We start from the raw sequence: 57671 nt of genomic DNA, 5'->3' as shown, positions 1-57671 counted from the left end.
GTCGCCTGACAGCACGGCCGTATTGGCGTTCCATTTTACGTGTACGGTCTGGTGGCCGCGCCTCATGGCAGCGTTGTCCATAAGGTCGTCGTGCAGCAGCGTGTAGTTATGATAAATCTCAAGGCCGCAGGCCTGAGACAATATGCTCTCGGGGTCATCCTTATATAAATTGTAGGCCATCAGCACCAGCGACGGGCGTATGCGCTTGCCGCCCATCGACAGCACATACTTAATGGGGTCATAAAGGCTCTGCGGCTTACGTTCGTAAGGCATGTTGTCAAGATACGAGTTAATCTTTTGTAGTATTTCGTTTGCCGTTAACATAGTGATAAAGGTTTTTAAGATTGCAGAATAATTATTACAACTTAAACACGACGGGAATGCAGAAGTACGTGCGGCATGGCTTACCGTGGTCCTCGCCCGGTTTCCATTTCGGCATTATGCGTATCACGCGCAATGCCTCGCGGTCGAGCTCGGGGCTGACCGATTTAACCACCTTCGGACTGCTTATCGTTCCGTCTTTATTTATTATGAACGACACAAGGACCTTGCCCTGTATCTTCTGTTGCTGTGCAATGACAGGATATGAGAGATTCTTGGTGAGCCACTTCATAAACTCCACCATGCCACCGGGAAACTCCGGCAGGCGCTCTATAACCTGAAAGTTGAGAGGATTGTCGTCTTCGTCAACAGCCACAGGCGACAGTGCCGCTGTCTGGCTCTCTGCAGCCTCGCTGCTTCCGGCAGCTCCGGCCTGCGCGTCATTATCGGTGTCTGTGCCGTCATGCTGTTCCACCACGTCGGCAACCTGCTCGTCCACCACCTTCATTTTCTCGGGCACGGCAGCCTTGGGGGCAACCTGAGGGGCGGCAATCATGTTCTTCTGCTGCAGCACAGGCATCATCTCAATGTCTTGCGAAACATCGTCAAGAATATCGTCAGCTACGTCAGTCGACGGGCTTGACGTGGTAAATTCAAGGCAAACCAGGAACAGCGACAGCACTACTATCAGACCTAACAAGAAGCCTGATGCGCGCTGATGTTCCAAGTCGGCCTTATATGATTTCTTAAGTTCCACCTGACCAATGATGATTAATACCTTAGGGCCTGCACATACTAATCTGACTTTTTTGGCGTTATTATCAAGAACAAATGTGCATGACACCTTATTTTCACTCTACAAAAGTAACGTAGATATTTGAAAAAAGGTGTATCTTTGCCGTAAAAATAACAGAAATCGATGAAAAAAACCGTTTTTTTGTTTTTGCTGACGCTTTTTGCCGTTACTGCCGGCGCGCAGGACAGCCAGACCGGATACAACTTTCTGCGTATTCCGGTAAGTGCCCACGCTGCAGCTCTCGGCGGCGAAAACATCACCATAATAGAAGACGACCCTTCGCTGATGTTCAGCAACCCTGCACTGCTTGCATCGGTGAGCGACAAAAGCATTAACCTCAACTTCATGACCTACATGGCGGGTGCAACCACAGCCAGTGCATCGTTCAACCGCATCATAAAGGACAAGGCCTCCGTGGCCGTCATGGCTCAGTATATGGACTACGGAAAGATGAAGGAGACTGACGAGAACAACGTCATAAAAGGCGAGTTTTCGGCCAAGGACATTGCCATAAGCGGAGTGTTCAGCTATATACTGACCGACAAACTGGTGGGCGGCATAACGGCTAAATTCATAAATTCTTACATCGGCGACTACAGCTCGCTGGCCGTGGGCATAGACCTCGGACTCAACTATTATGACCCTGACCGCGAATGGTCGGTGTCGCTCGTGGCAAAGAACCTGGGCGGACAGATAAAGGCCTATGACGAGGAGTACGAGAAGATGCCGTTCGACCTGCAGGCAGGAGTTAGCAAAAGGTTTGCGTCGCTGCCGTTCAGGCTGTCGGCAACGCTGGTTGGACTTACCGACTGGGACTATGGACTGATAAATCACCTCGTGATTGGCGCCGACATCATCCTGTCGCAGCAGATATACCTGGCTGCCGGATATAACTTCAGGCGTGCCGACGAGATGACGATAGGCAGCGGCACCGACGACGAGAGCAGCCACGGAGCGGGATGGTCGTTCGGAGCGGGCCTGCAGCTCGAACGCTTCAAGCTGCAGCTGGGCTACGGCAAATATCACGTGTCGTCAAACTCGCTGCTCGTAAACGTCAGCTATTCGCTGTAAAGGGCCGCACTGAGGCTGCATGCGGCAGACATCAATAAAAGAAAAAATATCAAGAACAAAATAAACAAGACATGAAGAAAATAACAATAGCCATCGACGGTTATTCGTCATGCGGCAAAAGCACTATGGCCAAAGACCTGGCACGTGAGGTGGGATATATCTATGTCGACACGGGCGCGATGTACCGCTCTGTCACGCTCTATGCCATGCGCAACGGCCTGTTTAACGCCGACGGAAGCATCAACACCGGCGAACTCGAACAGAAGATGGGCGAGATAAACATTTCGTTCAGGCTGAACAGCGAGACCGGCCGGCCGGACACTTACCTCAACGGCGAACTTGTTGAGAAAGACATACGCACAATGGAGGTGTCTGCCCGCGTAAGCCCTATAGCCGCACTGCCGTTTGTAAGAGAGGCCCTCGTTGCCCGGCAGCAGGCCATGGGTAAGGAGAAAGGCATAATAATGGACGGAAGAGACATAGGCACCGTGGTATTCCCCGACGCCGAACTCAAGATATTCGTAACGGCATCGGCCGAAGTGAGGGCGCAGAGACGCTACGACGAACTGAAGGCCAAAGGCATGCCGGCCGACTTTGACGACATACTGAAGAACGTGAAGGAGCGCGACTATATCGACTCTCACCGCGATGTGTCGCCGCTGCGCAAGGCCGACGACGCCATAGAGCTGGACAACAGCAACATGACCATAGCCGAGCAGAAGGCATGGCTGATGCAGAAGTTTAACGAGGCAACAGCCTGACAAATAACGACAGCAAGGGGACATGAAGCTACTGAAAGAGCGCATAATGCGCGACGGAAAATGTTTTGAGGGCGGCATCCTGAAGGTTGACAGCTTTATCAACCATCAGATGGACCCTATCCTGATGAAGTCTATAGCAGTGGAGTTTGTCAGAAGGTTTGCCTCTACCGACATCAACAAGATTATAACCATTGAAGCCAGCGGCATAGCCCCGGCCATAATGACGGGCTATCTGCTTGAGCTGCCGGTGGTGTTTGCCAAGAAGAAAAAGCCGGTAACGATGGAAAACATGCTCACCACGACGGTCTACTCGTTCACAAAGAACCGCAACTATGACATCTGCGTGAGCAAGGACTTTCTGCGCAAAGGCGACCACGTATTGTTCATTGACGATTTTCTGGCCAACGGCAATGCTGCCAAAGGCATAATAGACCTCGTAAACCAAGCCGGAGCCACGCTTGCAGGCATGGGTTTCATCATAGAAAAAGCCTTTCAGCACGGCGGCGAATATCTGCGCAACGCCGGCGTGAGAGTTGAGTCGCTGGCAATAATTGACAGCCTTGACAACTGCGAGATAAAGATAAGATAACACCAAAAAAGGAATATACACAGAAGAATCATGGCGGCGGCTCACAGTTGTGCCGCCGCCATAACTTTCCATTAGTCCCATTACTACAATCACTCCCACTACTCCCATAATCCCCATCCCCCAACAATGCCACTCACCCCTCGAACAGCCCACGAGCTGCACACCGTGGAACTGATGATACGCCTGTATTGCCGCCATAAGGAGGGCAACAGGGAGCTGTGTCCTCAATGCCGCGAACTGCTTGAATATGCCTCGTCGCGCCTTGCCCGTTGTCCGTTTCAGGACAACAAGCCGACATGCCGCCTGTGCAAGGTGCACTGCTACAAGCCCGAAAAGCGCGAGCAGATACGCCAAGTGATGCGCTATGCCGGTCCGCGCATGCTCTTATATTATCCGGCAGACGCCATAAAGCACATGGCAAGGGAGATTGCACTGAAGATGAAGCGTAAGGGCAAGTAACTTATACCTAAATATAATATGCCACATATTGCGATGCAAAAGGGCACCTTTTACAATGCAATATGTGTCCTTTTGCAGCATAAAAGGATACCTTTTGCAAAAGGCTATGGCGAAAGATCAAACTAAAAATAATTTTATCAGAAACTCATCACTCGTCACATCAGGTCTTAACTTTCTGAAAAACAACATTTTAGAGTGTGATGAGTTGCGGTTTAAACTCATCACACGGCTGTAATTTCACGTAAAATTTGTGTTTGTAACATATATGCGAGCAGATTTACCTACGGATAGCTCCATCTTCACAATGTATGCACATTATTTCATGATAGCAGATGCTGCTCCATATTGCTCGCCCACCTCATTTCCACGGTTTACCTTCTTGCCATATCCAAACGTATATGTAACAGACAGGTTTAGACGCCGGTGAAAATTGTTGCCATTAACGAACTGCGTCTCTGAATAAAGAGGAGTCATCAGTTTGCTGGTTGAGCACAGCCAGTCGTTGCGAAACATATTCATCGCACTGACACGTATATTCCAACCAGAACGGCTCCATCCGGCAAGCATTTGATAAAAATCACGGTCTTCGTATATCACGCCCCGGTTTCCCTGCACAGTGAGGTTCTTTGTCTGATAAGATGCCTGAAAATAGAAGTTGCCAAGATAATATGTTGCAGAGGCACTGCAATAAAACGGCGAACGCCTGATGTCGAATAGTCCTGACATGCGATATAACGACACAGAAGGAGAGGCTGCCAACTGAAGGTTGCCGTTAAGCAGTTTATAATTAAACGACATGCCTATCTGTGTACGGTTATAGTTGCAATCTGTCTCAAAGGTTCTCAGCAGGGCCGTGCCGCCGTTATATGGCTTATAAACAGGCACATAAAGATTGAACTCGCCGAAATACTGCACAAACGCCGAAGCCGAAAAAGCATTGACTGGCATCCAGTTGTACGACAGATTGAATGTAACCTGCCTAGAAAGTCCGAGATTGGGATTTCCGGTATAATACATCAGCTCGTTTTGCTGAAGCACATTAGGTGTCTTTTCGCTTGCGCCCGGATAGTTTGCGCCGAAATGAAAATATGTGCGGAACGAGTGTTTACGCGAGGGAGAGAAGCCTACTGACAGATTGATCAACGGATAAATTTCAGCAACAGAAAGGTCGTTTATTTTATTCCTTTCCCACTGAAAGGCTGCGTCGGCACTTATATTCCACACCTTATTCAGAAACTTATAGCCGAGGGCGGCACCTGAATAGGTATCAGAAAAATCATTGTCATAAGGAGATGTGCCGAAATAGCTTACCTGATTGGACGTGGAGCCAAACCAGGCGCGGAAGAAAGCCGTATGGCTGTCGGTAAATTTCTTGAAAAGCGTTGCACTGCCGCGAAACTGCCATACGTCTTCTTTTGAATTGTTCGCTATGGCCTCACTGCCCGGCAACGATGCCTGATAGTTGTATGAATAATTGGTATGGCCGTAATTTATGCCGGGAGACACGCTGACATGAAAATTGTGTGGCAGGATAAAATAATAATTTCCCGACCATACGAAATAACGGCTCACGTAGGGTTCGTTCTTCAAATAAGAATAGTCTGCATTATTCTGAGGAACAAACGACAATGTTCCGCCGGTCCGGGCCATCGCCGACTGGTCAAAATTAAAACCTATGGTGTTGGCTATCTGCATTTTGTCGGTATCGTAAACTGCACGGAAAGAAACAGGATACTGGTTATACTTGAAACGTGAATAGTCCAACGCCTCGTTTCTTGTTGTCTGAAAAGCCTGACCATTTTCATCCTCAATACAGTAAATACCCTCAACAGAATTGCCGTAATGATTAATGTCGTGGTTGGAGGTACCGGCATATAAATCGTATGTCATGCGTTTATACACAAACTTTGAATATACCGAAGCCCGGTTTGAAAGCCTGCCGGTAAGGAAATTTTCATTCAGAGTGGCCTTGGTATAACCTCCGTATTCATATTTCTGTACTATGAAATTAACGACATGCTCACTTCCCTGAAAACGCGGATCTGCGGGAAAGTCAAGATATTCAACTCTGCGTACATCTGAAGTCAAGATGCCTTCCATCTCTTCGGCCGACGCCGGAATATAGTTGATATATATAGCCACACTCTGCCCGCTTGTGGTAGTTACGGCATTGTCCATCAGATTAATGTTGATCTGAGGCAGTGCGAGCTGTTGTAGAAGGTCTATCGCATTTTGCGCTGACTGCCTCTGCTTCATCGTCGGAATGTATGTTGACGACATGGCATTGGTGTGCTGCATCTTGGCCTTGACCACCACTTCGTCAATTTCTTTTGTGCGTATGCTGTCTGAAGTTTGAGCCGTCATTTTTACAGGAAATGTGCATACTAGCCATAATGACAAAAATGCTCCCGGTAAATATGCAATATCATTTTTTACAAAATCTTTCATATTTATATTCATATACTGTTTTTATTTCCATTAAACCTGCTCAACCTGGATGAAAGCAGAATGTGATGAGTTGCAGCATCAACTCATCACATTGTAACATTCTGACATTCAACGTATTGAAACAGAATGTGACGAGTGATGAGTTTTTAACAAAAATATATTCTGTTTCAGCCGCCATTATGATAAACAGTATGACGACTGCCGGGCATTTCCGTATTTACCGGCACTGCTAAATGCCGTTAATTATTCTGTCGCGGCACCTCTCCATGAGCCATTTGGGCGTACTCGTGGCTCCGCAAATGCCTATCGTGTCGATGCCTTCAATCCATTCGCGCTTAATCTCGTCGGGGCCTTCAATAAGATGACTGTTGGGATTGACGCTCCTGCACTCGTTGAAGAGCACCTTGCCGTTGCTGCTCTTGCGGCCGCAGACAAAGAGAATGAGGTCGTGGCGCTTGGCAAACGAACTGATGTTTGGCATGCGGTTGGCCACCTGACGGCATATCGTGTCGAAGCTCCTGAACGTGGCTTCAGGCGAGATGTGCTCCTGGATATAGTCGATTATGCGGTGAAACTCGTCGAGCGACTTCGTTGTCTGCGAATATAGATATATGTCGCGGTTGAAGTCGAGCGCCTTGGCATCGTCTATTCCGGCTATGACGATGGCCTTGCTGTTGGTCTGTCCTACAAGTCCGAGCACCTCGGCGTGGCCCGGCTTGCCGAATATTACGATCTGCGCATCCGGATTAGAGTCGTATTCGCGCTTGATGCGCCGCTGCAGCTGCAGCACCACGGGGCATGTGGCGTCTATTATCTCGATGTTGTTGCGGCGCGCTATCTCGTAAGTCTCGGGCGGTTCGCCGTGGGCACGCAGCAGCACCTTCACGTCGTGAAGAGCCTTCAGCTCGTCGTGGTTAATGGTTATAAGTCCCATGCTGCGCAGGCGTTCACACTCCATTCCGTTGTGCACAATGTCGCCCAGGCAGTATAATGTCTTTCCGGCCGCAAGCTCTTCTTCGGCCTTTCTTATGGCAGTGGTAACCCCGAAGCAGAATCCGCTGCCGTCATCGATTTCTATCTGTACCATCTTCTTGATGTTTCTTATAAAACAATCCCAAACCGTCATTAGAGCGCACATTGCATTATCTTTCTTGTGCATTCATGCTTTCAGCCTGTCTTTTTGTTTCTATCAGCAGATTTCCGTTAAATTTTTCTTGAATAGTCAGCTATACCAGCAAAACAATTAATGTAAATCAACTCAATATAAAGCAAAAATCAGAGCCTAATCATAATAACGATTTGGGATAATTCATGACCGGACTGAGCCGGTCATGAATAAAAACAAACAGGCATTCTGACCGTAATAATATATTCCTATAGCTCTATATTTGCCTGTCCCGGCATAAGCCTTACGGTCTTTCTGTGCCAAAATATGTGTCGAGCAGCTCTTTTGCTGCCACGAAGCTCGTCTTTGTTCCGGCCAGCACCGAGTCTTCTGACGCCTTCAGTTTCTGCTGTATGAGCGGATTGTTATAGAAGCTGCCGCGCAGATGCTCGTTTATGGTTTCATACATCCAATATTTGCTCTGCTCGTTACGGCGGTAATTGAAGTAGCCGTTGTGCTTAACAAAATCGACATACTGATAAACCATGTCCCACACTTCCTTTACGCCTGTGCCGTAGAAGCCGCTGTAGCAGAGCACCTTGGGCTGCCAGCCGCTGTCTGATGGCGGGAAGAAATGCAGGGCGTTGCGGAAGTTGGTGGCGGCAATGTGGCACTTATCCACATTGTTGCCGTCGCACTTGTTGATAACTATGCCGTCGGCTATCTCCATGATGCCTCGCTTTATGCCCTGAAGCTCGTCGCCCGTGCCGGCCAGCTGAATGAGCAGGAAGAAGTCAACCATAGAGTGACATGCCGTCTCGCTCTGCCCTACGCCCACCGTCTCGACAAATATTTTGTCGTATCCGGCAGCCTCACACAGTATGATAGTCTCACGGGTCTTGCGCGCCACGCCTCCCAGCGAGCCTGCCGTAGGACTGGGACGTATGAAGGCTTCTTCACGCAAAGAGAGTTTTTCCATACGGGTCTTGTCGCCAAGAATACTTCCCTTGGAGCGTTCAGAACTGGGGTCGATGGCCAGGACGGCCAGCTTGCCGCCAAAACGGTCGAGCACATGCACGCCAAACTGGTCGATAGAGGTACTCTTTCCGGCACCCGGCACACCGCTGATGCCTATGCGCAGCGACTTGCCGCTGTAGGGCAGGCACTTCTCGATAACCTCCTGAGCCTTCTGCTGGTGGTCGGGATTAACACTCTCTATCAGCGTAACGGCCTGGCTTAGCACCGTAACGTTGCCTTTAAGGATGCCTTCCACCATCTCGCCCACTGTATACTCACGGCGCCTGTAGCGTGCGCGGTTAAGATATGGATTCACTGTTGAAGGCTGCTCTACTCCGGAATTAACCGTAAGCCCCTTATACTCACTGCTGTTTTCTGGATGTTCCATAACAATATTATTTCACTTTTACATGTATAACAACCTTTGGTTTTGCCGGGTCGTTGGTTATCATCAGCACACGCGGCTTGCTCCTTGCGCTCTTCAGCTGCTTCTTGTAAGCCGTGATCTTCAGTTTTGCCGATTCGCCCGGACGCAGCTTCGACTTGTTCAGCTTCACCTTCAGACCTGTTGTGAACATCTGCATTGAACGTATGTCGAGCCTGCTCTTTCCGTTATTTTCAATGATTATCGTTCCGCTCTTGTCGTCCTTGTCGCCGAACGTGCCGAGGTCGAGAGTCTCTGACGACAGCTTTATCACCGGCGCATTGTGCTTCTGTGTCTCCGACATGTTTCTGAATCCGGGGAGCAGAACGGCCGAAACCGATATTTCCTTGTCGGCGCTGACCTTGTCGCCGGGATACATTCCGAGATATACCGACGACTGCGTAAGTCCGTAATCACGCAGCTTCAGCGAGTTGAGCGTTATCGTTGCCACGCCGGTGTGTCCAGGAGCAATGGTTGTAGGCGACACTGACGCCGTAAGGTAATCAGGCAGGTGCATCACAACCGGACTGACGCTCTCAGAGCCGCTGTTGATGATGTGTATCTTCTGTATAGGCATGTCGCCCACGTTGACATCATCAAACTCGATGTTGTTGTTGTCTGTCCTCACGCTGCCGATAGTGTAGTCATACTTTCCGGTGAAGTCGATAAGCTTGTCAACCACCACTCCCTTCATCTTCAGATAGAAGGGCTTGTCGGATGCATTGCTGTAAACGGCCACTTCCTTTTCAAAATGTCCGAGCTGACGTGCATCATAAGTAACCTCAACCGTAAAGTTGTCGCCCTTCATGATGCTGCCGCGCGGATAGCTCGCAATGGCACATCCGCAACTCGTCCTAACTGTGTCGATTATCAGTTCGTTGCCCTTGTTGCGCAATTCAAACTTCGCCGTGACGGGCTGTTCATAAAGAACGCTTCCGCAGTCGATAACCTCGTGCTTGGCAGATATGCGCTGTGCCGCCATGTCGAAGGCAAAGGCGGCAACCAGGGCTGTCAGTATTATTTTTCTTTTCATAATTCAATTCTCTTTCAATCATTCAATAACAATAACCTTAGACACTGCGCGTCCTGAATATTCAGGCGAGTAAGCACACTGCACGGTGCATGTACCTGTCTCGTAAGTGCCTTCACGGTCAACATAATATTCTGTCTCTATAACGTGCGTTCCCTTGCTGAAACGGTCGAAATAATAGTTCGTAACGTTGTCTTTCGGCGTGCAGTAATATCCGCCGGCGTATCCGCTGAGCTGTCTGAGCGGCTCCATGCAGGCGGCACGCTTGTCGCTCACCTGAACAAAGTCGTAATCGCGGTCGGCTACTATGGTTATGCGCACCTTGATGCGTGAGCCTACTTTCAGACTTGCGGGCGTAGTGCCGTCGGCAGAAAGTATTTCTCTTGTAACCTTGAAGCCCGATGAAGCGGCGTCTATATCAGAAACCTTGCATACTGACTGAGCATAAACGGCGCCCCATGATGTGCCTTCTGATGTCTTGCTTACGGTCAGCTTGCCGGGGTTGGCAACGCTTGTTGCCGACTTGACGTAACCCAGACCTGCGGTGGCAGGCGACATGTCGAGCTTCTTGCCGTCGAGCGTTATCTCTGCCTTCTCGCCCTTGTTGAGCACCGACATGTTGTCGCTTAAGAATGCATAAACGGCATTTGCGCTGTTGACCGGTGTGTTCCAGCCCTGCACTCTCTTCTGCTGCAGCAGCCATTGTCTCATCTCGTCGATTTCTGCCGAATAGCCATTGGCGTCAACAAGCTTCATTGCCTCTATTGCTGCAACCTGTGTAGGTATGCGGTAATCAAACCAGTTGTAGCCTGCGCGCGGCGAGTCGTAGTAGCGGCCCATAGTCTCTGTCTTAACCGAATATTCCTCAAGACTCTTCAGGTATTCACCTGCGAGCTTGCTCTTGCCGTTCTTTGACAATACAACAGCCATGAGGGCCTTGCCGTAAAGGTTAAGTGAAGTGTTCTTTGTCTTAAGATATCCGAGCAGATAGTCTGCCGCAGAACGTTCTGCCGACGTAAGTTGTCTGTCGCCAAGGGCACAGATATACAGATACTGCAGTGCCGAGTAGTCGCGTATTCCGTATGCGTTGCCTTTCTTTTCGGCCTCCTTTATCTTCTCAACTTCATCCACAACGACGCGTCCGAGATAAGTCATTGCCTTGTCGAGCATGCCTTTTGTCTCGTTCTGAACGCCTATCATTGTGTTCAGACGGGTAAGCAGCTCAGCAATGCTTGCCGTCAGCGACGGCGAGCCGTAAGGCATTCCCTGCCACCACGACCAAGAGCCGTCGGCCTGATTCTGCAGCTTTTGCAGTTTGCCGAGCATCAAGCTAATGTTGTTGTTGAGCGAAGAGCTGTCGAAATAGTTGGCAAGGAGTCGTTTCTGCTCAGCCTCATTGTCGGCATCTGCCACCCAAGGTGTCTCGTTGAGCACGATGTCCTTAAGTTCCTGATTCTTCTCCAGACTGCTCAACAGACTTGTCTGTTCTGCCTCACGCTTCCACTGTTCGAACGTTGTCTTAGCCTGCGGAGCGTTCTTCAGGATGTAGTTGCTTATGCTGTTGGCATAATATGCCGTGGCAAGACTTATGGCATTGTTGTCGCTCGCGGTGCCTATATAAGGCAAAGCCTGAAGTACGAGCCATGCAGGATTGTTGGTGTATTCAACAGTCAGCTTGTTGTTTCTGCCGCCCTTAGCGAACAGGTTGCCAAGGTCTATCGTCTTCTGGCCGGGCTGCGTCTGTGTGAACGGAACAGTGTTGGTTACGAGTTCCTCGTCTGCCAGCACCGGAAGATAGTGCTGCTCGCCGTCGCTGAAGTTGCGTCCGTTTGCAAATATCTTGCACACAAGCATTGAACTGTTGGCGTCAGGGCAATATTCGAACGATACGGCTGTTGTCTGTCCGGCAGCAACCTTGAACGACTTTTTCTGCTCAAACACCGTTTTGTCTGTCTCAGGATCTACGAGCTGCATAACAGCCGTACCCTCTGCACTCTTCTCTGAAGTGTTGAATATTCTTGCTGCTATCGAAGCACGGTCGCCTACACGTACAAAGCGCGGCATGTTGGGCTGCACCATAACGGTCTTGCGCGCAACGGTTTCGCTCTCGATAAGTCCGAAGTTTACGTCCTTGTCGTGAGCAAGTCCCATAAACTTCCATGTTGTTATGCTTTCGGGCAGAGTAAACTTAACGCTCACGTTGCCTTTGTCGTCTGACTGAAGTGCGGGATAGAAGAACGCCGTCTCGTTAAGGTTCTCGCGCAACTGAACGTTGTCTGCAGAACGGCCCTGAGCAGAACCGTTGTCGGCTGTTACAGGAGGCTCTGCAAGCTCTTCCTTGCTCTTAACTGAAGCAGATTCGCTCTCGCCGGCCGACATGGCTGAATCGGAAGCCACAGCCTGCTTCTTAACTGCGCTGCCGGCAAGACTTAGTCTCAGACCTCCATTAGCCCCATAGCCTCTCAACATTATATTCGACACGAAGAAATTATCAATGTCAAACCTGTTCATATCGAAGTCGTCAACATCGAGCAGCTTGATGTCGGCCGCACTTGAGAAGTGCAGACCATTCTGATATACAGAACGCCACTGAGTGTAAGGCTCACTGATGGCCATGTCATTGTAGAACCACCAGCTGAACGGAGTTATCTGGTTGAGCGAGCTGTCATAAAGCGTAGCCATGAGCTGTGCCTTGGCAGCAGTGCCGTCGGGTCTTGTTATGTTGAGCGTCCACTCTTCGCTCTGCCCCGGAGTAAGTCTGTCGCGGAAAGTGGTCCACTTCAGCATCAGTCGTCTGTCGGGAACAGGACGTGTGATATACACGCTGTGATTATAGTCCTTGCCGTCTTTCACCCATACGAGGTTTATCTTCAGGCCGTCGCCATACTCTTCCTTATATGTCAGAGCGCGTGTTGACAGCTGGTTGCTAAGGTCTGTTGCGCCGTCGGCAATTACCTTATCGCCTGAAATGACGGTGTAAAGGATATGTGTGTCGGCATCAGACGAGCCTACCTGCAGATAAACCGGACTGCCGTCTGACGGGAACTTGGTGTCTGAAAGATAGAACCAGTCGTGTGTTTCAACGCAAGGCTTAGTGTCGTCGAGGCTGAACACGACGAAATCCTGCTTCAGCGTGTCTGTGCCGCAGATAGCCACGAGCTTATGGCGGCCAGACTTTAGCTGCGAAGCCGTGTTCCATGTGATGCTCTCGTCGCGGTTGGTTCTCGCCTTGAAGGCATTGAACGAGCCGTCGATGTAATATCTAACGTTGTCGTCGATGTCAACACCGGCCATATTCTTGTATACAAACTTTATTGTCTTCAGACTGTCGCGGAGTATGCGTCCGGGCAAAGTGGTGCTCAGCGCGGCGGGCTTATTGCCCAAAGGCAGCGCCAGCTGTCCGCTGCGAGTCTCGCCTGCCTGGTCGGTAACTTCGGCATCAGCGGTTATTGTATAGAAGCGTGCAATGCTGTTGAACGTGCGTTCGTCAATGCCGCCGTCGGTATCTGCCCATGCGGGGAGCACCATAGGCATCTCTATCTTGAAGGCTCCGTCAGCATCGGTAACGGCCTCGCCCTTTACGAGCACGTCGGTTCCGGAACCGTTAGTGTAAGCCGATGCATAATAGCGCCACCACAGCGACTGGCTGCGCTTAACCGTGTAGCTGACCTTTGCGCCCTGAACCGGCACGCCGGCATATGTTTTTGCATGAGCCGTAACCACAAGCGTGTCGCCACTCTGATATCTCTGGTTGATCTTGGGGAACTCAACCTGGAATGTAGGACGCTTGTATTCTTCCACCGTGATGTTTACAGAAGCATTGATGCCGAAGTCGCCCTGTATGGTGTAGCGGCCCGTAAGTCCGCCCAAAGGCAGTGCAAAGTCGGTGCTGGCCGTACCATATTCGTCGGTGGTTACAGTGGCCTCGCTCACCACCTTATAGTTAGCGTCTCTCATGGTGAGCTTGAATGACTTGCCTGCAACGACCTTGCTTTCCATGCCTTTCTGAGTGTTATATGCCACGGCTGCCACATGAACAGTCTGTCCCGGACGGTAAATCTTACGGTCTGTGAAGATGTTCAGCACGTCGCGGTCGCCCTTCTGGGCATAATAAGAGAAGCTGCTCCATGTGCCAAGCATAGGCGCCGCCTTGTCTCTCTCTGTGTAAGCGCGCAGCATTCTGATGCCGTCGCCGCCCATACTGAACACGGCTTCGCCCTTATCATTGCATGTAAGAGTATGCATCTTCTTGCCGTTTGTCTGCACGACGATGGTTGCGCCGGGCATAGGCTGGCCGGTTGTAGCACTAAGAGCTGCGAGGCGCAGCTTGTTGCCGGGCAGCTGATGATGCACCACGAACATGTCTGTTACATACAGCAGGCGCCTCTGCGGCTCAAGATTCTTATTGTCTGAAGAAACTTCAACCATATAAACGCCTACCGGCATGCCGGCAAGCACGATCGAGTCTTTGATTATCTTGTATTCAGGCTGACCGGGATAGCGCTTCGTCTGCACGTTCTCTGTCAGCGGAACAATCTTCTTGCGAAGTTCCTTATATCCGTCATCCTGCGAAGGATTAAGCTCTGTGTCGCCGTCAACGGCCAGACGCGCCACCTTAACCTTTATCTCACTGACATTACGCAGATTCATTTTTATGACGTTGCGCTTGTAAGGCAACACCACATTATTGGTGAGACTGATTACAAACTGCGGATTTGTCAGCCTTTTAAGTTCGTTGCGCAGCACGTTCATACGCGGCCATTCGCCCCAGCGGTTAACGGCGTTATTGATGTAAGCCACCAGGTCGTCGGCGTTAACGTCATTGCAGTTCTGCATAAAATTATAGCGTTCAACGGCCACTTCGCCACAAGCATTGAGGTCAGAATAGATGTTTATGAGCGAATCGAGCGACACGGCATAGCGCGACTTCTTTAATTCGCGGAAATAGATGCCGCCGTTGCGCTGATTGTTCTGCCTGACCATAGCCAGGGCCGTCAGCAACGTGGCTGTGCGGTTCTGCGTGGTTGCATAGTAAGAATGCATTGTGGCATAGTCTTCTGCCGTATATCCGATAAGACTCAGAAGGTCGTCGTTGAAGTATTTGCCGTCGCGTCCCTTTACGACAAACGGCTCATAGCAGAGTGCCTTCTTTGATGCGAGCAACGCAGGGTCGGCCAGCGACTTGCGGAAAAACTCGGCAGCCTTGGCCGAATTGTCTATTCCGACAGCGGCATACGGACTAAAATTGCGATAAGAACTGTATATCTTGCCCAGCGCCGCATAATAGACAGCCGACAGAGCACCGTCTGACTTGCTGCATGCTTCGGCCTTGTCTTCAAGCCGAGCAAGCCTTGAAGGAAGCGAGTCGGGCGAGATAGAATACCAAACCGACGCCATGCACGTCTCTGCCTTAAGCAGATGGCCATAGTCGCCGCCGGCCTCAGCCTTGTCGGCAATGGTCTGCAGCAGTTGTATCTGTGTCTTCGGCAGGTCCTTATTGGCTGCCTCGTCTACCTGTTTCCATAATTTCGAATAGCTGTCGCCAAACATTGCAGCCGGCACCAGCATAAAAGCCGTAAGTAAAAGGAAAGCGGTTTTTCTCATAATCAACAAAGTTTTTATTCTTAATACAACACGGCATCAACGTCCGCAGGGCTGCATGATGCATGCTTTGTGCCCCTGCTGCGGCGTCTGGCGCCGATGTTTCCTATATTTCTACAAAGGTAACTAATTAATCGTAGCTGACAAAACGATTTAATGTTTTTTGCCGTTTAACTTTCAAAAACTAAAACCTGATTATTGTCGAAGATTACGCATTGGGCACTGATAAATTAACTTTATTTACCAATACAGAAGTTTTAAGCAGCGCAATTTTAACACGCCGGAAGCCGGCATTATAGGAATAACGTCAGCGCAGATATGCCGTTTTATCATGCAAACGAAGCCTCTGCAAGGCAAGAAACATGTAAACAGGATGCAAAAGCTATGCTTTCAGGATGCGAAATGCTGTATATTGGAGCGCAAAACATGGCCTTTTGCATGACAAAAAACAGTTGTTTTAAGTGTAAAAAGCAATGATTTATGGCCTTTCTGGAGTATTTACGGGATACAGAAAAAGAACTTTTAAATCACAATCAGACATAAACCTCTGATTATCAGCAACATACTAAAACAATCGAAAAAATGCGAGTTTTTCATACGGAAACGGCATTTCGGCCGTAAGATTGCAAAAAGTGAGATAAATATGTTAACGCAAAAGCACTTGCGTTAACATATTTTTACTTATCATTTTACTGCTGGCAGCATAACAACAACGGTATGCCGACACAGCAGAAGATGCTATTTGACAGGAAGAGCAAGCAACTGATACATCAGCGTTGCCGCCATGCGCTCCTGCCCTTCGGTTGAAGGATGCAGGCGGTCGGTGGCCTTGTCGTGGAAATAAGGCAGCTGAGCCTCAACCATCGGGTTAAGTCCGCTGACCGAATTGAGGTCAATCACAGGTACGCCCCACACGTTTCCGGCTTCCTTTACAGCCTCAACATAAGCGTCGAAATACTCTCCGCAGATGTTCTGCCAGCTCTCGTCGGGCTGTATGTTGGTGTCGCCGAATGTGGCGTAAGCCCTGTGCAGGGGTGTCAGCAGCACAATCTGCTTGTCGGGGAAAAGCGTCTTCAGCTTGCTTATGCCTATGTTTATGCGGCCCTTAAAGGTGTCGCCGGTCATCACCGGAGTGCGTTTTTTGCGTTTATACACCTGTTTCTTGCCATGCACGGCAGCAGTAACGGTGTCTTCAGTTTCAACATACCACTCGCCGACGGGCACTCCGGCGTTGAAGTCGTTTGTACCCATGAACACCACTACGGCGTCAACCTCGTTGCCATGTTCCTTGCTGAGTTTCTCTGCCTGACGCGGAACGTCGTCCCACTGGCGGCCGCTTATGCCGTAGACATAAGGCGTTATGCCGAGCCACTGCTGCAGATATGCCCAATATTTCTGCCTGATATCATTGCTGTTGTTCTTCGGGTCGGTAATCGAGTCGCCGATATACCCCACCCTTTTACCTGCCCACGGATGGCGCACATATCCGCTCTTAACGGCAGTGTTGTCGTTCAATACAGTCTGACACGAAGCCTCAGGCGCCATGCACGCCATAAAAGCAAGAGACAATAAAAAAATTTGTTCATTTCAATTAGTTTGTTAATCGGCCGTAAAGGTAACAAAAGTTATCCGTAACGACAAGACTTATCCTGACAAATAGAGCCAAACGGCACATATAACGGCTACAGACAGCTCCGCCACGCCACATCTGAGGCAGCAGCGCTGACAAGTATTAAGAAATATTATCCTTTCATTTTAGGCAGTTTCTCATTTTCTTATTGTATATTTGCAATGTGGTTGCACGCACAGGCATGATGCCGTTCTGCAGCGCAACAGGCAACAGCGCAGATGCGTCAGCCGCCACAATAAAAGCAAAACAATTAAACACTGCGAGATATGAATATTGGAGACAAGGCGCCCGAAATACTCGGGCACGACGAAAACGGCAATGAGATAAGGCTCAGCGACTTCAAAGGCCGCAAGCTGGTGCTATATTTCTATCCTAAAGACCTTACGTCGGGATGCACCACCGAGGCGTGCAACCTGCGCGACAACTACACAAAGCTGAAGGAGCTCGGCTACGAGGTGATTGGCGCAAGCGTGGACGACGGCAAGCAGCATCTTAAGTTCATAGCAAAGAACGAACTGCCGTTCCACCTCATTGCCGACACAGAGAAGACTCTCGTCGAGCAGTTTGGCGTGTGGGGCGAGAAGAAGATGTACGGCCGCACCTATATGGGCACCTTCCGCACCACCTTCATCATTGACGAGAACGGAGTGATTGAGCGCATAATCTCGCCAAAGGAGATCAAGGTGAAGAACCACGCCGAACAGATTATCGGAGAACAGAAATAACATAAAAGATAACAGCCGCTACAACGCCCCCGCTACAGCAAGGGGGCGCAAGCGGCAAAACCCTATTAACCCTAAACATAAAACTCATGATTAACCGACAACTTCTGCACCCGGAGAGCATCGTCGTAATCGGCGGCTCAAACAACGTTCACAAACCCGGAGGCGCCATCGTGCGCAACATTATCAACGGAGGCTACAAAGGCGTTCTGCGCATTGTCAACCCGAAAGAAGACGAAGTGCAAGGCGTAAAAGCATTTCACGACATAAGCGAACTGCCGCCCACCGACCTGGCTATTCTCGTAATACCATCGCACATGTGCCCCGAAACAGTAGACCGCCTGGCTGAAGACAAAGGCGTAAAGGCCTTCATAATAATATCTGCAGGCTTCGGCGAGGAGACAAAAGAGGGAGCAAAGCTCGAACAACACATACTCGACACCTGCGAACGCCACGGAGCAGCACTCATAGGACCTAACTGTATCGGTCTGCTCAACTCATGGCATCACAGCGTGTTCACCAAACCAATACCTACACTGCACGAAAAAGGCGTCGACTTCATCAGCGGTTCGGGCGCAACGGCAGTGTTTATCCTCGAGTCGGCCGTAACAAAGGGCCTGCCGTTCAACTCTGTATGGAGCATCGGCAACGGCAAGCAGATCGGCATCGAGGACGTGCTGCAATACATGGACGAGAACTTCGACCCGGAAAAAGACTCACACGTCAAGCTGCTCTACATCGAGAACGTGAGCAATCCAGACAAGCTTCTCTTCCACGCCTCATCGCTCATACGCAAGGGATGCCGCATAGCAGCCATCAAGGCCGGCAGCAGCGAGAGCGGAAGCCGTGCCGCATCATCGCACACAGGAGCCATTGCCAGCAGCGACTCAGCCGTAGAGGCTCTGTTCCGCAAGGCGGGCATCGTGCGCTGTTTCTCAAGAGAGGAACTCACAACCGTGGGCTGTATCTTCACACTTCCGCCGCTCACAGGCCGCAACTTTGCCATCGTAACCCACGCAGGAGGCCCCGGCGTGATGCTTACCGACGCGCTGTCTAAAGGCGGACTCAACGTTCCGAAGATTGAAGGTCCCGACGCCGACGAGCTGAAGAGCCTGCTCTTCCCCGGAGCATCAGTGGCTAACCCCATAGACATCCTTGCAACCGGAACACCCGAGCATCTGGGCATAGCCATCGACTACTGCGAAAACAAGTTTAAGGACATCGACGCCATATTCGTAATCTTCGGCACACCGGGCCTCGTTCAGCTGTATGAGGCTTACGACGTGCTGCACAAGAAGATTCTGGAGTGCAAGAAGCCTATATTCCCCATCCTGCCTTGTCTGCACACAGCAGGACCGGAAGTGGCAGAGTTCCTGAAGAAGGGACACGTAAACTTCAGCGACGAGGTTACGCTCGCAACAGCCCTCACGCAGATTATGAAGACGCCAAAGCCGGCATCACCCGAGATAGAACTCTTCGGCGTTGACATCCCGAGGATAAGAGAGATTATTGCAGGCATCAAAGAAGACGGATACATAGCCCCCGAACTGGTGCATCAGATATTCGAGTGCGCAGGCATCCCTATGGTGCCCGAAATGGTGAGCGACTCTAAAGGCGAACTTACTGCATTTGCCGACAAGGTAGGCTATCCGGTAGTGGCAAAGGTCGTAGGCCCTGTACACAAGAGCGACGTGGGCGGCGTTGCGCTCAACATAATGAGTGCGGAACATCTCGAAATGGAGTTCGACCGCATGATGAAGATTGAGGGTGCGAAGGCCATCATGGTGCAGAAGATGATCAAAGGCAAGGAGCTGTTTATCGGAGCCAAATACGAACCGCGCTTCGGCCACATCGTATTGTGCGGACTCGGCGGCATATTCGTCGAGGTGCTGAAGGACGTTTCAAGCGGACTTGCTCCTCTGTCTTACGACGAGGCCTACTCAATGATACGCTCTCTGCGCGCATACAAGATAATAAAGGGTACGCGCGGACAGAAGGGTCTCAACGAGCAGAAGTATGCAGAGATTATCGTGCGCCTGTCAACACTTCTGAGGTTTACCACCGAAATAAAGGAGCTCGACATCAACCCGCTGCTGGCCGACGAAGACAACGTTACGGCAGTAGACGCCAGAATACGTATTGAAAAATAACAATAACAAACCTTCGGGCGGCGTCGGCAGATGCCGCCCGACGTTCATTAAATGCCCCTGGCATAAAACTTATATTTAAAGGAAATGAAGATACTCGTAATAGAAGACAACGCCGACCTGAGAGACATCATTGTACGCTCGCTCGAAAAAGAGCGCTACGTGGTGGAGACAGCCCCCGACTACGCTACGGCTCACACCAAGCTGTTTATTTATGAATACGACTGCATACTGCTGGACATTATGCTGCCTGACGGCAACGGCCTTAACCTGATGAGAGAACTGGCAGAACGCGGCAAGCGCAAGAACGTCATCATAATATCGGCAAAGGATTCTATCGACGACAAGGTGGCCGGACTCGAACTCGGCGCCGACGACTATCTGGCTAAGCCCTTCCATCTGGCTGAGCTGCACGCACGCATCAGGAGCGTGATGAGACGCCACACACAGAACGGCGAGAACAACATAAAGTTCGGCAACGTGACCATCCATCCCGACACGTTCAAGGTGGAGGTGAACGGACAGGACATCGACCTCGGACGAAAGGAATATGAAATCCTTCACTATCTTGTCAACCGGGCAAACCGCCTGATAGAGAAGCAGACGCTGGCCGAAGGCGTGTGGGGCGACGACATCGACCAGGCCGACAACTTCGACTTCATATATGCACAGATAAAAAACCTGCGCAAAAAGCTGAAGACGGCAGGCGCCGACATCGAGATAAAGACTATATACGGTTTCGGGTATAAGCTCATTAAGGTATGAAGCTGCAGAATGTCCTAACCTTCAGACTGTCGGTGCTAAAGGCCATAGGCATTGCCCTGTGGGCCGTAGGCTTCTATTTTGCGATAATAAAAGAAATCAACAACAAGACCGACGACAGCCTGACGAGCTATGCCGAAGCGCTCATTACCGACTATCTGGCAGGAGTGCCCCTGCCCGACACCCACAACGGCGCAGGCAACAACTACTATATACACACCGTGTCGGACGAGTATGCCGAGAGCCACTCGCACATAAGATACCGCGACATGGAGACGTATGTGCCCAACGACAACAAGTTTGAACAGACAAGGGCCGTAACGTATATCTTCAAGTCGAACGACGACAAGTATCATGAGCTTACGGTGTTCACGCCAACGATAGACAAACAGAACCTGAAGAACTCGATATTCATCTGGCTTGTGGTGCTGTATTTCGGTCTGCTCACGGGCATGATAATCGTCAACCTATGGACCATCAGGCACAGCATGAAACCGCTGAAAAGGCTCTTCGGATGGCTCGACACGTATAAGCTCGGCAAGAACATAAAGCCGCTGGAGAACGACACGAGGATAACCGAATTCAGAAAGCTCAACGAAACGGTGATGAGGAGCATTGAGCGAAACGAGAAGCAATATGAACAGCAGAAGCTCTTCATAGCCAACGCGTCGCACGAGATGCAGACACCGCTAGCCGTATGCCGCAACAGGCTCGAGATGCTGCTCGACGAAGAAGGACTTACGGAGAACCAGATGGCAGAGATAATAAAGACGCTGCACACGCTGAAAGAGCTGACGGAGACCAACCGCTCGCTGCTGCTTCTGTGCAAGATAGACAACGGACAGTTTGCCGCTCACGGACCTGTAAGCCTTAAGGAGGTTACGGCGCATGCCGTAAACAATCTGAAACCGGTATACTCGCGCATGAAGATAACCGTCAGCAACATGTGCGAAGAGGCTCCCGTGGCAGACATGGACGAGCAGCTGGCCAACGTGCTGATGACCAACCTCGTGAAGAATGCCTTTGTGCATAACATAGAAGGGGGCGAGATAAACATCACATCGGACAGCTCACACATAAGAATAGAGAACACCGGACAGCCCGAGCGGCTTGACAGCGACAAGATATTTGAACGCTTCTATCATTCAGCCGGCAAGAAATCGTCAACCGGACTGGGACTTGCCATCGTGAAAGCCATCTGCTCGCAGTACGGCATGGAGATAACCTACAGCTTCAGCAACGGAAAACATGCGTTCGAAATAAGGAAAAGCAAAAATTAGTTAAAAACCTGATTCCGAACCGTTTTTTCAGATTCTTTTCAGAAACCCCTTGCATCTTTGCATCAAACAAAAGAACAAACAATGATTACAAACCCTAAAAAAAGAAGATTATGAAAAGAATTATCCAGACATGTGTAGTTGCATTAGTTTGCATGATAGCGTTCCAGGTTAAAGCTGTTGCCGACAACGACAAGCCAATAGCAGTAAGTCAGCTTCCGGCTGTTTCGCAGCAGGTGATAAAGAGTCACTTCGCAGGCAAGAAGGTGGCAATGGCAAAGCAGGAGACAGGACTGCTAGACAAGAACTACGAGGTGGTGTTCACAAGCGGCGAGAAGGTGGAGTTTGACAAGAAAGGCAACTGGAAAGAGATTGACTGCAAGCTCTCAGCCGTGCCGGCAAAGCTCATCCCCGCAAAAATAGCAAGCTACCTGAAATCCAACTATCCGGGAGTAAAGGTGCTGAAGCTTGAAAAGGGCAACAACGAATATGAGGTTAATCTGGCCAACGGCATGGAGATAACCTTCAACAAGAACTTCGTTGTCATAGACATCGACTAAATAAAACTGACATGACAATAAAGCATCTGATGCCTGCAATGACAAAGCCGGCGCTATAGCAGCCAGAAGGCGTCAGAACTGCAAAAAGCTGACAGACAGAGCCACAGCAACAACGCAAGGCACATGTCTGCCAGCTTTGCCCCAAGTAAGCCGTAAGGCTGCGCCGGGCAAGCCCGCAGGCGTATGCCGACTGATATATTACACTTTGTGTATTTGCCGCAGTCTGTTTGACCATTTTGCGTTGACGTAGCCAGCTACGCCTGCGTCAAAACGGACAAACAGACATATGACATAAAAAGGAAAGGCAACAAAACAGCAGACGGCAATGCGAAAAACGGGCAGAGGCAACCATCCGGGACAAGCCGGATAATCTCTATATGACAGACTGTAACTTAACAAAAACCGCAGAATACATTATGAAAGATTACATCAAAAAAGCTGCAATGATGATAACATTGCTCCTGGCCGTAACACTAAATGCCGCGGCCGGCAACGAGAAACCTATCAGTGTAAGCCAGATGCCGCATAATGCACAGCAGCTGCTCAGCAGGCACTTCAGCAACAAGAAGGTGGCCTTGGCGAAAGTGGAATCGGGATTCTTCTCAAAAGAATATACCGTTATCTTCACCAACGGTGAGAAAATAGAGTTTGACAGCAACGGCAACTGGACCGAAATAAGCTGCAAGCGCTCGGCCGTGCCGGCAAGCATAGTTCCGCCGCAAATAAGTTCGTATGTCAAGAAGAACTATCCGGGATGCATAATAATTAAGATTGAAAGAGACGCCAAGGAATACGAAATAGACCTGTCGAACCGCATAGAGATAACGTTCAACAAGAAATTCCAGGTCATAGACATTGAATGATAAACCTATATTCTATAAAAGCAAACAGCAACAGGCACCATGGCCGATGCATAACATACTGAAAACGATATATCTACAATCTAGATAATAATGCAAGAGCACACCTCCCGACTTTATGTGAGGCGTGCTCTTGCCGTATAATTCCTTACCGTTCATCCGGACAGATGCGGCATTTTGCCGTGTGAAAGACGACCTTTTGCATTGCAATATGCCGTCTTTCACACGGCAAAAGGACACCTTTCATAATACAAAAGACAGCATTAGGGCATGCAATACGAATATACATCGGCACACTGTAGGCAGAAAATATTTTCTTTAAAAACTCATCACTCGTCACATTCCTGCGTAACATTCTGAATATCAGCAGGATATACTGTGACGAGTTGACTTCTCAACTCGTCACGCCACGCCCTGACATTATTGTGTGATGAGTTGAGAAATCAACTCATCACGATTCAAATCACTGACAGCCAGCGCATTATATGCGAATGTGACGAGTGATGAGTTTTTAAAGAAAATAGTTTTACCTCATCAGTAACGCCAGACACCACGCTGCTCATTTCACCCTGACGACTATCCTACGGTATGACGTCAGAGCCGGACTGCCGTTGTCTGTAACTTCCTGAATAAGGTGTATCGTAGCCTTTGACACTGATTCCGGTATTGACAAAGACGGACGCCCCGTGGCAGCATCGCTCACTTCAAGACGCTGACCGCAGTCGGTAGCGTCATCATAGACATAAAGCCCGTAGCTTATCTCGTTGCCGTCAGGATCATAAGAGCCCGAAAAGTCGAACTGCAGCCGGTCGCCGGGCTTAGCGTCAACATATCTCACAGCCTTGGTGTCAGTCTTCTCGTCACTGAAACGTACTACAGGATGATGGTTGGCATCATTATAGTCAGCACACACGCTCCATTTTACACGTGCCGCAAAATCGTTCAGTATGGCAGTCTTCCATCGGGCAATGGCCTCACTGCCCTCGCCCGAATTGGTGAACATATAGTAAGGATCATACTGTTTCTCGTCAAGATTATTCTTCTCAACCCAGTCCATACCTCTTACACCGGCCACCTTTTCCGTGCCGAAGCGTCCGCCCCAGCCGCCGTATTCAGGCTCCGACGGCACATTCAGCCCGTTGTCAACAAGATACATGAAGGCAGGGCTGTCGCCCTCTGTGGCCCACATCCTGTCAGGATAAGCAGCGCCGAGAGGCCCATACTTCTGCACATTGTCGTCTACCCAACTGTCTGACGGCGCCCAGCCGTACACGGCAGTATTGCGAAGATAGACGATGTCGGGAAAGGTTCTGGCTATCCATGCTCCGGCATCACACTGCCCAAGCACGTCATAGATGCGCAGCTTCGACACAAACTTGGCCACATCTGCCGCACTCCTTGTGTGCTTCACCTTCCACAACGCCTGAGCCACCGTGTTCATGCCTCCCCATGCGTTAACCCATACCGGACGGGGATCTTTGCTGTCAACGGCACGTATTATGAGTTCTGAGCCCGGAGTGTCGTGTCCCTCACCTACGTCGGCCATGCCCACTCCAGCCTGACCGGCAACGGCTACAGAGCGCAGACTGGCGGCCGAAGGATAGCCCTTGTCGTGAACAATAAGATTAGGATAAGCCTTCTCGTATGCATCTATAATCTTATTCAACACGGGCAAGCCCAGAGGCGTCTTCACAAATGCCACATTACATATAAGTCCCTCGATGTCAACATCATCAGACATGAGCAAGAGATGCACCATAGACTGCTCGTCGTCAGGATCGGTTCCGCCGATGTCGGTAGTAACGATTAGCCTGTGCTTCTCCGCAAACAAGCACGAAGGGGCGGCAAGCATGAATGAAGATGATAAAAGAATAAATAATAATCTGAATAAGGAATTGCGTTTAATCATGGATAATAAAATTGATGATAAAAAATCTTTATATGTTATTGACGTTATATGCAAATACGGCAAAAGGCAAGTGCAATGACAGGTAAGAAACCTGTGCTTTTTAAGCAGACTTTGCCGAGCCGTTTCATATCTTTTTCAAAGATACAAAAAATTATCATATCCATACGAAAACAATCAAGCCAGTAATTCTGTTTCACAAAAAATAACCTTTCTGCACATCGCCCCGAAATCAGGACAAGGCACAAAAAGGATAAAAATGCAGTAGGCAGATTGCCTGACGACCGGACACGGCATGAGCCTGACACAGGCTATTCTATGAGTTCGATGCTTACACCGTTGAACTCCTTGACAAAATCGAGAATGCGGGTGCGGTAATTTCTGCGGCGCAGCTTCATCTCGAGCGTAACCTCATACTGCCGTTCTCCGTCAACCACAATCTGCTTCATCCCGTAGTTGTCAAAGTCAACGCCATCAGCCTGCAGCTCGCTGAGCAGCTGACGCACTGTGTCATGGCTACGTGTGGAAAACGTTACGGCTATCTTTTTCATTCCGAAACGGTTAACCACAAAGGAGAATACCTCAAGACAGCACAGCACAAGCACCGTGCTGCCTATGGCGAGGGCATAAAGCCCGGTGGCAGCAGTCATGCCTATGGCAGCAGTAGCCCATAGTCCGGCAGCCGTGGTAAGCCCTTTCACCACATGTTTCTGAAAGATTATGGTGCCGGCACCAATAAATCCGATACCCGTAACCACCTGAGCCGCTATACGCGACGGGTCGAAAGAGGCAAACGAGCTGTAGATTTTCAGCGACTCGTCGAAGCCATACTGCGAAAGGATGGTGAAAAGAGCCGACCCCATCGCCACAAGAAAATGTGTACGCGTACCGGCTTCCTTGGCCCGCAGCTCTCGCTCAAGGCCGACAGCAGCGCCCAGCACACCGGCAATGGCTATGCGCAAGATGAATTCGGTAGTAGTAAACATAAGCATATAACTATTTTATGCAAACATACACATTTTTTCCGAATATCCAATGTCCGGCCGCCGCTTTTTCAGATTACTGACGGTAACAGTCTCCCTGCCCTACTTGCCTGACGACATCTGCCTGCGGAGCAGACGGCCGACAACGCTCCAGTAAGGCATCCTCTTCAACGTATCCCTAACGGGCTGAATATCCCATACAAGGAAGATGAGCAGCACAACTGTGGCTATGATACACGTTACGCCGAACAGCTGCTTCAGACTGACGAGTATCACCTGCGTGGCATCGTACGGCATGGCGCGCGCAAAGTTTTCTGCTATGTGATGCCTGAGCGAAAAGCTGTATATGCCCGAGCATATAGTGTCAACCACGCCGTTACGGATGAAGCCCACCATGGTTAGCCCCATGAAGAAATGCTGAAACGGCATCAGTTCTTCGAGATATATTGTAAGGGCCGTGAAGAAGATAGCCACACCGAAGGTACGGCAGAATATGGGGATGAATAAACTCTCTATGTCTAATCCTGGCGTAACCATGAGATACATCTGCACCTCATAGGCCAACAGGGCCATGAGTCCTACGGTGAGCAGGCGCGTAAACTTCTGCCTGAGCACCTTTATCCAGAACATCACGAACATGCAGCCGCATATTGTGCCCGCCCATTCTACGAGATAGAACACGGAAGTGGACATGGCGCCGAAATGGAGCACGCCCGACGTAAACGTGTTCTGCAATATCTTAGGGGTTGAGTTGATAAGCTCAACCAGCGCAAATACAGCAAGCAGGGGCAGCAGACGCTTATAGAGCCATGCCTCGGGGGCTATATAGGGATGGCGGATGTGGCGCATGCGCTGCAACGCAAAGTAGAACGTCACGGGCACCATGAACGTAACTACACGAAACGGACGTCCGTCCCACCAGTTGTAATACTCACCGTAATTGAACAGGAACACTACTTCAATCAACAAAGCCGACCAGAGCACGCAGCCCAGCCAGTCGAGGCTTATCAGCGGCAGCGGCTTCATAAAGCGGAAGTCATGGGTGAGCACATACACCATCAGCGCAATGAAGAGCATTGCGCCCGTCATAGCCCAGTGCATGGCATACCAGCTCTGGAATATATATGTAAGGTGGACGGTTATCCAGGGCGACAGACTCATATTGCCCACCACAATGCAGTAAAGCAACGGGAAGAATATGGTGAAGTCGCGCTTTGATGTCATCCACAGCTGCACGTTAGACAGACACTCGAATGTTCCGCAGAGTTTAAAGAAACCTGCTACATAAGAGAGAAGGCACAGCACGGGCACCGACTCGGTGTACATGCACAGCCAGTTGCATGCGGCAATGGCAAGAGCAGCCGTGATGAGCAGCTGGCGGTTGGTGAACCTGAACTTAAAGCGGAAAAGAAACGGGAAAGGCATGTTAACGCCGATAACGCCGCACAGCACAATCATCGTAACATCCTCGCGCATGATGCACATGTCGCCCATCACGTGAGGCATAGCTCCGGCATACATGCCTCCTGCCAACTGAAAAAAGAAGGCGAAGACGACATATATCCACGGCTGTATTTTCTTTGGCACGAAGCCGTTCATCATCGGCATCGTGAACGGTCCTGTAGGAATCGGCGGCATATTACTTATACATTACCAATGTTTCAACATTCAGTCCGGCACGGAGTTTCTTCAGGTCGGCCTCGCTGTTCTTTCCTACAATGGCTATACGCACCGGCAAACGCTGCTCAACCTTCACGAAGTTGCCCGTGGCATTGTCGGCAGGCACCATAGAATAAGCCGAGCCCGTGGCAGGACTGAGCGACTCAACCACACCTTTATATGTAACGCCCGGAATGGCATCGGCAGTAAACTCAACGGCATCGCCTACAGAGATGTTCTTCAGCTGTGTTTCGCGATAGTTGGCAATAACCCACACCTGATCGTCGTCTACAATACGTGCGAGCATCTGTCCGGGCTGAACGAGCTGACCTACATGAATGTCCTTTCGGCCCATCACTCCGTCGCTTGTAGCTACGATAACTGTATAAGAAAGGTTAAGACGGGCAAGATTTACGGCAGCCTCGGCCACGCTTACGCCTGCCGTGTTCTGACTCAGGCGGTGAGCCTGCTCGTTCTTTACGAGCGATGTTGAACGGCGGCTTGCGCTTGCCTGCTCGTAACGTGCCTTCGCCGCCTTATATCTTGTCAGCGCGTTGTCATACTGCTGACGGGTAACAGCGTCTTTCTTCAGCAGCGAGGCATAGCGTTCATAGTCGCGGCGGGCGTTGTCCATGTCGGCTTTAGCCTCCTCAATGCCAGCAGAAGCCACTCTTACGTTGCTCGTCGTGGTGTTCATTCCGGCTGATATGGCAGAAGAGCCCGAACGTGAGCCGCGATAGCTGGCCTCAGCCTGAGCAAGCTGAAGACGATATTCGGCATCTTCGATGATAACGAGCGTGTCGCCTTTCTTCACGTGCTGATATTCCTCAAAATGTATCTCCTTGATAAATCCCTGCACACGGGTGTTTATCGGCGTTATGTGGCGTTGCACCTGGGCATCGTCAGTATATTCTGTGTTTGCCGGATGGGCAAAGCGGGTTACGACATACGTTATTGCTCCGATGAGCAACAGTATGATTACTACATTGTATATTCTTTTTATAAATTTCTTGTTGTTCATATCTTATGTCTGTTATTTGTAATTTCTGTCCGTAGCCGTGCCTGTGTCGGTTCAGGCAGCGCGGCCGGTATTGTTTTTATGTATTTACACAGGTGCCTTATCAGATTTCACCTGCAATATATTTCATTTTATAGTATGCGTAAATGGTGCCGATGCGTGCGTCAACCTCCTGAAGTTCGGCGTTAAGCTTTATGTTAGACGCATCGACCATATCAGTTATCAGCGCCATCTGACTCATGTAGCGGTCGTTGACCACCTGATAGTTCTGAGCGGCAAGCTCTACGCTCTTCTGCTGCGTGCGCAGTTCGACAAACGACTGGCGATAGAGCGTGTATGCCTGCTGCATCTGGTTGTCTACACTCTCTGCCGTAACGGCATGATTCTCGTTGCTCTGCACAATCTGCGCCTTAGCCTTGCGCACCGTCTTGTTGCCCTTGAACAGCGAACTGAGCGAATATTTTATGCCGATACCGACATACCAGATGTTGAAGTTGTTGTCTATAGGCGGCAAGTCGTAAGTGAACGGACCGCTGAAATTGTCAGTAGCAAACACCACAACCTTAGGCATAAGGTCGCTCTTTGCCATGCGCAACTGTTGCTGGGCCATATCTACACCGAGTTTCGACTGGCGCAGCAACGGCGACGAAACTGATGCCCGGCTCTGCCAGTCGGCCTCGTTGCCATTGTCTGATGCGGTTTTAAGTTCTGCTGTGTCGGGCATGATCACAACATCAGAAGTAAGTCCTAGGGTGTTACAGAGCTGATGGTTGAGTACGCTGCGCTGATCCTGAAGCTTGCGCAGTCCGAGTTTGAGCGACTCCATCTGCAGTTCATATCGTGTAACGTCGTTGCGCAGCGCTATGCCCTCTTCGTGTTTTGCCTTTATATCGGCAATAAGTTTTTCGGTAAGCGCAATGTTGCTGTCATAAACTTTCATTCCGTTAGACAGCTTAACCAAGTCGAGATACTGACCGAGAGCCATGAAGCGCTGCTGACTGCGGCTGAGGGCAACGCCTGTCTCTGCCTGTTCTTTCTGAAGTTCGGCAAGGCGTATGCCCGTGTTGATGGCTCCTCCGGCATAAACCACCTGCTGAGCTTCGAGCGCAAAACTGTTGCCGAAGTGTGGCTGGGTGATGCCTTTGGCATTGCTGAAATCGCGGTCGGTCATAAGCACGTTGCCGTTATAACTAACGGACAACGAAGCGTTAACATCAGGCAGACGCCGGCTCTTTGCCTCTGAAATGGCATGATGTGCCACGTCGACTTCCGACTTTTGGGCGCGCAACTGTCTGCAGCCCGTCTCTACAAGAGAAAACAACTCGCTCACCGTCATTGTGCGCTGCGTCTGCGACAATGCATCTGTTGACTGAAGAAGCAGTGAGCCGGACAATACGGCATAAACAAATTTACATCTAATCATCACTTTTATATTTTCACTATATTTTCCATTAATCCAGAGAAATGGTCTGAAACCGGGTGCAAAGGTAAGACTATTTAACAATTAAATAATTTTAATTTTTTCGCGAGAAATGGGACTTTTCGGAACAAACGTGGTGTTTTGTCACTCAATATAGCGATATTTGCAGCACAAAACGGAGATAAATATATTTCAGACATAAGTAAAAGCAACATACGACAAGCCCATGAAATTTGAAACATTCGCATCAGACAAGGCGCAGCTCTGCACTACATCGCTGAAAGAACTTGAAGCAGAATCGAACGTCATCGACTATGGTGCAATAATATTATGTAAAGGTGGCATGGCAACAATGCGCATCGACTTTAAAGACTGGCATCTGAAAAAGGATGCCGTAATAACACTATTCCCGAACGACATGGTGATGCTGCACAATGTTTCGGACGACTTTGAGGTGGAAATGCTGCGCTACGACAAGACGATGCTGAGGGAGGCGAGCCTGCAACTGGAGCAAACAGTGTACTCGCTGCTGCGCAAGGACAGATGCCGCACAGACAAACAGGTGGTTACGCTGATAATTGAAAACATGTTCAGCCTGCTCAGACTGTATTTCATACAGAAGGACTGCACATGTCTCGACCAGCTTGTGCTCTACCAGCTCAAGGCCTTCTTTCTCGGTTTCTACGACTGGATGGTGCGCAACAGGCACGAGGAGCCTGAAGGCTACGGCTCAAGACGCACCAACGAACTGTTCAACATGTTCATGGAAGACCTCGAACAATATTACATGAAGTCGCACGACGTAGCTTTCTATGCCGGAAAGCTTAACATAACGCCGAAATATCTTAACACCATTGTAAGAAATATGACCGGACACACTACAAAAAATATTATAGACCAATATGTAACTCTGCAGATAAAACTGCAGCTGCGTAACAGTGAGAAAAGCGTCAAGCAGCTTTCATGGGACTTCAACTTCAGCGACGAGTCGTTCTTCTGTCGCTACTTTAAATTGCACACCGGCCTTACGCCACAGCAATTCAGAAAAAATATCAAGCAACAATGACGCCTGACAGGCCTTACATTTTTGTTAAACTGCGACGCTTGTTTGAAGCATAGTTGGCACATATTTCCGACTAAGCGTATGCATATTATCATCCGTTGACGCATAACAAAAACAATATGCCAAAAGCATGCATTCAGAGGCGGCTGACCGCACTTATTTTTTTATCAGATTTAATGCAAAAACCCTCTATCATTTAGTCAATATTTCTTTGCGACTTTGCAAAATTAAACTATCTTTGCAAAAAAATAAATAACAGACATGCGGCATACCACATAGTCTAAACTCTTACGCACGCAAAGACTTGCGCCAAGACATTATGAAAAATATGTGAAAGCCATGAAAACAATCATTGATATGAACAAGATAACTAACATTATCGCCCAAACGAACTGGAAGCAGCAAGGCAAAGACATCTTTTTTCTCTTTGTCGGAGTACTGATGTATGCTACAGGCTACACAGCATTCATATTACCTGAAAAAGTTGTGCAGGGAGCCGTTGCCGGTATTTCAGCACTCATTTACTACACAACGAGTTTTCCTCCAAGTATCTCCATCTGGGTGCTCAATGCCATGATGATCATCATAGCAATCAAGGCTCTTACCCCACAGTTCGTAATAAGGACGGTGATAGGCGTCACGATGCTGTCGCTCTGTGTGGGCTTCCTTCAGCCTTTCTTCACCGCTCACCCGATTATAACTCCCGGAGAAGACAAATTCATGCATGTCCTCATTGCTGCACTGCTCTGCGGAACAGGACTTGGCATCGTGTTTACACACAACGGTTCTACAGGCGGAACAGACATACTGATGGCGGTGTTTAACAAATATTTCAACATCAGTTTCGGCCGCGCCATGCAGTTCATAGATTTCACAATCATAAGCTCATCTTACTTTGTATTCCACAGCGTGGAAACGATCATCTACGGTATCGTGTTCACATTAGTGGTAAGTTTCATGCTCGACTTCGTGGTAAACGGTTCAAAGCAAACCGTGCAGCTGCTGATAATATCTAAAGAATATCAGGAAATCGCCAATAATGTGTCAGGAGGCATGCATCGTGGCGTAACGGTCGTAGAGGGTAAGGGCTGGTATACAAAAAACGATGTCAAGCTGCTGATAATCCTCGCGCATAAATACGAGCTTCAGGACTTGATGATTATCATCAAACAGATTGACCCTAACGCGATGGTTTCACAGACGTTCTGTCACGGTGTGTTCGGGGCAGGCTTCGAAAAGATAAAATAGTCTACATATAATTCTGAAAGTATTAAATACACACATATTCGTGATATAACACTTTCATGTACAGCAACAGGTCATTTTCTGCCGCTGTACATGAAAGTGATAGTTTTTTAATTTTTAACCATAATTATTATGAATGATATCAAAAAAAAGGGCAAGGCCGAAGTAAAGAATTCTTTTTATAAAGATCTTTTTTCCTTACATTTGGAATATTACTTTATTCATTCGGATATACGGCCTTTATCCTTCCCGAACAGGTTGTGATGGGAGGCGTTTCCGGTATATCGGCGCTGCTGTTCTATGCCTTCGGATTTCCTCCCGGTATTTCGATCTGGGTGCTTAACGTTACTATGCTTATCATTGCCTGCAAGGCACTCACCAAGCAGTTTATCATCAGAACCATCATCGGCGTGTCTATCATGTCGGTATTTGTGGGCGTACTTCAGCCCCTGTTCCAGGCATATCCCATAATCACGGCCGGCGAAGACAAGTTTATGCATGTTATTCTCGGAGGTGCAATGGCCGGCGGAGGCCTCGGTCTGGTGTTCTCGCATAACGGCTCTACCGGAGGAACCGATATATTGATTGCCCTGCTGAACAAATACTTCAGCCTGAGCTTCGGACGTGCCATGCAGTTTATCGACATTACGATTATCAGCTCGTCTTATCTGCTGTTCCACAGCACCGAGACAATCGTCTACGGTATCGCCTTCACTCTGATTGCAAGTTATGTCTGCGACTACGTTGTCAACGGTTCACGCCAGACTGTGCAGTTTATCATCATATCAAAGGATTATGAAAAGATTGCAGACCAGATCAACCAAAGCGCCCACAGAGGTGTTACCGTTGTTGAGGGCAAGGGCTGGTATTCAAAGAAGGAAGTGGACATACTTATCGTTCTGGCAAGAAAATATGAGTCTCAGGAAATATTCCACTATATTAAGAATATCGACCCCCATGCCATGGTTTCACAGACATTCTGCCACGGCGTGTTCGGCGAAGGCTTCGACAAGATGAAATAATGCCTGCGGCCACATGGCCCAAGCATAGCCGGCAAAGAAAAATAATAGCCGGACAAAAGAAACGAACGAAGTTAACGGACAACAGTTTTTATATCTCCTACATGGCGATTTGTCCGTTAACTTCGTTTTTATTACAGTGCCAGATGCCTTTCGCAGAACGCATCAACAGACACGACTACATTTTTAAAACTTCTGTATTATTTATATGAAATACATTCTACACACATTTCAGCGAATAGCATTCATCCTTATTTGCATCTTCCAGATAACGGCCATGCATGCCGAATCAGAGAAGTTTACGGTGCGCGGACGCATCGTAGACAGACTGTCGCGCGAGCCTGTCATAGGCGCAAGCGTATCGGTGCAGGGTCTGCAGGGCGTTGGAGCAGCCACCGACACCACCGGAGTGTTCGTCATAAGCGGCGTCAACCCCGGCATCTGCCGGCTCTACGTTACGTGCATAGGCTACAAGAGCGTGCTGTCTGCCGAATATTTCGTGTCGGCAAAGATGCCTACGATAGAGATTGAACTCGACGAAGACTCAAAGAATCTCAACGAAGTTACGGTTAGCGTGCCCGTGATAAGACGCGTAAAGCCAAGCCCGGTGAGCATGCAGATAATAGGACTCGGCGAGATAGAGAAGAGTCCGGGCGGCAACCGCGACATCTCGCGCATTGTGAGGTCGGTGCCGGGCGTATCGTTCTCTCCTATCGGCTATCGCAACGACCTTATCGTAAGGGGCGGCTCGCCGTCGGAAAACCGTTTCTTCATGGACGGCATAGAGATACCTAACATCAACCACTTTGCCACTCAGGGTGCGTCGGGCGGCCCGGTGAGCATACTAAACGCCGACCTTATACGCGAAGTGCAGTTCTATACAGGCGCATTTCCGGCTGACCGCGGCGGCGCATTGAGTTCGGTGATGGACATAAGTCTGCTCGACGGCAACACCGACGAAAACTCTTTCAAGGCCACTCTCGGCGCATCGGAAGTGTCGCTCAGCGGCATGGGCCACTTCGGCAACAACACAACATATCTGTTCTCTGTGCGCCAGTCGTATCTGCAACTGCTCTTCAAGATGATCGGCCTGCCCTTCCTGCCAAACTACATAGACGGACAGTTTAAAATAAAGACCAAATTGGGAAAGAAAGACGAAATAACTTTCCTCGGGCTTACGGGCATCGACAACATGAAACTAAATACTGACCAAGAAGGAGAGGACGCCGAATACATGCTGAGCTACCTGCCCCGCATAACGCAGCAGACGTTTACGCTCGGCGCATCTTATAAACATTATGCCGGAAAGAACGTAACAACGGTTTCGCTCGGCTATAACTATTTGGGCAACCAAAATCTTAAATACCGCAATAACGACGATTCGGCTCCCGAAAACCTTACGCTCGACCTCAGTTCACGCGAACAGAAGCTGTCGCTGAGAGCCGAAAACCGCACATACAACGACCGCTGGACATGGCGCGAGGGCGTTGAAGCATGGTATGCCTTCTACAACGACCACACATACCAAAGAGTTTATCACAACGAAAGCTCAATATCGCAATACTCAACCGACATCAGCTTTGCAGGATGGGCAGCCTACGGTTCGGCGCGCTATACGAGTGAAAACGGAAGACTTACGGCCAACATGGGCCTGCGCCTCGACGGATGTTCTTATTCTGACCTGACAGCGCGCTTCTGGGAGCACATCTCGCCCACATTATCATTGTCTTACAAGTTTCTGCCGTCGTGGGCCGTCAACATCGGCGCCGGAATGTATCATCAGCTGCCGCCATACACAGCCCTGGGATATAAGGACGAAAATGGGCAACTGGCCAACAAGTCGCTCGAATATATGCGCGTAAAGAACGCGGCGCTGGGCGTTGAATGGACACCGGGCAAGCAGATAACGGTGAGTCTGGAAGGTTTCTACAAGCATTACACTGACATTCCGCTCTCCGTTGCCGACAACATTCCGCTCTCATGCAAGGGCAACGACTATGGCGTTGTGGGCAACGAGCTGCTCGTTTCGTCGGCCAAGGGCAGGGCTTACGGCCTCGAAGCCACCATGCGCTGGCAGATACCGGGCAAACTGGTGTCTATGGCGTCGTTCACATTATTCAAGAGTCAATACAAGAACAACTCTGATGCCGGATACATCAACTCGGCATGGGACAACCGGTTCATAGCCAACGTGAGCGCCACCTACGAACTGCCGCGCAACTGGAGCATAGGAGCCAAGCTGAGTGCGATAGGCGGCAGTCCGTATACGCCGTATGACGTTGACAAATCGTCGCTCGTGGAGGCATGGGACGCACAGGGACGACCGTATTACGACTATTCGAAGTTTAACACCGAACGTCTTGACGCCTTTGCCCAACTTGACATCCGCGTAGACAAGAACTATTACTTCAAAGGCTGGATGCTCGGCTTTTATCTCGACATACAGAACATAACAAAAAGCGTTCTGAGCCAGCCAGACGTGCTGATGAGCACTGGCGTCATTGAAAATCCTGACGCTCCGGCAGCCGAACAGCGCTACAAGATGAAGTATATCAGTCAGGACAGCGGCACTCTGCTGCCCAGCATCGGCATAACAGTGCGCTTCTGACATATACAGAAACATACATTCACGCAGAAGTTATCAACAGTTTCGATATTGTCTGTTGATAACTTCTGCGTTTTTATTTATCCCAAACCAATCACATCTGTACGCACGAACAAGCAGAAAGCGCACATGCAACATCAACCAATATGAAAGCATATTCACAAAAGCCGCATCATTATGTCACTTTAGTTTTGTCATGATTTTCTTATGAAATAGAAAAATCAGACAGGCTATGCGCCATATGATGATAAAGAATATTTACATCCGGACATAAAAGGTAAGCTTTTATAAAACAACTCGGCAACTTTTTACCCGGAAACGGGCAGCTTTCAGCATGAAAACCAACCTGTTTTTTATTGAAATAAAGGCTTTTTTGTCCCATTTCGGACAAAAAACATTGCACATATACGGCGCTACCTGCATAACAACATGTAACACACCTACTTACGTTTGCACACGTTTTCTGGGCATTTTCATAGCCAAATGATTATAATTTTCAAATATCTCAGTATGAGAGCCTCAACAGAAATCAAAGTGTAAGGCCATAGCATCAAAGGGCGACAATATGCCAAACAGAACGAAGCCGGCATTATATATTAATTATGTATACAGCAACAGAGAATCAATCAGACTGAAAATTTGTCATACAAACAAGACAAAATGTCAGAACTCGGCTGCGGGCATGTATTTTGATTCTCTGATAGCAGACAATCGTAAAAAGATTGTATTCAGGAATAACAAATAAGAAAAAGAAAAGAAAGGAGACTATTATATGACATTCGACAAATTCACAATCAAAGCGCAAGAGGCTGTTCAGGAGGCAGTTAACACCGCACAACGCTCAGGACAGCAGTCGATTGAGCCGGTCCACCTGCTCAAGGGCCTTATGAACAAGGCTAAAGACGTCACCAACTTCCTGTTTCAGAAGCTCGGTGTAAACGCCATGCAGGTTGAGACAGTGGTTGACCGTGAGATTAGCCGCTTGCCACGGGTTCAGGGCGGACAGCCTTATCTCAGTAACGAGAGCAACAGCGTGCTTCAGAAGGCCGTAGACATATCGCAGAAAATGGGCGACGAGTTCGTCAGCGTTGAACCTGTAATGCTGGCATTGCTTGATGTAAACTCTACGGCAAGCCGCATAATGAAGGATGCAGGATGCACCGAGAAGGAGATGCGCGCAGCCATAAACGAGCTGAGGCAGGGACAGAAGGTGCAGTCGCAGTCGGCTGACGAAAACTATCAGAGCCTGGAAAAATATGCCAAGAACCTGGTTGAGGAGGCACGTCAGGGCAAACTCGACCCTGTGATTGGCCGTGACGATGAAATTCGTCGTGTACTTCAGATTCTGTCACGCCGTACAAAGAACAACCCTATACTGATAGGTGAGCCGGGAACCGGTAAGACAGCCATCGTTGAAGGACTGGCTGAACGTATAGTCCGCGGCGACGTGCCGGAGAACCTGAAAGACAAGCAGCTCTACTCGCTCGACATGGGTGCGCTGGTTGCCGGAGCTAAATATAAAGGAGAGTTTGAGGAGCGTCTGAAGAGCGTCGTCAAAGAGGTTACCAACAGCAACGGCCGTATCATCCTGTTCATAGATGAGATCCACACGCTGGTTGGTGCCGGAGGAGGCGAAGGCGCAATGGATGCAGCCAACATTCTGAAGCCTGCGCTTGCGCGTGGCGAGCTGCGCAGCATAGGTGCAACGACACTTAACGAATATCAGAAGTATTTTGAGAAGGACAAGGCTCTTGAAAGGAGATTCCAGACCGTCATGGTTGACGAGCCTGACGAGCTTAGCGCAATAAGCATACTGCGTGGTCTTAAGGAGCGCTACGAAAACCACCACAAGGTGCGTATTCAGGATGATGCCTGCATAGCAGCCGTAAAACTGTCGGAGCGTTACATCAGCGACCGTTTCTTGCCTGATAAGGCAATCGATCTTATGGACGAGGCTGCGGCTAAGCTGAGAATGGAACGCGACTCTGTGCCTGAGGAACTCGACGAGATTACGCGTAAGCTGAAACAGCTCGAGATTGAGCGCGAGGCTATCAAGCGTGAGAACGACCAGCCGAAGATTGAACAGCTCGACAAAGAGATTGCCGAACTGAAAGATCAGGAAAAGGTGTTCCGTGCCAAATGGGAAGGCGAGAAGGCTCTCGTCAACAAGATTCAGCAGGACAAACAGCAGATAGAGCAGCTGAAGTTTGAGGCTGAGCGCGCCGAGCGTGAAGGCAACTATGAGCGTGTGGCCGAGATACGCTACAGCAGCCTGAAGAAACTCGAAGACGACATCAAGAACATTCAGGATCAGCTGCGCAACACGCAGGGCGGCGAGGCAATGGTGCGCGAGGAAGTTACTGCCGACGATATAGCTGAGGTGGTAAGCCGCTGGACGGGAATACCCGTAACGCGAATGATGCAGAGCGAGCGCGAGAAGCTGCTGCACTTGGAAGAGGAGTTGCACAAACGTGTTATAGGTCAGGAAGAGGCCATAACGGCAGTGAGCGACGCTGTTCGCCGTAGCCGTGCCGGACTGCAAGACCCGAAGCGCCCGATAGCTTCGTTCATCTTCCTCGGTACTACCGGTGTAGGTAAGACAGAGCTTGCAAAGGCGTTGGCCGAATATCTGTTCAACGATGAGACCATGATGACGCGAATAGACATGAGCGAATATCAGGAAAAGTTCAGCGTCAGCCGTCTTATCGGAGCGCCTCCGGGATACGTAGGCTACGACGAGGGCGGACAGCTCACCGAGGCAGTAAGGCGCAAGCCTTATTCGGTTGTGCTCTTCGACGAGATTGAGAAGGCTCACCCGGATGTGTTCAACATCCTGCTTCAGGTGCTCGACGACGGCCGTCTGACCGACAACAAGGGACGTACCGTAAACTTCAAGAACACTATCATCATCATGACTTCTAACCTTGGAAGCCAGCTGATACGTGAAGACTTGGAGAAGCACGGCGGAAAACTCGACAGCCATGAGCAGTCGATGCTCAACAACCAGCTGATGACGCTGTTGAAGAAGACCATACGTCCTGAGTTCCTCAACCGTATCGACGACATAATAATGTTCCTGCCGCTGACTAAGGAGCAGATTGCCGGAGTGGTTAAGTTGCAGATGAATGCCATCAGGAAGATGCTTGAACCGCAAGGCTTCACTCTCGAATACACCGACGCAGCCATCAACTGGCTTGCCGACGCAGGCTTCGACCCTGAGTTCGGTGCCCGTCCTGTAAAGAGAGCCATACAGGAATATGTGCTCAACGACCTCTCAAAGAAACTTCTTGCTGAGGAGGTTAGCCGCGAGAAGCCGATAATAATCGACGCCAACGGCGCAGGACTGGTGTTCAGAAACTAAGGATAAATATGCATAATCGAACATTTCTTAAAAGAAGGGACGGATAAGTAATTTTATCCGCCCCTTTTCTTTTATAATTATCAACATAACTATCAATAACGCAGGAAGGCACCCCAGGTGCGACAAGCATTCAAATTATTATGAAAGCGACAATACCTTTACGTGGACGTACCCGGGGTAGGTTCCTACATTTTTATCAATGTTACACAAGATTAAAGGCATCTATTTTTGCGCCAAAAAGCAAAAAACAGAAACATTAGCTGCATGCAATGCAACACTTTGAAACAGAATAAAGACATTAACAGCAATAATGTAAAATTAAATTTGTAACTTTGCAGAAACGTAACATCAGAATGACCTTACATAGCATTTAAGCCACTCTGATGAGAAATACAATTAAATAATATGCCTGACAAGATATAGGGAAACAAAACGGAAAAAGACAAATACCATGAAAAAACTATTTATATCGCTGACCATAATGCTTGCCGCCACACTGGCCTATGCACAAGAGACGTTCAAGAATCCCGTGGTGTGGGCGGATATGCCCGACCCTGACGTGATACGCACCGGCGACGACTTCTGGCTTGTAACAACCACAATGCACCTCATGCCGGGCGCACCGATAATGCACTCTAAGGATCTTGTAAACTGGGAGACGGTGAGCTATCTCTTCGACAGGCTCGACGAAACGCCAAAATATAATATGCAAGGCGGAACTGTTTACGGACGCGGACAATGGGCCACGTCGATAAGATACCACAACGGTACATTCTATGCCCTGTTCTCGCCCAACGACGAGCCGTTCCGCTCATTTGTCTACACAACAAAAGACCCGCGCAAGGGATGGACATTGCACTCTCGCCTGCCCCACTTTCACGACGCATCGCTGTTCTTCGACGATGACGGGCGCGTGTATGTGTTCAGCGGAACAGGCAAACTGACCGAACTCAACGCCGACCTTACGGCCAAGAAGGAGGGCGGCGTGGACATCACGATCAACGTGCGCGACGAAGAGGAGAACAATCTGCTCGAAGGCAGTCGCGTGATAAAGCACGACGGACGCTATTATCTGCTCATGATTTCATGGCCGAAGGACAAGCCGCGCCGACAGCTGTGCTACCGTGCCGACAAGATAACCGGACCTTATGAGAAGAAGGTGATACTTGAAGACAACTTTGCCGGCTTCCCCTATGCCGGACAGGGCACCATCGTTGACGACGGACACGGCAACTGGTATGGCTTCATCTTCCAGGACCGCGGAGCCGTAGGCCGTGTGCCGCTGCTCATGCCGTGCCGCTGGACCGACGGATGGCCTATGCTCGGCAACGTGAACGGCAAGGTGCCTTTCGTGATGAACAAGCCTGTGCAGGGCTTTAAAGACATAGACATGGTGGTGAGCGACGACTTCAACGGCGACACGCTCGACCTTAAGCACTGGCAATGGAACCATAATCCGGCCAATGATTTTTGGAAGTTATCCGACGGACGCCTGCGTTTGACCACATGTAGAGTGGTCGACAATCTGTATATGGCACCCAACACGCTGACACAGCGCATGGAAGGGCCTAAATGCAGCGCATATATAGAGATTGACTTCAGCGGCATGAGAGACGGCGACCGCGCCGGACTTGCCGCATTCAACGGCCACTCGGGCATAATGGCAATAGAGAAGGACAACAGCAAGACATGGCTGACCGTAACGCAGACTCAGGTGAACCTTACAGAGAAGGAGCATCTCGTGAGCAGTGTTGACACGCAGGAGAAGGCACGCATAAGCATAACAGGCAACAGGATTTTCCTGCGCATCGACGGCGACTTCAACCTCGGACGCGACATAGCCACATTCTATTACAGCACCGACGGAAAGAAATGGACGGCTATAGGCGGAGAATTTAAGATGAAATTCGACTACCGCCGCCTGTTCATGGGCACAAGATATGCCCTGTTTAACTATGCCACGAAACAGCCGGGAGGACACGTAGACATAGAAAAATTTGTATATAAGAAAGAAGAAAAATAAGACATAAGCCCATAATGACAACAAGGATTGCCATAATAGGCGGCGGAGCGGCGGGATGCTTTGCCGCAATATGCCTGAAAGAGCGCATGCCCGAAGCATGCGTAACCGTATATGAGAGCGGAAACAAGCTGCTGGCAAAGGTGGCCGTAACGGGCGGCGGACGCTGCAACCTGACCAACTCGTTCAGGGATGTGAGGAGCATCGAGGCTGTTTATCCGCGCGGCTCACGACTGATGAAACGCCTGCTGCGCGAGTTTAGTAATGTTGACGCCTTTAAATGGTTTGAGAGCAATGGGGTAAGACTCGTAACGCAAGACGACCAGTGCGTGTTTCCTGTATCACAGGACGCCATGGAAATTGTCGGCACACTAACACGGCTGATGCACCATAGAGGCGTAAAGATAAAGACACGGCACAGGGTAAGCAAGATTGAACACATCTCCGAGAATGAAATAAACAACAATGACGGCTGCCATTTCAGCATAAGTTTCAGCGGCAGCGACGCGCCGGAAGAACATGCTGACATAGTGTTGGTAACAACAGGAGGCAGCCCGAAGACAAGCGGACTTGATTTTCTGCGGGGCCTCAACCTCGACATCGTGCAGCCTGTACCGTCGCTGTTCAGCGTGTGTCTGCCGAAAAACAATGTCACCAAACTGATGGGCACCGTCGTAAACGACGTTACCGCAGGCCTCACCGGCACCAAGCTGAGAGCCACCGGACCGCTGCTGATTACCCATTGGGGCATGAGCGGACCTGCCATTCTGCGTCTTTCGTCATACGCCGCACGCATTCTGCATGATGCCGAATACAAGGCGGAGCTGTGGATAAACTGGTTTGGCGACATGAATGAGCCGGAGGTGGCAGACATGATAAGCGAGATGGCTGCCGAAAACAAGCAGAAACAGATTTCGAACATATACCCTGCACACCTAAACAGCCGCCTTTGGGAGCATCTGCTGACACAGAGCGGACTGAAACCCGAAATGAGATGGGCCGAACTGGGCAGCAAGGGCCGCAACCGCCTTGTGGCAACACTGACAAACGACAGATACAGAATAGACGGCAAGAACAAGTTTAAGGAAGAGTTTGTTACCTGTGGCGGCGTTGCCCTGGGCAACATCAGCGCAAAGACTCTTGAATGCAAAAGCCACGAAGGACTGTATTTTGCAGGCGAAGTGCTCGACGTTGACGCCGTAACAGGAGGCTTCAACCTTCAGGCGGCATGGACAATGGGATATGTTGCGGCAAAGTCTGTTGCTGAAAAATACGGGACACTATAGTTTCAGTCAGACAAATGCAGGCTGTATAAAAAACAAAATAAAGGAACACCAGGCGCCTGGTGTTCCTTTTATTATTATGATACTTTTCTAATTAAAGCACCTTCTTGTACAGTTCAACGATCTGCTCCTCCGTAACGTCACGCGGGTTACCCGGAGTACATACGTCGGCAATGGCCTGAGCGGCGAGGGCGGGAATGTCGCTCTCCTTAATGCCAAGGTCAGACAGATGCTGAGGTATGCCCACACGGATGGCCAATGCCTTGACAGCATCGCATGCAGCCTGTGCAGCCTCCTCGGCGGTCATGCCCGTAGTGTCAACCCCCATTGTACGTGCAATGACACCATATTTCTCTATGCAGCAAGGCATGTTGAACTCCATAATCGTGGGCAGAAGCAGCGCGTTGGCAACTCCGTGGGGAACATCAAAGAGCGAGCCCATCGGGTGAGCCATGCCGTGAACAAGGCCAAGACCTACGTTAGAGAATGCCTGAGCGGCGATATACTGAGCCAGAGCCATGCCCTCACGTCCTACAGGATTCTGCGGTTTCTCAACGGCTATAGGCAGATTCTCGGCTATCATCTTTATGGCCTGCAGCTCATACATGTCAGACATAACCCATGCGCCCTTTGTGATATATCCCTCAATGGCATGTGTCAGAGCATCCATACCCGTTGCGGCGGTGAGTCCCTTCGGCAGAGAATACATCAGTTCGGGGTCAACAATGGCAACGGCAGGAATGTCGTTGGGGTCTACACAGACCATCTTTTTCTGATTTTCTTCGTCAATAATAACATAGTTGATGGTAACCTCGGCACCTGTACCTGCTGTTGTAGGCAGCGCGATGATTGGCACCGACTTGTTCTTTGTAGGTGCACATCCCTCGAGCGAAACAACATCGGCAAACTCAGGATTGGCAACAACGATGCCTATGCCCTTGGCTGTGTCCATAGACGAGCCTCCGCCGATGGCGATGATGCAGTCGGCACCAGACGCCTTGAATGCGTCAACGCCCTGCTTAACGTTAGTAACCGTAGGGTTGGGCTTTATCTCGCTGTATATGTCGTATGCAAATCCGGCCTCATCAAGAACGTCGGTAACCATCTTTGCTGTACCAACTTTCAACAGTCCTTTATCTGTTGCAACTAATGCCTTGTGAAGATTAAGACGCGCCAATACTTCCGGCAACTGCTTGCGTGCACCGGCTCCGAAGTAAGAAACTTCGTTGAGAATAAATCTGTTAATCATGTTTTTTAATAAAAAGAATATTGGTTAGTAATTAATAATCTCATTTGCAAAGTTACGAAATTTATTTTATTATTGCGTGTGATAATACATTTATAACTTTACATGGGTAATTTTCACAACCTTTCACAAGGCAGCATGAAAGGCAAACCGCAACATTACTTAATTAGCATAACATTTCGCCTTATGCCGTCTGAACATAAAAAACTGCCTGCCTCGGACAATGTCTGGGCAGGCACAGAGAGCCGCACGGCGGCGGATTTAATAACTCTTATTTAGTTACGATGATGCCTCCTAAAGGCTGCATGGTAACTTTGAGCATGCCTTTAGAGTCAACCTTCACGGTCTTAAGCGCAGACGAAGCTATGGCCTCGCCCTTTTTCTTCTTGTTGTCGGCATAAAGTTTCACCTTCTGCCCGGCAAACATGGGCAGACAGACGGTCAAGGTCATCGGCTTGCCGGTGCCGTTGAGTCCGCCTACATACCAGTCGTTGCCGTGGCGGCGGGCCATAACGACATATTTTGTCGGATATCCGTCGATAAAGCGTGTCTCGTCCCATGCAGCAGGCACGGTCTTCAGAAAGTCTTTCTCAAACTGCGGCAGTTCGGCTATGTTGTCGGGCTGAACGGCTATACACTGCACGCTGGCCTGATTGGTTATGGCCGTAGCCATCTCAAACACGTCGGTCGTGCGGCGATAGTTGCCGCTGTCGGTGCCGCGCCCCATGCGGTGCTTCATTATCACTCCACCCCAGTCCATGCTTCCAATGGCGTTGCGCGAGAAGGGGTGCATGGTTAGCTCGAAGCCTTCGAGGTCGCAGTGTCTCTGCGAGAAATATACATTCTCTGATGCGAGCACGGCCTCGCTGCCCACATAATTGGGATACATGCGCTCCCAGCCGCGCGGAATGGTGCATCCGTGGAATATCACCTGCAGCCCGTAGCGGTTGGCATCGCTCAGTATGTCTTCATAAAGACGCATCGTCTCCTGCTTGTCGCCGCCGAAGAAGTCTACCTTTATGCCTTTCACGCCAATGCTCTTTAGCCACTTCATCTCGCGCTCGCGGGCCACGGCCGTATTCATACAGTGGCGCGGCGACTGCGGAGCGTCGTTGGCAAAGCCGTTGGAGTTATACCAAAGCAGCAGACTAACGCCCTTTGACTGCGCGTAGCGGCTCAGCTCAGCCATGCGGTCGCGCCCTATGTTTACGTCCCATGCGGCATCAACAAGCGTATACTCGTAGCCCATCTCGGCAGCAAGATCGATGAAAGCCACCTGGTCGTCGTAGTTGATCGAGTTGTCCTGCCACAGCAGCCAGCTCCATGTGTAGCGGCCGGGCTTATAGTCGGTTGAAGCCTCATACTTCGGTTCAACCACATCAAAGGGCACCGTTGTCTCAACAATAGGCTTCAGCGTCCTGCCAACGGTAACGGTGCGCCACGGCGTTGAGCCAGGCACGGGAATGGCGGCAAACTCGCTCCCGAATCCGTTGTTCTCGCCCTTGTCTGGAAAAGCCACCGTGTAGCCACGGCCCTCGGCATAGTCGCTGAGATGTGAGCCGCAGTAGCCGGCGTCAACACCGGTCTCGCTCACCAGCGCCCATCCGTCGTTGCCGATGCGGAACAGGCACGGAAAGGTGTATCCACGGCCAAAAGCCGACTTCACGTTCATTGGTGCGTCTGCCGTATAGTCTTCCTCATAGCTCGGCTTTGTGCGCATCCATCCGGTCATGGGACCTATCTGCGGACACAGAAACGTGGTGGTGTTTTCGGGGAAGGTGAAGCTGCTCGCCTCACTGTATACCACGGCGCAGCGGCAGTCGCTGCCCTCTATAGGCAGCAGGGTGTAGCGATATGCAAGGTCGTTGTCCGACACACAGAACGTAACCTTTATCTTCTTGCCGTCTTCTTTTCTGAAAACCACGTCGAGCCTGTTGGCCACATAATGCACAGACGATGTCTTTGTCCTCGTTATATCATACTTCTTGTCTATCTTGCTTTCTTCAGAATCTACGATTGTCAGTCCCGAAGTGAAGTCGGCAACATCAGTTTTCAGTCCGAGGGCCGACCTGCCGAGCATGGCAGTACCGTCGTAATTCACCTCATACTCAGGCTTTCCGCCGTCATCAGATATGCTGACAACGAGTTTGCCGTCGGGCGACTTCACATCCACTTTGGCTGCATCTGCGCCCAAGGAAGCCAATAAGACGAATGATAAAATAAACAGGTTTTTCATTTTTCTCTATATTTTTTATTCTCAGTTTCAATCATATTAAGCCACATTCAGCTTCACCCCTGCCCCTATGTCCTCAGCAGCAAGTCTATAACACAAGGCCAGAGGGTCTGCTGCCACGCTGCACTACAGAAGCGGAACGGCAGACAAGACACCACAAAATTACAAAAATATTTGCAAACGCGACAACACGTAATCGACATAATTTATACAGATAAAAAACATTGCCTCGCTGCCGGAAGCCCCGGCTGTGTCTACCCTACGCTGCGCCATCCATCTCCCTGTCTGCAAAAGGTGGCAAATCAGCGTCTGAAAGCATACCTTTTGCATGCCAAAAGGCCACATATCGCAACGTAAAAGGCATGCTTTTGCAGAGGCATAAAAACATAGTCAGAATATGACTATCAAACCGCATGCGTCTTAATTCTGCACGCAGACGCTGTCAACCGGCAACAGGAAACAACAATGAGGAAAAATCTTAATAACTATTTTGGATAAAAAGATTTTTCAACAGACTCATCACTCATCACATCGGCATATAAGACACTGTATGTCAACGCCTTATGATGTAATGAGTTGCATTTTCAACTCGTCACAGCCTGCCATTACGGGCTGATTTTGGCGTAAATCATACTTGAATTATATGAAAAACCGGCCGAAAAACATGTTGCATGATGAGCCGTGATGAGTTGAAAATGCAACTCATCACACTATAAAAAGCTGACAGTCAGGATATTAACATCACTTGTGACGAGTGATGAGTTTTTACAAAAAAACTTTTATCGCCATAGCGTCAAGACAGACCGCAATGAATGTCGCACGGCTATACTGAAACGGAAAAAATCACAAAGGGGCATAAACGAAAAAATGCCCCGATACCACATCGGAGCAAATTCTTTCTGTTTGAATGTCTTAGTCTTTAGTATTAATGTAGCATGTAATTCTGAAAATCTTTATTATCGTGAGCAAAGGTAGGCAAAAAAATTGACACAAATCAAAAATATATGTAGTTTAGTCAAAAAAACTACGTAAACGTTTACGGAATATGATTATATTTTATAACTTTTTAGACGAAAATAAAAACAATTTGTCAGCACCGCTAAACAGCCCGTAACGTTAAGCAAGAGTTAAGAGTTTCGTTTTATTTTGTATTTCAACATAAAAAATGTAACTTTGTATTTATTATGTATCAAAGATTGAAATCAACTGATGAAAGAATTTGTAATCTCTGAAGTAAAAGCCGAAACGGCCATACTGGTAGGACTGATAACCCAAGAACAGAACGAAGCCAAGACAAAAGAGTATCTCGACGAACTGGAGTTTCTGGCAGATACTGCAGGCGCCGTAACCGTAAAGCGGTTTACGCAGAAAGTGGGCGGCCCTAACCAGACCACGTATGTAGGCAAAGGAAAACTTGAAGAAATAAAACAATATATAAAGGATGAGGAAGACGCCGAACGCGAAATCGGAATGGTGATATTCGACGATGAGCTGTCGGCCAAGCAGATACGCAACATCGAAAACGAACTTAAGGTGAAGATTCTTGACCGCACTTCGCTCATCCTCGACATATTTGCCATGCGCGCACAGACAGCCAACGCCAAGACGCAGGTGGAGCTGGCACAATACAGATACATGCTGCCGCGACTGCAGCGACTGTGGACTCACCTTGAGCGCCAGGGAGGCGGAAGCGGCTCGGGCGGCGGAAAAGGTTCTGTGGGACTGCGCGGACCGGGTGAGACTCAGCTTGAGATGGACCGCCGAATAATCCTTCAGCGCATGTCGCTGCTGAAGCAGAGGCTCGCCGAAATAGACAAGCAGAAGACCACACAGCGCAAGAACAGGGGCAGGCTTATACGCGTGGCTCTCGTGGGATATACCAACGTGGGCAAGTCGACCACGATGAACCTTCTGGCCAAGAGCGACGTGTTTGCCGAGAACAAGCTGTTCGCAACGCTCGACACCACGGTGCGCAAGGTGGTCATTGAGAATCTGCCGTTCCTGCTCGCCGACACAGTGGGATTCATACGCAAGCTGCCAACCGACCTTGTAGACTCGTTCAAGAGCACGCTCGACGAGGTGCGCGAGGCCGACCTGCTGCTGCATGTGGTAGACATATCACACCCCGACTTTGAGGAGCAGATAAAGGTTGTAGACAACACGCTGAAGGATCTCGGATGCGCCGACAAGCCGTCGATGATAATCTTCAACAAGATAGACTCATACACATGGGTGGAGAAAGACCCTGACGACCTCACTCCGGCAACGAAGGAGAACGTTACGCTCGACGAACTGAAGAAGACGTGGATGGCAAAACTTAACGACAGCTGTCTGTTTATCTCGGCAAAAAACAAGACTAACATTGACGAGCTGAGAGAGACGCTATATAATAAGGTGCGCGAACTGCATGTACAGAAGTATCCCTACAACGATTTTCTGTATCCAATCGAATAAAAGACTTTACGCCATGGACGGATACCGACTCCTGACCAACGAAGAGATTGACATTTTCGAGTAGAAAGGATGTACGGCTGAAGTTCAGCAAACAGAAAATCAAAAAGTCATATTATTATATGACATAAAATAAAAGAAGGACTTTTATAATAAATGTTAATTGCAGTTTATAATATCCACATCAATACGTTATAACAGTAAACAAAGCAAAATATGGAGCAGACCGGGTTCGAACAAATAGCAAAATCAACAAGAGCAAAAGCTGTGGCAACAGCCCGCGCTCTCTCCATGAGTATTGACGAAACTGAAGATATTACTCAGAATGTAATACTAACGCTCGACGGACTGAAAAAGACGTGGATGGCCAAGCTGAACGACAACTGCCTGTTTATCTCGGCAAAAAACAAGATTAACATTGAAGAACTGGGAGACACTCTGCATAAGACAGTGCGCGAACTGCACGTACTGAAGTGTCCCTACAATGATTTAATCTAATAAAACTTTATGCTATGGACGAATACAGACTTCTGACCAACGAAGAGATTAACATTCTTGAAGAGAACGGATGTACGGCTGAAGACTGGACAAACATTAATGTGGCCGACGACTTTCAGCCTACTTACATAAAGAACGTCAACTTCTATGGCGAAATCTTTATGGGTGTATTCGAAAAGAACATTGAGGTGTCTAACGGATTTGTCAGGCACTCAGGTATAAGAAACGCCACGCTGCGCAACGCATATATAGGCGACAACTGCCTGATAGAGAATATCGGCAACTATATCAACAACTACGCCATAGGCGAAGAATGCTGCATCTGCAACGTGTGCACCATGGAGACAACGGCCGAAGCCACCTACGGCGAAGGCAACACCATATCCGTGCTTAACGAGGCCGGAAACGGCAACGTCATACTGTTCAGCGGACTGACGAGCAACCTGGCGGCGCTGATGATACGCAACGCAGCCGACAAGGAGTTTACGGCGGCAATAAGGGGCATCGTGAGAGACGACATTGAGCGCAGGGCGAGAGAGAAAAGCACTGTGGGCAACAACGTGAAAATAGTGAACACGGCCGAGATAACCAACACGCACATCAGCGACAACTGCGAGATTAACGGGGCAAGCCGCATAAGCGACTGCACCCTGGCATCGGGTCTCGAGGACAACGTGTTCATTGGTTCGGGCGTTATATGCGAAAACTCTATCGTCACCGACGGCTCTGCCGTACTCAACGGCGCCAACATAACCAACTGCTTTGTGGGCGAGGCATGCCAGATAACAAACGGATTTACGGCCGAAAGCAGCCTGTTTTTCGCCAACTGCTACATGAGCAACGGCGAGGCGTGCGCCGCCTTCTGCGGCCCGTTCTCGGCAAGCCATCACAAGAGCACGCTGCTCATAGGCTGCATGCTCTCGTTCTATAATGCAGGCTCTGCAACCAACTTCAGCAACCATGCCTACAAGATGGGACCTATACACTACGGATGCCTTGAACGCGGAACAAAGACGGCAAGCGGCTCTCATCTGCTGCTGCCGGCCAACATTGGCGCCTTCTCGGTGTGCCTGGGCAAGATAACCAACCATCCCGACACGAGGAACCTGCCGTTCTCGTATATCATATCAGACGGAAGGGAGACCTTCGTCGTGCCCGGAATAAACATCACCACCGTAGGCCTATACCGCGACATACGCAAGTGGCCGCGGCGCGACGTGAGAATACAGAGCAGCCGCAAGAGCCTGATAAACCACGACTGGCTGAGTCCGCTGACCATAAACGAGATTATCGCGGGCAAGAAGACTCTTGAACAGATGCGTGAGTCTCAGGGTGAAGACACGGCCTTCTACACCTGCGGAGGATGCAAGATAAGCCGCAACTCGCTCGAACGCGGCATCCGGCTCTACGACATGGCAATAAAGCTGTTTGCCGGCGACGTCGCAGCGGGATACGACCTTACGGCTGAAGGACGCGACTGCGGCACGGGCGAATGGGGCGACCTGGCAGGCATGCTGCTGCCCGAACAGGAAGAGCGCAACATAGTGAACGCCATAAGCAACGGCTATCTGCGCAGCACTGCCGACATAGACATGTTCATGAAAAACGTAAACGAGCGCTACGGCGAATATCTCATAACATTCACACGCAACATCATTGCATCACAACTCGGCACCGACGACCTTACCGAAAGCGGTATAGAGCAGATTATACAGCAAGGAAGGGCTGCCAAGGAGGCATGGATAAGCGAGATACGCAAAGACGCCGAAAAGGAATACAGCATGGGCGACGTGGAGCATGCCGTGCTCGAAAAGTTTATCACGCAGCTTGAAGAAGAATAACGGAGAAGGCGCGGACAATAACGGAAGAAAAAATCTAATAAAGGAAAAACTGAATTATAACAACAGCAATGAAAAATTTTAAGGTATTCATTTATGTATTTCTTCTCATGTGCGGACTATCGGCCGCAGCCAAGGAATACAAGTATCAAACCGTCAAGGGCGATTTGATGAACACAAGAATTTACACCCTCGACAATGGTCTGACGGTGTATCTGTCAGTAAACAACGAGAAACCGCGTATACAGACGTATATCGCCGTGCGTACCGGAAGCCGCAACGACCCGCCTGAGACGACAGGTCTGGCCCATTATCTTGAACACATCATGTTCAAGGGTACACGCAACTTCGGTACCATCGACGCTGCTAAAGAGGCCGTGCTGCTCGACTCTATACAGAACCGCTTTGAGGTTTACCGCACTCTGAAAGACTCTCTTCAGCGCCGCGCCTACTATCAGCAGATTGACAGTCTGTCGCAGCTTGCAGCCAAATACTTCATCCCCAACGAGTATGACAAGCTGATGTCGTCTATCGGTGCTGAGGGAACCAACGCCTATACGAGCAACGACGTTACATGCTACGTTGAAGACATACCTGCCAACGAGCTTGAAAACTGGGCTAAGATAGAGTCTGACCGTTTCCAGAACATGGTAATACGCGGATTCCACACCGAGCTTGAAGCCGTATACGAGGAATACAACATCAGCCTCGGAAACGACAACCGCAAGCTGTTTGCAGCCTTAAACGCCATGCTCTTCCCCGGACACCCCTACGGAACACAGACCACTATCGGTACACAGGAGCACCTGAAGAATCCGTCGATAGTAAACATCAAGAATTACTTCAGCCGCTATTATGTGCCAAACAACACGGCTATCTGCATGGCCGGCGACTTCGATCCAGACAAGGCCATAGCCATAATCGACAAGTATTTCGGCACATGGAAGCCCAACCCCAACCTCTCACAGCCCGAATATGCGCCTATACCTGAACGCACAGCACCGGCAGACACAACCGTTGTAGGCCAGGAGTCTGAGCGCATATACATGGCATGGAGATTCGACAAGGCTGCATCTTTCCAGAACGACACTCTCGACGTTATCTGCGACATGATGTCTAACGGCAAGGCCGGACTGATGGACCTCGACCTCGACCAGCAGATGAAATGGCTCGGCGGCGGTGCTTTCACTTATCCGCTGGCTGAATATTCAGGATTCGTAATGGCAGGATTCCCCAAGGAGGGTCAGTCTCTCGACGACGTCAAGGGTCTGCTCCTGGGTGAGATTGAGAAGATAAAGAAGGGCGAGTTCAGCGAGAACCTGCTGAAGGCCGTCATCAACAACAAGAAACTGCAGTTCTACAACACTCTTGAAAGCAACGAGGGACGTGCCAATATGTATGTAGACGCCTTCATCAACCGCCAGAAATGGAGCGACGTGGTAGGCAGACTCGACAGAATTTCAAAAATAACAAAGCAGCAGATTGTAGACTTTGCAAACAAATACTTCAAAGATAATTACATCGCCGTTTACAAACGTATAGGCGAAGACACATCTATCAAGAAGATCGACAAGCCGCATATCACCGCGATACCTACCAACCGCGACCTGCAGAGTGCATTTGTTACAGAAATCGTAAACTCTAAGACAGAGCCCATACAGCCTAAATTTGTTGACTTCAACAAGGATCTTACAAAGGGCGAGACTAAGAAAGGCCTGCCAGTGCTCTACGTAAAGAACACCGAGAATGGCCGCTTCATGCTGAACTATTACTACAAATTCGGCGAGACAAGCAACAAGTGGCTGCCTTACGCTACTGAATACTTCAACTATCTAGGCACAGACAAGATGACAGCCGAGCAGCTGAAACAGAAGTTCTACGAGCTGGCTTGCTCTTACAGCATCAACGTAGGCTCAAGAACCCTGCAGGTAAGCATCAGCGGTCTGGCAGAGAATATGACCGAAGCCATGACACTCATGGAAGACTTCATTGCCAACGCGAAGGTTGACAAGGAGGCTTATGACAAATATGTAGGCATTGTTGAAAAGTCGCGCGCCGACAATAAACTCGACCAAAGAGTGAACTTCAACAGACTGCAGCAGTACGGAATGTACGGTCCTTACAATGGTGCACGCAACATGCCGTCGTCAACAGAACTGAAGGAGATGGATCCGCAGAAACTTGTAGACATGATAAAAGACTTGAAGAACTACAAGCACAGCATTCTGTACTATGGCCCGATGGATCTGAAGACTCTTACTGCCACAATCAACAAGAAACACAAGACAGCCAAGAAGCTTGCCGACGTGCCGCAGAACAAGCCTTATAAGCTGCAGCAGACTGCTCAGAACGAAGTGCTCATCGCTCCTTATGACGCAAAGAACATATACATGATTCAGTATCACAATGAGGGCAATACATGGAACGCAGAGCAGGAGCCGATAGCAGCACTGTTCAACGAATATTACGGAGGAGGCATGAACACCGTTGTATTCCAGGAGCTGCGTGAGGCACGCGGCCTTGCCTACAGCGCTTTCGCAATGTACGGCACACCAAGTTACAAGGACGACACTGAATTTGCCTATACATACATCATCTCACAGAACGACAAGATGATGGACTGCATCAACACGTTCAACAGCATTTTGGACACCATGCCGCAGTCTGAAAAGGCATTTGAGCTGTCAAAGCAGGCACTGATGAAGCGTCTTGCCACATCACGCACAACCAAGACCGGCATTCTCAACGCATACATCAACGCAGAAAACCTCGGCATCGACTACGACATCAACAAGAAGATTTATGAGGCTGTGCCCTCACTGACACTTGAGGATGTTGCTAAGTTTGAAAAAGAGAACATGGCAAACAAGCCTTACCGCTACATGATTCTCGGCGATGAGAAACAGCTCGACATGAAGGCTCTTGAGAAGATTGGTCCTGTTAAGAGACTTACAACTGAAGAAATCTTCGGATATTAATACACAACGGCCGCCCGGGACACACGTTCCGGGCGGTTTTGTTTCATAACCAGACTGACTGTAAGATTACTTATTTGCATAAATCAAGAGCAACCGTCAACAGGCGGCTCATATACCGACAAAAGGGCTCATAACGTTACGCCCAAGACGGCAAAATTATATACACTACAAACAAACTTAGGATTAACAAAAAACGATGGGGCGCGCTGTATCTATGCAGCGCGCCCCATCGTTTTATCCGTAATATAAACATCACTTCTGCTCCCCGCCTCTGAGCAGTATGTAGCCAAGCACTCCGCCAAGTATCGAGGCGGCAAATATTCCGAGCTTTGCCTGAATGAGGAAAGTTTCGTCTACAAAGGCGAGAGTAGATATGAACATAGACATTGTGAAGCCTATCGAGGCAAGGAAGCCCACGCCCACAAGGCGGCGCATGGTCATCGTGTCTGACGCCTTTGCTATCTTAAGGCGCGTAAGCAGCACGGTTGACAGCACAATGCCCACGGGCTTGCCTATCAGCAGACCGAGCATTACGCCCAGCGCAACGTTGTTGGCCATAACGGCATCGAAGCTTATGCCCTCGAAAGATATGCCGGCGTTGGCAAGCGCGAATATCGGCATTATGACAAACGACACGAGCGGATGCATAGAATGCTCTAGACGCTGAAGCGGCGGAATGGCGTCGCGCGAGTCGCTCATCATGCGGTCTATTATCTCCACCTGCTCATGCTCGAGCGTTGACACGTCGTTAGGCTTTGCCTCTCTGAACCGGTTGATAAGCTTTGAGGCGCGCGCCAGATACACAGGCTCTGATATGCGTGCGTCGGCCGGTATCATAAATGCCGCCAGCACGGCAGCGATAGTGGCATGTATGCCCGACATGAGGAAGGCTATCCACACGCCGCCGATGCCCAGCACGCCATAGAATATAACGTTCTTAACGCCCAGCTTGTTGGCAATGAACATGGCGAGAAGGAACACCACGCCGACGGCTATGCTCGCGAACGAAATCTCAGAAGTATAAAACAGCGCTATGACAAGCACCGCCCCGAGGTCGTCGACAATGGCCAGTGTAGTAAGGAAAACCTTGATAGACAGCGGCACCCTGCTGCCAAGCACATAAAGAATGGCCAACGAGAAGGCTATGTCCGTAGCCATCGGTATGCCCCACCCGCTCGCCGTGTCGCCTCCGGCATTAAGAGAGAAATATATAAGGGCAGGCACTATCATGCCGAACACGGCCGCACCGATTGGCAATATGGTGTTGCGCACGTCGGCAAGTTCGCCGCCAATAAACTCGCGTTTAAGTTCCAGACCTACCACAAAGAAGAACATGGACATCAGTCCGTCGTTAATCCAGTGGTGAAGACTGTAATAAAGATAGTTGTCGCCGTTGAACACAAAGCCGAGCTTATGTTCAAAGAAATGAAAATAGCTGTCGCTCCAAGGAGAGTTTGCCAGCACAAGGGCAATAACAATACTGATGCCGAGCACTATTCCGCCCGACTTTTCCTGATTGATGAAATGCTGTAAAGGCATTATCAGTCTGTGGTTAATTGTGTCTTGATATTGTCTCATCATAACTAAAAAATGTTTATCTCTTCACGCTGCCGCGGCTATACGCTGCAGGACGCAAAAGAGGCTGTTATCCATGCGGGCAAAGTTACGGAAAAACATTGAAAAAATTTCCATAATAATAGAATGATTATTATTTTTTTGTAAATTTGCATCGGATTGAGAAAACTCTATCCAAGACATGTTAGAAAGAAGAAGCGTTATGCGCATCAAGTATTTGGAAACGTAGGAAATTTTCAAATTGCATACTCAGATGGCATAGTGGTTCTCACGCTATAGCGTGGGCTGTTATCACTACATCTGTATGCAAGGTTTCCTACGACCTCCGAATAAAGACGTAGCTGTGCAGTTCCACGCTTCTTTATAAATTAGATTACGGTAGTAATGATTAATGTTAAACAACAATACGACAGATTATGAAAAAACTCATTCTTACATTATGGATATGTTTAGGTTCATTTTCATTTGGATATAGCCAAAGTTCAGATGAAAAAATAGCTGATGCAATGAATAATTCAGACTGGTTTGCATTGGATTCTTTATATCAAACAGAACCAAAAGATTCAATCAGCGATTTCTTTGAAATATTTTCCCGTTGCCTTATAGGAAATAGGCTAAATCGTCCAGATGTTTCAATTCCTGCGTTTACGGAATTATTCAACACTCAGTCAGAAAATCTTGATTTTGGCAATATGCTCAATTCGTCCATGATGTTTGCAATGGACTTAAGCAGGATTGGAGATAATAAGACTGCCGCAAAAATGTTATCTTCAACTCTTGACTCAATACGCACTCATCTTGACAGCACAACCATTGCTGGTGTTCAGCAATTTATCAATCAATACAAAGCTTTAATCTAAATACAATCCATATAAAATCACATTTAAAAATTCGTCAGGAACTATTCCATTTAAGATTGTTCCTGTTGGCCCGGAAAAGAATAATTCAGTATTAATACATCTAAAGGACAGTTATATTAATGGAGCTGAAGCAGATATTACTTTTGACACAGGAGCAGGAGTAAATATTATTTCAGAATCATTAGCCCTTAAATATAATTTAATTCCACTTGAAGCATCAAGCACAGTTGGCGGAGTAGGCATACAAAATGGGAAATACGCAATAGCAAAGGAATTAAAAATTGGGGATATGATTGTTACTGATGTTCCTTTTTACGTCATAGATATAACAACCAATAACGAAGAGGCAGACAAATATATTGACTGTTTCAATATTGTTGTGGGCAGCGAACTGATGTTACAACTCAAAGACCTAACCATTGATTTTGTTAATAATAAAATTACAGTTCCATCAGTTGCTCCAAAACGAAGCCAAGCGTCTCCAAACATGTGTTTTTCATCCAATATGAATTTGTTGAGCAAGGGTATCGTACAAGGTAATAAAATGTTAATGAATATTGATACCGGTGATGCTTCATATGGTTCATTAGACAAAAGATTCTTTGAGAATAACAAAGAATACATCACTACTCATTGTAAATTAGATACTATCAGAGGTGCAGGAATTGGAGGTGTACACATATCGAAGTGTTACCGAATACAAAACATAGAACTCGAATTAGGAAATAGTAAATTATCTGTACCTGAAATGGTTGTTTTATTGGAAAATAATACAGGTGGTGTATTATATTCTTATCAATGTAATTTGGGGCTAAAATCATTGATGCTTT

The 57671-nt window shown here is 49.1% G+C and carries 38 protein-coding genes and 2 pseudogenes (2 of these 40 only partly in view); 24 read left to right on the top strand and 16 right to left on the bottom strand.

Annotation, left to right across the window (positions count from 1 at the left end):
- Window positions 1-324, bottom strand: the beginning of a protein-coding gene (locus ACU52_RS01405) for a polyprenyl synthetase family protein (RefSeq protein WP_021853890.1). 651 nt of this gene lie to the left of the window's left edge; 324 of the gene's 975 nt are visible here — the first part of the coding sequence; it begins with the start codon at window positions 322-324; its stop codon lies off the left edge, out of view.
- Between the two features lie 34 nt (window positions 325-358).
- Entirely contained in the window at window positions 359-1078 is a 720-nt protein-coding gene (locus ACU52_RS01400; protein WP_053397462.1) for an energy transducer TonB, read from the bottom strand.
- A 162-nt stretch (window positions 1079-1240) separates the two neighbouring features.
- Between ACU52_RS01400 and porQ the strand changes: the two genes are divergently transcribed.
- The 4 genes from porQ (at window position 1241) to ACU52_RS01380 (ending at window position 3997) form a co-directional block, all read left to right on the top strand.
- Window positions 1241-2188, top strand: a complete 948-nt coding sequence (porQ, locus tag ACU52_RS01395) for a type IX secretion system protein PorQ (protein WP_021853892.1) — start codon at window positions 1241-1243, stop codon at window positions 2186-2188.
- Between the two features lie 71 nt (window positions 2189-2259).
- A complete protein-coding gene (gene cmk / locus ACU52_RS01390) occupies window positions 2260-2949 on the top strand; it encodes a (d)CMP kinase (protein WP_053397461.1) in 690 nt (229 codons plus the stop codon).
- Window positions 2950-2971: 22 nt separating this feature from the next.
- Window positions 2972-3538, top strand: coding sequence for a xanthine phosphoribosyltransferase (gene xpt, locus ACU52_RS01385; RefSeq protein ID WP_053397460.1), 567 nt, complete (start codon window positions 2972-2974; stop codon window positions 3536-3538).
- 126 nt (window positions 3539-3664) lie between these two features.
- Complete coding sequence (locus ACU52_RS01380; RefSeq protein ID WP_053397459.1) at window positions 3665-3997, top strand: nitrous oxide-stimulated promoter family protein; 333 nt, start codon at window positions 3665-3667, stop codon at window positions 3995-3997.
- 315 nt (window positions 3998-4312) lie between these two features.
- Here the strand turns inward: ACU52_RS01380 and ACU52_RS01375 are convergent, their stop codons facing one another.
- From ACU52_RS01375 to ACU52_RS01350, 6 genes are all read right to left on the bottom strand, one after another.
- Window positions 4313-6445, bottom strand: a complete 2133-nt coding sequence (locus ACU52_RS01375) for a TonB-dependent receptor (RefSeq protein WP_053397518.1) — start codon at window positions 6443-6445, stop codon at window positions 4313-4315.
- A 229-nt stretch (window positions 6446-6674) separates the two neighbouring features.
- On the bottom strand, window positions 6675-7532 hold the full coding sequence (locus ACU52_RS01370) for a 4-hydroxy-3-methylbut-2-enyl diphosphate reductase (protein ID WP_053397517.1): 858 nt from the start codon (window positions 7530-7532) through the stop codon (window positions 6675-6677).
- A 322-nt stretch (window positions 7533-7854) separates the two neighbouring features.
- Window positions 7855-8955, bottom strand: a complete 1101-nt coding sequence (gene meaB / locus ACU52_RS01365) for a methylmalonyl Co-A mutase-associated GTPase MeaB (RefSeq protein WP_021853899.1) — start codon at window positions 8953-8955, stop codon at window positions 7855-7857.
- Between the two features lie 7 nt (window positions 8956-8962).
- A complete protein-coding gene (locus tag ACU52_RS01360; protein WP_021853900.1) occupies window positions 8963-10024 on the bottom strand; it encodes a DUF1573 domain-containing protein in 1062 nt (353 codons plus the stop codon).
- Window positions 10025-10042: 18 nt separating this feature from the next.
- Window positions 10043-15625, bottom strand: a complete 5583-nt coding sequence (locus ACU52_RS01355) for an alpha-2-macroglobulin family protein (protein ID WP_082335103.1) — start codon at window positions 15623-15625, stop codon at window positions 10043-10045.
- A gap of 735 nt (window positions 15626-16360) precedes the next feature.
- On the bottom strand, window positions 16361-17167 hold the full coding sequence (locus tag ACU52_RS01350; protein ID WP_053397516.1) for an SGNH/GDSL hydrolase family protein: 807 nt from the start codon (window positions 17165-17167) through the stop codon (window positions 16361-16363).
- A gap of 351 nt (window positions 17168-17518) precedes the next feature.
- On the opposite strand from ACU52_RS01350, the gene bcp reads away from it, so the two are divergent.
- The 6 genes from bcp to ACU52_RS01320 all read left to right on the top strand — a co-directional run bounded on the left by bcp (window position 17519) and on the right by ACU52_RS01320 (window position 23583).
- Window positions 17519-17977 (top strand): thioredoxin-dependent thiol peroxidase, encoded by a 459-nt coding sequence (gene bcp / locus ACU52_RS01345; protein ID WP_053397457.1) that lies wholly within the window; start codon window positions 17519-17521, stop codon window positions 17975-17977.
- Between the two features lie 86 nt (window positions 17978-18063).
- Window positions 18064-20124 (top strand): acetate--CoA ligase family protein, encoded by a 2061-nt coding sequence (locus ACU52_RS01340; protein WP_021853904.1) that lies wholly within the window; start codon window positions 18064-18066, stop codon window positions 20122-20124.
- 84 nt (window positions 20125-20208) lie between these two features.
- A complete protein-coding gene (locus ACU52_RS01335; RefSeq protein ID WP_053397456.1) occupies window positions 20209-20886 on the top strand; it encodes a response regulator transcription factor in 678 nt (225 codons plus the stop codon).
- Window positions 20883-22163 carry a sensor histidine kinase gene (locus tag ACU52_RS01330; protein ID WP_053397455.1) on the top strand — a complete coding sequence of 427 codons (1281 nt, stop codon included), beginning with the start codon at window positions 20883-20885 and terminating at the stop codon, window positions 22161-22163. Before ACU52_RS01335 ends, ACU52_RS01330 begins: the two co-directional genes overlap by 4 nt.
- Window positions 22164-22273: 110 nt before the next feature.
- Entirely contained in the window at window positions 22274-22720 is a 447-nt protein-coding gene (locus tag ACU52_RS01325) for a PepSY-like domain-containing protein (RefSeq protein WP_053397454.1), read from the top strand.
- Between the two features lie 428 nt (window positions 22721-23148).
- A complete protein-coding gene (locus tag ACU52_RS01320) occupies window positions 23149-23583 on the top strand; it encodes a PepSY-like domain-containing protein (protein ID WP_053397515.1) in 435 nt (144 codons plus the stop codon).
- Between the two features lie 556 nt (window positions 23584-24139).
- On the opposite strand, the gene ACU52_RS01315 is transcribed toward ACU52_RS01320, so the two are convergent.
- The 5 genes from ACU52_RS01315 to ACU52_RS01295 form a co-directional block, all read right to left on the bottom strand.
- Window positions 24140-25489 carry a DUF1593 domain-containing protein gene (locus ACU52_RS01315; RefSeq protein WP_082335101.1) on the bottom strand — a complete coding sequence of 450 codons (1350 nt, stop codon included), beginning with the start codon at window positions 25487-25489 and terminating at the stop codon, window positions 24140-24142.
- Between the two features lie 308 nt (window positions 25490-25797).
- Complete coding sequence (locus ACU52_RS01310) at window positions 25798-26472, bottom strand: MgtC/SapB family protein (RefSeq protein ID WP_053397514.1); 675 nt, start codon at window positions 26470-26472, stop codon at window positions 25798-25800.
- Window positions 26473-26571: 99 nt separating this feature from the next.
- Window positions 26572-28107, bottom strand: coding sequence for a hypothetical protein (locus tag ACU52_RS01305; protein WP_239684849.1), 1536 nt, complete (start codon window positions 28105-28107; stop codon window positions 26572-26574).
- 1 nt (window position 28108) lies between these two features.
- Window positions 28109-29149 carry an HlyD family secretion protein gene (locus ACU52_RS01300; protein ID WP_053397452.1) on the bottom strand — a complete coding sequence of 347 codons (1041 nt, stop codon included), beginning with the start codon at window positions 29147-29149 and terminating at the stop codon, window positions 28109-28111.
- Between the two features lie 100 nt (window positions 29150-29249).
- Window positions 29250-30569, bottom strand: a complete 1320-nt coding sequence (locus ACU52_RS01295) for a TolC family protein (protein WP_082335100.1) — start codon at window positions 30567-30569, stop codon at window positions 29250-29252.
- Between the two features lie 223 nt (window positions 30570-30792).
- On the opposite strand from ACU52_RS01295, the gene ACU52_RS01290 reads away from it, so the two are divergent.
- From ACU52_RS01290 to ACU52_RS01260, 8 genes and pseudogenes are all read left to right on the top strand, one after another.
- Entirely contained in the window at window positions 30793-31632 is an 840-nt protein-coding gene (locus ACU52_RS01290; protein WP_053397450.1) for a helix-turn-helix domain-containing protein, read from the top strand.
- A gap of 336 nt (window positions 31633-31968) precedes the next feature.
- Window positions 31969-32877: a YitT family protein gene (locus ACU52_RS01285; RefSeq protein WP_021853915.1), complete on the top strand. Its 909-nt coding sequence runs from the start codon at window positions 31969-31971 to the stop codon at window positions 32875-32877.
- A 200-nt stretch (window positions 32878-33077) separates the two neighbouring features.
- Window positions 33078-33680, top strand: a pseudogene (locus tag ACU52_RS01280) (YitT family protein); the annotation flags it as partial.
- The gene (locus ACU52_RS15710; RefSeq protein ID WP_262503033.1) at window positions 33654-33896 is read left to right on the top strand and encodes a YitT family protein; all 243 of its coding nucleotides are present in this window, start codon (window positions 33654-33656) and stop codon (window positions 33894-33896) included. The pseudogene ACU52_RS01280 and the gene ACU52_RS15710, both read left to right, overlap by 27 nt.
- 205 nt (window positions 33897-34101) lie before the next feature.
- A complete protein-coding gene (locus ACU52_RS01275) occupies window positions 34102-36501 on the top strand; it encodes a TonB-dependent receptor (RefSeq protein WP_082335098.1) in 2400 nt (799 codons plus the stop codon).
- Between the two features lie 769 nt (window positions 36502-37270).
- Entirely contained in the window at window positions 37271-39859 is a 2589-nt protein-coding gene (gene clpB / locus ACU52_RS01270; RefSeq protein ID WP_053397447.1) for an ATP-dependent chaperone ClpB, read from the top strand.
- Between the two features lie 451 nt (window positions 39860-40310).
- A complete protein-coding gene (locus tag ACU52_RS01265; protein WP_053397446.1) occupies window positions 40311-41882 on the top strand; it encodes a glycoside hydrolase family 43 protein in 1572 nt (523 codons plus the stop codon).
- 14 nt (window positions 41883-41896) lie between these two features.
- Entirely contained in the window at window positions 41897-43165 is a 1269-nt protein-coding gene (locus tag ACU52_RS01260) for a BaiN/RdsA family NAD(P)/FAD-dependent oxidoreductase (RefSeq protein WP_053397445.1), read from the top strand.
- A gap of 91 nt (window positions 43166-43256) precedes the next feature.
- Here ACU52_RS01260 and fucO read toward each other — a convergent pair whose 3' ends face one another.
- Together fucO and ACU52_RS01250 are read right to left on the bottom strand one after the other, a co-directional pair.
- Entirely contained in the window at window positions 43257-44411 is a 1155-nt protein-coding gene (gene fucO / locus ACU52_RS01255) for a lactaldehyde reductase (protein WP_053397444.1), read from the bottom strand.
- 268 nt (window positions 44412-44679) lie between these two features.
- Window positions 44680-46644, bottom strand: coding sequence for a glycoside hydrolase family 97 protein (locus tag ACU52_RS01250; RefSeq protein WP_053397443.1), 1965 nt, complete (start codon window positions 46642-46644; stop codon window positions 44680-44682).
- Window positions 46645-47850: 1206 nt separating this feature from the next.
- Here ACU52_RS01250 and hflX point away from each other — a divergent pair.
- The 4 genes and pseudogenes from hflX (at window position 47851) to ACU52_RS01230 (ending at window position 54406) form a co-directional block, all read left to right on the top strand.
- Window positions 47851-49095 carry a GTPase HflX gene (gene hflX / locus ACU52_RS01245; protein ID WP_021853925.1) on the top strand — a complete coding sequence of 415 codons (1245 nt, stop codon included), beginning with the start codon at window positions 47851-47853 and terminating at the stop codon, window positions 49093-49095.
- A 330-nt stretch (window positions 49096-49425) separates the two neighbouring features.
- Window positions 49426-49590 (top strand): annotated as a pseudogene (locus ACU52_RS01240) (GTPase HflX); the annotation flags it as partial.
- 14 nt (window positions 49591-49604) lie between these two features.
- Window positions 49605-51431 carry a DUF4954 family protein gene (locus ACU52_RS01235; protein ID WP_053397441.1) on the top strand — a complete coding sequence of 609 codons (1827 nt, stop codon included), beginning with the start codon at window positions 49605-49607 and terminating at the stop codon, window positions 51429-51431.
- Window positions 51432-51499: 68 nt separating this feature from the next.
- On the top strand, window positions 51500-54406 hold the full coding sequence (locus ACU52_RS01230; protein WP_053397440.1) for a M16 family metallopeptidase: 2907 nt from the start codon (window positions 51500-51502) through the stop codon (window positions 54404-54406).
- Window positions 54407-54658: 252 nt separating this feature from the next.
- On the opposite strand, the gene nhaA is transcribed toward ACU52_RS01230, so the two are convergent.
- The gene (gene nhaA / locus ACU52_RS01225; RefSeq protein ID WP_021853929.1) at window positions 54659-55987 is read right to left on the bottom strand and encodes a Na+/H+ antiporter NhaA; all 1329 of its coding nucleotides are present in this window, start codon (window positions 55985-55987) and stop codon (window positions 54659-54661) included.
- A 410-nt stretch (window positions 55988-56397) separates the two neighbouring features.
- Here nhaA and ACU52_RS01215 point away from each other — a divergent pair, with 410 nt between their 5' ends.
- Window positions 56398-56841 (top strand): hypothetical protein, encoded by a 444-nt coding sequence (locus ACU52_RS01215; protein ID WP_053397438.1) that lies wholly within the window; start codon window positions 56398-56400, stop codon window positions 56839-56841.
- Window positions 56842-56857: 16 nt separating this feature from the next.
- A protein-coding gene (locus ACU52_RS01210; RefSeq protein ID WP_082335097.1) for a retropepsin-like aspartic protease crosses the window boundary here: on the top strand, window positions 56858-57671 show its 5' portion. It continues 53 nt past the right edge of the window; only the first 814 of its 867 coding nucleotides appear in the window; its start codon is at window positions 56858-56860; its stop codon lies off the right edge, out of view.

The sequence above is a fragment of the Xylanibacter rarus genome, from assembly GCF_001275135.1.
In the GTDB taxonomy this organism is placed as follows: Bacteria; Bacteroidota; Bacteroidia; order Bacteroidales; family Bacteroidaceae; genus Prevotella; species Prevotella rara.
The sequence above is the reverse complement of the archived record's forward strand: the minus strand, read 5'-3'. Positions and strand labels throughout refer to the sequence as shown.

Coding starts and splice junctions, on each gene's coding strand:
- porQ (WP_021853892.1), top strand. CDS start 1,241: ATGAAAAAAACCGTTTTTTTGTTTTTGCTGACGCTTTTTGCCGTTACT.
- cmk (WP_053397461.1), top strand. CDS start 2,260: ATGAAGAAAATAACAATAGCCATCGACGGTTATTCGTCATGCGGCAAA.
- xpt (WP_053397460.1), top strand. CDS start 2,972: ATGAAGCTACTGAAAGAGCGCATAATGCGCGACGGAAAATGTTTTGAG.
- ACU52_RS01380 (WP_053397459.1), top strand. CDS start 3,665: ATGCCACTCACCCCTCGAACAGCCCACGAGCTGCACACCGTGGAACTG.
- ACU52_RS01375 (WP_053397518.1), bottom strand. CDS start 6,445: ATGAAAGATTTTGTAAAAAATGATATTGCATATTTACCGGGAGCATTT.
- ACU52_RS01370 (WP_053397517.1), bottom strand. CDS start 7,532: ATGGTACAGATAGAAATCGATGACGGCAGCGGATTCTGCTTCGGGGTT.
- meaB (WP_021853899.1), bottom strand. CDS start 8,955: ATGGAACATCCAGAAAACAGCAGTGAGTATAAGGGGCTTACGGTTAAT.
- ACU52_RS01360 (WP_021853900.1), bottom strand. CDS start 10,024: ATGAAAAGAAAAATAATACTGACAGCCCTGGTTGCCGCCTTTGCCTTC.
- ACU52_RS01355 (WP_082335103.1), bottom strand. CDS start 15,625: ATGAGAAAAACCGCTTTCCTTTTACTTACGGCTTTTATGCTGGTGCCG.
- ACU52_RS01350 (WP_053397516.1), bottom strand. CDS start 17,167: ATGGCGCCTGAGGCTTCGTGTCAGACTGTATTGAACGACAACACTGCC.
- bcp (WP_053397457.1), top strand. CDS start 17,519: ATGAATATTGGAGACAAGGCGCCCGAAATACTCGGGCACGACGAAAAC.
- ACU52_RS01340 (WP_021853904.1), top strand. CDS start 18,064: ATGATTAACCGACAACTTCTGCACCCGGAGAGCATCGTCGTAATCGGC.
- ACU52_RS01335 (WP_053397456.1), top strand. CDS start 20,209: ATGAAGATACTCGTAATAGAAGACAACGCCGACCTGAGAGACATCATT.
- ACU52_RS01330 (WP_053397455.1), top strand. CDS start 20,883: ATGAAGCTGCAGAATGTCCTAACCTTCAGACTGTCGGTGCTAAAGGCC.
- ACU52_RS01325 (WP_053397454.1), top strand. CDS start 22,274: ATGAAAAGAATTATCCAGACATGTGTAGTTGCATTAGTTTGCATGATA.
- ACU52_RS01315 (WP_082335101.1), bottom strand. CDS start 25,489: ATGATTAAACGCAATTCCTTATTCAGATTATTATTTATTCTTTTATCA.
- ACU52_RS01310 (WP_053397514.1), bottom strand. CDS start 26,472: ATGTTTACTACTACCGAATTCATCTTGCGCATAGCCATTGCCGGTGTG.
- ACU52_RS01305 (WP_239684849.1), bottom strand. CDS start 28,107: ATGCCGCCGATTCCTACAGGACCGTTCACGATGCCGATGATGAACGGC.
- ACU52_RS01300 (WP_053397452.1), bottom strand. CDS start 29,149: ATGAACAACAAGAAATTTATAAAAAGAATATACAATGTAGTAATCATA.
- ACU52_RS01295 (WP_082335100.1), bottom strand. CDS start 30,569: ATGATTAGATGTAAATTTGTTTATGCCGTATTGTCCGGCTCACTGCTT.
- ACU52_RS01290 (WP_053397450.1), top strand. CDS start 30,793: ATGAAATTTGAAACATTCGCATCAGACAAGGCGCAGCTCTGCACTACA.
- ACU52_RS01285 (WP_021853915.1), top strand. CDS start 31,969: ATGAAAACAATCATTGATATGAACAAGATAACTAACATTATCGCCCAA.
- ACU52_RS01275 (WP_082335098.1), top strand. CDS start 34,102: ATGAAATACATTCTACACACATTTCAGCGAATAGCATTCATCCTTATT.
- clpB (WP_053397447.1), top strand. CDS start 37,271: ATGACATTCGACAAATTCACAATCAAAGCGCAAGAGGCTGTTCAGGAG.
- ACU52_RS01265 (WP_053397446.1), top strand. CDS start 40,311: ATGAAAAAACTATTTATATCGCTGACCATAATGCTTGCCGCCACACTG.
- ACU52_RS01260 (WP_053397445.1), top strand. CDS start 41,897: ATGACAACAAGGATTGCCATAATAGGCGGCGGAGCGGCGGGATGCTTT.
- fucO (WP_053397444.1), bottom strand. CDS start 44,411: ATGATTAACAGATTTATTCTCAACGAAGTTTCTTACTTCGGAGCCGGT.
- ACU52_RS01250 (WP_053397443.1), bottom strand. CDS start 46,644: ATGAAAAACCTGTTTATTTTATCATTCGTCTTATTGGCTTCCTTGGGC.
- hflX (WP_021853925.1), top strand. CDS start 47,851: ATGAAAGAATTTGTAATCTCTGAAGTAAAAGCCGAAACGGCCATACTG.
- ACU52_RS01235 (WP_053397441.1), top strand. CDS start 49,605: ATGGACGAATACAGACTTCTGACCAACGAAGAGATTAACATTCTTGAA.
- ACU52_RS01230 (WP_053397440.1), top strand. CDS start 51,500: ATGAAAAATTTTAAGGTATTCATTTATGTATTTCTTCTCATGTGCGGA.
- nhaA (WP_021853929.1), bottom strand. CDS start 55,987: ATGATGAGACAATATCAAGACACAATTAACCACAGACTGATAATGCCT.
- ACU52_RS01215 (WP_053397438.1), top strand. CDS start 56,398: ATGAAAAAACTCATTCTTACATTATGGATATGTTTAGGTTCATTTTCA.